39 protein-coding genes and 1 pseudogene are annotated in these 56,759 nt (G+C 45.7%); 7 read left to right on the top strand and 33 right to left on the bottom strand.

Annotated elements, in window-relative coordinates; genetic code table 11:
- Window positions 1-217 precede the first annotated feature (217 nt).
- From ACYVGR_RS26720 to ACYVGR_RS26705, 4 genes are all read right to left on the bottom strand, one after another.
- Complete coding sequence (locus ACYVGR_RS26720; protein ID WP_460962585.1) at window positions 218-1,180, bottom strand: amidohydrolase family protein; 963 nt, start codon at window positions 1,178-1,180, stop codon at window positions 218-220.
- 42 nt (window positions 1,181-1,222) lie between these two features.
- Window positions 1,223-2,308, bottom strand: a complete 1,086-nt coding sequence (locus ACYVGR_RS26715) for a Gfo/Idh/MocA family protein (RefSeq protein ID WP_460962583.1) — start codon at window positions 2,306-2,308, stop codon at window positions 1,223-1,225.
- A 110-nt stretch (window positions 2,309-2,418) separates the two neighbouring features.
- The gene (locus ACYVGR_RS26710) at window positions 2,419-3,342 is read right to left on the bottom strand and encodes a glycerophosphodiester phosphodiesterase family protein (protein ID WP_460962581.1); all 924 of its coding nucleotides are present in this window, start codon (window positions 3,340-3,342) and stop codon (window positions 2,419-2,421) included.
- A 101-nt stretch (window positions 3,343-3,443) separates the two neighbouring features.
- Complete coding sequence (locus ACYVGR_RS26705) at window positions 3,444-4,346, bottom strand: DUF2911 domain-containing protein (RefSeq protein ID WP_460962579.1); 903 nt, start codon at window positions 4,344-4,346, stop codon at window positions 3,444-3,446.
- Window positions 4,347-4,423: 77 nt separating this feature from the next.
- On the opposite strand from ACYVGR_RS26705, the gene ACYVGR_RS26700 reads away from it, so the two are divergent.
- The 4 genes from ACYVGR_RS26700 to ACYVGR_RS26685 all read left to right on the top strand — a co-directional run bounded on the left by ACYVGR_RS26700 (window position 4,424) and on the right by ACYVGR_RS26685 (window position 9,557).
- Entirely contained in the window at window positions 4,424-4,960 is a 537-nt protein-coding gene (locus ACYVGR_RS26700; protein ID WP_460962577.1) for an NUDIX hydrolase, read from the top strand.
- 82 nt (window positions 4,961-5,042) lie between these two features.
- Window positions 5,043-5,450, top strand: a complete 408-nt coding sequence (locus tag ACYVGR_RS26695) for a hypothetical protein (RefSeq protein WP_460962575.1) — start codon at window positions 5,043-5,045, stop codon at window positions 5,448-5,450.
- Between the two features lie 141 nt (window positions 5,451-5,591).
- Entirely contained in the window at window positions 5,592-8,717 is a 3,126-nt protein-coding gene (locus tag ACYVGR_RS26690; RefSeq protein WP_460962573.1) for a two-component regulator propeller domain-containing protein, read from the top strand.
- A 102-nt stretch (window positions 8,718-8,819) separates the two neighbouring features.
- Window positions 8,820-9,557, top strand: a complete 738-nt coding sequence (locus ACYVGR_RS26685) for a LytR/AlgR family response regulator transcription factor (protein WP_460962571.1) — start codon at window positions 8,820-8,822, stop codon at window positions 9,555-9,557.
- A 595-nt stretch (window positions 9,558-10,152) separates the two neighbouring features.
- Here the strand turns inward: ACYVGR_RS26685 and ACYVGR_RS26680 are convergent.
- From ACYVGR_RS26680 to ACYVGR_RS26670, 3 genes are all read right to left on the bottom strand, one after another.
- Window positions 10,153-10,416 (bottom strand): hypothetical protein, encoded by a 264-nt coding sequence (locus tag ACYVGR_RS26680; protein ID WP_460962569.1) that lies wholly within the window; start codon window positions 10,414-10,416, stop codon window positions 10,153-10,155.
- Between the two features lie 569 nt (window positions 10,417-10,985).
- Complete coding sequence (locus ACYVGR_RS26675) at window positions 10,986-11,627, bottom strand: response regulator (protein WP_460962567.1); 642 nt, start codon at window positions 11,625-11,627, stop codon at window positions 10,986-10,988.
- A 28-nt stretch (window positions 11,628-11,655) separates the two neighbouring features.
- On the bottom strand, window positions 11,656-14,688 hold the full coding sequence (locus tag ACYVGR_RS26670) for a sensor histidine kinase (RefSeq protein ID WP_460962565.1): 3,033 nt from the start codon (window positions 14,686-14,688) through the stop codon (window positions 11,656-11,658).
- 550 nt (window positions 14,689-15,238) lie between these two features.
- Between ACYVGR_RS26670 and ACYVGR_RS26665 the strand changes: the two genes are divergently transcribed.
- The 3 genes from ACYVGR_RS26665 (at window position 15,239) to ACYVGR_RS26655 (ending at window position 16,255) form a co-directional block, all read left to right on the top strand.
- On the top strand, window positions 15,239-15,700 hold the full coding sequence (locus tag ACYVGR_RS26665) for a transposase (protein WP_460962563.1): 462 nt from the start codon (window positions 15,239-15,241) through the stop codon (window positions 15,698-15,700).
- A gap of 100 nt (window positions 15,701-15,800) precedes the next feature.
- Complete coding sequence (locus ACYVGR_RS26660; protein ID WP_460962561.1) at window positions 15,801-15,977, top strand: hypothetical protein; 177 nt, start codon at window positions 15,801-15,803, stop codon at window positions 15,975-15,977.
- A 23-nt stretch (window positions 15,978-16,000) separates the two neighbouring features.
- Window positions 16,001-16,255, top strand: a complete 255-nt coding sequence (locus ACYVGR_RS26655; RefSeq protein WP_460962559.1) for a hypothetical protein — start codon at window positions 16,001-16,003, stop codon at window positions 16,253-16,255.
- Window positions 16,256-16,723: 468 nt separating this feature from the next.
- On the opposite strand, the gene ACYVGR_RS26650 is transcribed toward ACYVGR_RS26655, so the two are convergent.
- The 26 genes and pseudogenes from ACYVGR_RS26650 to ACYVGR_RS26525 form a co-directional block, all read right to left on the bottom strand.
- A complete protein-coding gene (locus tag ACYVGR_RS26650) occupies window positions 16,724-16,882 on the bottom strand; it encodes a helix-turn-helix domain-containing protein (RefSeq protein ID WP_460962557.1) in 159 nt (52 codons plus the stop codon).
- Window positions 16,883-17,023: 141 nt separating this feature from the next.
- On the bottom strand, window positions 17,024-18,961 hold the full coding sequence (locus ACYVGR_RS26645) for a carboxypeptidase regulatory-like domain-containing protein (protein ID WP_460962555.1): 1,938 nt from the start codon (window positions 18,959-18,961) through the stop codon (window positions 17,024-17,026).
- 20 nt (window positions 18,962-18,981) lie between these two features.
- The gene (locus ACYVGR_RS26640; RefSeq protein ID WP_460962553.1) at window positions 18,982-19,992 is read right to left on the bottom strand and encodes a hypothetical protein; all 1,011 of its coding nucleotides are present in this window, start codon (window positions 19,990-19,992) and stop codon (window positions 18,982-18,984) included.
- Between the two features lie 105 nt (window positions 19,993-20,097).
- On the bottom strand, window positions 20,098-22,371 hold the full coding sequence (locus tag ACYVGR_RS26635; RefSeq protein ID WP_460962551.1) for a LamG-like jellyroll fold domain-containing protein: 2,274 nt from the start codon (window positions 22,369-22,371) through the stop codon (window positions 20,098-20,100).
- Window positions 22,372-22,387: 16 nt separating this feature from the next.
- The gene (locus ACYVGR_RS26630; protein ID WP_460962549.1) at window positions 22,388-24,700 is read right to left on the bottom strand and encodes a LamG-like jellyroll fold domain-containing protein; all 2,313 of its coding nucleotides are present in this window, start codon (window positions 24,698-24,700) and stop codon (window positions 22,388-22,390) included.
- Between the two features lie 36 nt (window positions 24,701-24,736).
- A complete protein-coding gene (locus ACYVGR_RS26625; RefSeq protein ID WP_460962547.1) occupies window positions 24,737-25,612 on the bottom strand; it encodes a hypothetical protein in 876 nt (291 codons plus the stop codon).
- 97 nt (window positions 25,613-25,709) lie between these two features.
- Window positions 25,710-26,642: a hypothetical protein gene (locus tag ACYVGR_RS26620; protein WP_460962545.1), complete on the bottom strand. Its 933-nt coding sequence runs from the start codon at window positions 26,640-26,642 to the stop codon at window positions 25,710-25,712.
- Window positions 26,643-27,213: 571 nt separating this feature from the next.
- The gene (locus tag ACYVGR_RS26615; RefSeq protein ID WP_460962543.1) at window positions 27,214-28,173 is read right to left on the bottom strand and encodes a FlgO family outer membrane protein; all 960 of its coding nucleotides are present in this window, start codon (window positions 28,171-28,173) and stop codon (window positions 27,214-27,216) included.
- Between the two features lie 4 nt (window positions 28,174-28,177).
- Window positions 28,178-29,140, bottom strand: coding sequence for a FlgO family outer membrane protein (locus tag ACYVGR_RS26610; protein WP_460962541.1), 963 nt, complete (start codon window positions 29,138-29,140; stop codon window positions 28,178-28,180).
- Between the two features lie 3 nt (window positions 29,141-29,143).
- Window positions 29,144-30,100 (bottom strand): FlgO family outer membrane protein, encoded by a 957-nt coding sequence (locus tag ACYVGR_RS26605; RefSeq protein ID WP_460962539.1) that lies wholly within the window; start codon window positions 30,098-30,100, stop codon window positions 29,144-29,146.
- Window positions 30,097-31,380, bottom strand: a complete 1,284-nt coding sequence (locus tag ACYVGR_RS26600; protein WP_460962537.1) for a caspase family protein — start codon at window positions 31,378-31,380, stop codon at window positions 30,097-30,099. Before ACYVGR_RS26600 ends, ACYVGR_RS26605 begins: the two co-directional genes overlap by 4 nt.
- Window positions 31,381-31,615: 235 nt before the next feature.
- Complete coding sequence (locus tag ACYVGR_RS26595; RefSeq protein ID WP_460962535.1) at window positions 31,616-33,115, bottom strand: hypothetical protein; 1,500 nt, start codon at window positions 33,113-33,115, stop codon at window positions 31,616-31,618.
- A gap of 248 nt (window positions 33,116-33,363) precedes the next feature.
- Entirely contained in the window at window positions 33,364-34,539 is a 1,176-nt protein-coding gene (locus ACYVGR_RS26590; protein WP_460962533.1) for a hypothetical protein, read from the bottom strand.
- A 178-nt stretch (window positions 34,540-34,717) separates the two neighbouring features.
- Window positions 34,718-36,328, bottom strand: a complete 1,611-nt coding sequence (locus ACYVGR_RS26585; protein ID WP_460962531.1) for an SUMF1/EgtB/PvdO family nonheme iron enzyme — start codon at window positions 36,326-36,328, stop codon at window positions 34,718-34,720.
- A 50-nt stretch (window positions 36,329-36,378) separates the two neighbouring features.
- Window positions 36,379-36,834, bottom strand: coding sequence for a hypothetical protein (locus ACYVGR_RS26580; RefSeq protein WP_460962529.1), 456 nt, complete (start codon window positions 36,832-36,834; stop codon window positions 36,379-36,381).
- Window positions 36,818-42,172, bottom strand: a complete 5,355-nt coding sequence (locus ACYVGR_RS26575) for a hypothetical protein (protein WP_460962527.1) — start codon at window positions 42,170-42,172, stop codon at window positions 36,818-36,820. Before ACYVGR_RS26575 ends, ACYVGR_RS26580 begins: the two co-directional genes overlap by 17 nt.
- Before the next feature lie 4 nt (window positions 42,173-42,176).
- Window positions 42,177-43,436 (bottom strand): hypothetical protein, encoded by a 1,260-nt coding sequence (locus ACYVGR_RS26570; protein ID WP_460962525.1) that lies wholly within the window; start codon window positions 43,434-43,436, stop codon window positions 42,177-42,179.
- A gap of 2 nt (window positions 43,437-43,438) precedes the next feature.
- Complete coding sequence (locus ACYVGR_RS26565) at window positions 43,439-45,880, bottom strand: hypothetical protein (protein WP_460962523.1); 2,442 nt, start codon at window positions 45,878-45,880, stop codon at window positions 43,439-43,441.
- A gap of 12 nt (window positions 45,881-45,892) precedes the next feature.
- On the bottom strand, window positions 45,893-47,410 hold the full coding sequence (locus ACYVGR_RS26560) for a hypothetical protein (RefSeq protein WP_460962521.1): 1,518 nt from the start codon (window positions 47,408-47,410) through the stop codon (window positions 45,893-45,895).
- A 5-nt stretch (window positions 47,411-47,415) separates the two neighbouring features.
- A complete protein-coding gene (locus tag ACYVGR_RS26555) occupies window positions 47,416-48,342 on the bottom strand; it encodes a hypothetical protein (RefSeq protein WP_460962519.1) in 927 nt (308 codons plus the stop codon).
- 7 nt (window positions 48,343-48,349) lie between these two features.
- Window positions 48,350-48,904 carry an RNA polymerase sigma factor gene (locus ACYVGR_RS26550; protein ID WP_460962517.1) on the bottom strand — a complete coding sequence of 185 codons (555 nt, stop codon included), beginning with the start codon at window positions 48,902-48,904 and terminating at the stop codon, window positions 48,350-48,352.
- A 77-nt stretch (window positions 48,905-48,981) separates the two neighbouring features.
- Entirely contained in the window at window positions 48,982-51,357 is a 2,376-nt protein-coding gene (locus ACYVGR_RS26545; RefSeq protein ID WP_460962587.1) for a caspase family protein, read from the bottom strand.
- Window positions 51,358-51,459: 102 nt separating this feature from the next.
- Window positions 51,460-51,894, bottom strand: a pseudogene (locus tag ACYVGR_RS26540) (WD40 repeat domain-containing protein); the annotation flags it as partial.
- A gap of 212 nt (window positions 51,895-52,106) precedes the next feature.
- Window positions 52,107-53,060, bottom strand: a complete 954-nt coding sequence (locus ACYVGR_RS26535; RefSeq protein WP_460962515.1) for a tetratricopeptide repeat protein — start codon at window positions 53,058-53,060, stop codon at window positions 52,107-52,109.
- A gap of 14 nt (window positions 53,061-53,074) precedes the next feature.
- A complete protein-coding gene (locus ACYVGR_RS26530; protein WP_460962513.1) occupies window positions 53,075-53,632 on the bottom strand; it encodes an RNA polymerase sigma factor in 558 nt (185 codons plus the stop codon).
- Window positions 53,633-53,697: 65 nt separating this feature from the next.
- Window positions 53,698-56,759 (bottom strand): caspase family protein (locus ACYVGR_RS26525; RefSeq protein WP_460962511.1); only part of this gene is annotated, 3,062 nt, incomplete at its 5' end.

Genomic DNA, 56,759 nt, shown 5'->3' with positions numbered 1-56,759 from the left:
TTGATTATCCAGCCTACCGATCATGACAACCGGTCTAGAAGACCATCCCGACGTAGGTATGAGCTGGACAACCAAAGATTATTTGTTCAAGGCAAACTTACAATTCCGACGTCAGGAGGAATCTCAAGCTTAGCTAATACGAAAGTTGAGATTCCTCCTGACGTCGGAATGACAAAAAAAGCTATATTTTATTAGTAGAAAAGCCCAGTCAGACACATTACCCTGGCTGAGTAGGATCGCGTTTATGCCACTGGTACGCCTTAATCGAATTCTTCCAGAAGTACTTTTCTGCCACAGGCTGGCCTTTACTCATAAAGTATTCATGAACCAATCGTAGGCCGACATTGAAGGGCAACCATTGATCGCTGTTGGGCCAGTCACTTCCATACAGCAACCGATCTTCTCCGAAACGGTCGAACAGCTCATCCAGGTGTGCCCGATAGAAACTGACTGTCTGCGGTATTTTTCCATCCACTCGGCGCAGGACTTCCGAAATCTTTACGTACACCTGAGGGCGCTGACCTAACTCGTGTAAATACGTTTCACAGGCCTTCTTCGTTTTTGTATCCTGTGGTGTTACCATTTGGGGAAGGTGATCGATGATTACCCGCAGCGTAGGCACTTGATCCGTCAATCGTACGATGGCTGCCAGTAAGGCCGGGTTTGGGTTCGCGGTATCCAACACGAGACCAGCCTGAGCCAGTAGCTGAAGATCAGATACAAATCTGGGATTCGATAATTGGCCCGCTAAATCCCGATCCCAAAGGTTTCCGTGCCGAATGCCGCGAAACAACGGATTACGTTGGAAACGCTCAAGCTGCTGACGGAAGTTTGGTTTCCCCGGCTCAAGATTGCCTATGATGCCAACGATGATCTTATCCTCTGCTGCCTGGTCGAGAACCCACTGATTGTCTTCCAGCCAGGGGCTAGCTTCGACAACCACTGCCCCCACAACACCTAGCGGGACGGCAATTTTCCGATATCGGGCTGGAAGCGCTGGCTGATACAGAATACCATCTTTGGGAGTCGGCCAGGGCACGCCCCCAGGACGAGTTGGGTCGAACAAATGAATATGGGTGTCGATGATGGGGATTGCCTGAGCGGCTTCCCAGTCGAATGAACTAAGCCCAACGGTGGCGGAAGCGCCAGCCGTTAGGGCCAGAAAATGTCTGCGATTCATGAGCAGCACCTTGATTGAACGAATATCTGACGAAGAGAAAGGCTATTTTAACGAAACCGTCTTTCCCGACTTGGCCGACAGCTTGGCTGCTTCTAAAATCTCAACCGCTGTTACATTAATCGGTAGCTCGTATAAATCGTTCTGATCTAACTTCAGTCGTCCCTGAACCACGTCGGCTAATACCGAAAAAGGATCGGTGAATGGAGCGGGCCGAGGGTCTATTTTCTTGCGCTCTTCGGGGTCTTTGTTTTGCAATCGTTCTCGAATGGTGGTTGCATCTACGGCAACAGCGTACCCTTTTGTGCCGTAGACCTCCATATCTTTCCGGGCAAATGTCCAGTTCCACGAGCCCTGAATAATGCATTGGGCCGACAGATACTGCAACACAATGGTGGCTTCATCATCGACTTTGGGGTAAATGTCTGGCTTGTTTTGATGAGTGACGGCGGTTACGGTCAACGGCTTTTGCCCTTTCATTAACCAGGTCATCAGATTAGCTCCGTAACACCCAAAGTCGATTAAGGCGCCAGCGCCATTCTTGGCCGGGTCAGTCAGAATAGCAAAGAATTCGTTACTGACCCCAATTTCTTTGGGTCCCTGATGCCCATCATTGATCATCACTTTCTTGATCTCACCCAATTTGCCTGCCTCATAAAGCTCATGAACGTACTGATTGCTGGCATACCAGGACGTTTCGAAGTTCGTCAGTACTTTGATGTTATTTTTTTGTGCAAGGCTTTGGATTTCTTTGGCATCAGCAAACGTAGTCGCGAGTGGTTTTTCGACCATTACGTTGATCTTTCTGGGCGCGCACGCCCGAACAATACCAATGTGATCGCTGATAGCCCCAAAAGCCGAAACGGCATCCGGCTTTGTTTGGTCAAGCATCTTGCCCAAGTCAGTGAAAAATAGCTTTCTATCCAGTTTGTAGCGGTTAACAAACCGATCGACCAAGGCCTGGTCGGTTTCATAAATACCAACGAGTTCTGTGTCTTTTTTATCGGGACGATTAAATACCCAGCCTACGTGGCCATGACTTAATCCGGCAATGGCGAGTCGAAGAGGAGTTTGAGCTTGGCTGGAGATTAGCAGCAGTAAACAAAAAGCAGTAGTGGTTAAAAGCTTCATTAGTTTGGCTTAACGAGTTGACTCATCCAGAAGTTATTTTTCGGCTTCCTATACTTGGTTCTTTGTACTTTGTGAGTAGGGTATCAACGAGCGTCTCAAGAATAGACCGCCTATTTTGGTTTAGTAGAATTAGTTGCTCCCGCTTTAGGAAGGTTTAGCGCCTTGGCCACGTCAATAGGGTAATCAGACTCCAGAATGCTTGCTCCATCCTCAATAATAGCCCGATAAGCGTTTAATCGTTCCGGCTCATTGGGCAACTTATCGTAACTTGATGCGGCCGAAATCATACACATAATCCCTTTGCCATTTAGGAGCTGGTAAAGTTCCTTGTTCTCTGGTTTGATCGTTGGGCCGATGTAGGCAATCATGTTGCTCGCTGGAATACCCAATTTTTCGTAGGCCTCCAGTTCCTGTCTGTTTTTAATGAAAGCGGAAAACATCAAGTCTTTATTATCCCTGTAATAGTACAGTGCCTGCTCTGGCGAATGAACCGTGAGCATCACAAAAGCTGTGGCTTTGTGCTTACGTATGATAGCTGCTGTCATAGAAGGGGGCACATCTTTTCGGTCCAGATTAAGTATTGTTTTACCTCTTGCCCATTCGATGGCTTCCTCCAACGTTGGCATCCGTTGTTGCGTTAGATTGCCCTGAATATCTTTCAACCGGAGTTTTTTGAGTTCTTCCCAGGTATAGTCGGAGAGCTTGCCGGTACCATTGGTCATTCGCTCCAGGGTAGCATCGTGGAGTAGCACAATAACACTATCTTTGGTGAGCCGAGGGTCGGTTTCAAAAAAAGCGGGCGTGTATTTTAGGGTGTTTTCGAAAGACGCCAGCGAGTTTTCGGCAAATCCATTCACCATACCTCCTCGGTGTCCACTAATGATGGGTTGTTTTTTATCGGACCATTTAAAATAAGCATGAAGGTCCTGCACCGTCTTTATGGGGAGTCGGTGCAGCGGTTGCGCCTTTAGGTGTGTCGGGTGAGTAAGCGCCAGCAGGGTTGTTAGTATGGGGAGAAGAAGTCGGAATTTCATTCGCTGATTTTTAGGGTTGATTGCCATTCATGTGATGGGATAAAACCAACAAAAGGCGACATTGAGTGCCGCCTTTTGTTGGTCTACAGAATCAAAATTCATTACGCCTTCTTTTTACCTTTTCCGGCTTTCACCGCTGGTACAGCAGGGACTTTCGATGTATATTCTGCAATGCTTTTCTCGATGCCATCCTTGAAAAATGGGAACGCGCCGTCGTTCGATGATTGTCCCATGGTAAGGGCTTTCTGCGCGAGGGGCAGGGCATCGCTATACTTGCCCATTTTCGCCAGAATCTGCGATTTTACGTATAGATTCCGGTAGTTTTCTCCCTTCGCAATTGATCGGTCGATCCAACCCAGCGACTGCTCCAGGTTACGCCCTTTCGAGAGGTTGTAGCTGGCGGCTGCCTGTAAAACAGCGGCATCATCGGGTTTGTCGGCTACAGCTTTGTCGACATTGGCAGCTGCGTTGGCGTTGACATCAACCTTAAGATCGGCGCTGGCTTTTACATTGGCCCACATGAAATTCAGTTTTGCCGTACTGTCGGTCAGGTCGCTAAAGTTAATGGTGAACGTTTCCACCTTATCACTGATTTCGGCAGGCGTCATCTCTACCCGCAGAGCGTCATCTGCCTGTTTGTATTCCGCTTCGGAAACCGTCTTGTTTTTGCTGAAAATCAAGGTAGCACTACTTTCGGCAGGAATCGTCAAAATGGCATATGTTCCGGCGGGTAGGGTTTTCCCATTGACCATCAAATCAGTGGTGGTGGTAATATTGGTTGCGGCATTGGCACCCGTTCGCCAAACTTTTCCGAGAGGAACAAACGAATCGGTGAAGGGTTGGCGGCCTTTCAGGCTTGGGCGTGAGTACGTTACGGTTAAGTCGGTTGTGCCAATGGTTTGCATAACTGTGGCACCAGGGCTAGGCGAAGGCAATTTAATTTGAGCAGTAGCTAACTGGGCTACAAGGCAGAGTGTAACACCGCTCAGTACGAGTTTACGCATGACTTTAGAATAAGTTGGTTTTAGGTGTTTATGAAAAACAGCACCAAATTGCGGCTTTTTAAGCAAAAACCCAATTCATGCATCGACAACCCTTGCTTCAGTTACTTCATCAGCACATACCGGCCGATCCGAATGAACAAGCTATGACTCAGGCTACTATTGCCTTTGTAGAGCAATATTCTGATTGTTTTGACCGGTCGTTACTCATTGGACACGTGACGGGATCGGCCTGGATTGTTGATCCCGATCGTACGCAAACGCTTCTAATCCACCACCGTAAGCTTGATCGTTGGCTCCAGCCCGGTGGACATGCCGATGGCGACCCAGACGTAGCGGCTGTTGCGCTCCGTGAAGCGCAGGAAGAAACCGGGTTGAGTTCGGTGCGATTACTATCACCCGCTATTTTCGACGTCGATGTACATCAAATTCCGGCCCGGAAAGAGGTACCTGAGCACCTGCACTATGACATTCGATTTTTATTGGAAGCGGACCCAAATGAATTGTTTGGGGATTCTGATGAAATTAATAATATCCGGTGGTTTTCATTAGAAAAGGCCTCCGAATTGACCGATTCGGAGTCGATTTTACGATTAATTCGAAAAAAACTACCTTAACTATAAGAATAGTAGATGTTTTCGTTGTTCTATTGTCCGACAGAGTACTAACTTTGTTGGATAACAAAACCATAGAAACGTCATGAAATCAATAGCCTTTTTGCTCGTCGGGGTCAGTATTCTGGCTGCGTCGGGGCAAGCCTTTTCTCAGGATGACGGACAGCGAAAGCCTCTAAATAACCCGATGTACTCAACCGGTAATTACAAACATTCGGGTATGGCAGCTTCGGCAAGTCGGTGGGAGCGAAAGCCAACGGTAGCCGTTAAAACGACGACACCGGCTGAGGGGCAATTAGCCAATTACAAACACCAGATGCCTACTACACAGCCAGTAGGCGGTATTACGGCAGAACATGTACCCTCGAATAACCTCGCTGATCGGAATTATAAAATTCAGCGGATAAGCGAGCCGCAAAATCAGGCTGCCAACGAATATTACGTATCGAAACAGCGTAAGAAAGACAGTACGACCATCGAGATTGGTCAATAATTGCCCATTTGGGCATGAATGCAGCGAGCTACCAGTCCGAAGGGTAGTCTCGCTGCTTTTGTTTTAGAGCCGTTAAGGTAGAAGACTGGGATATGCGTATTTTAGTAGAAAAAATAGCCCCGTTCCCGTTCGCTAATCCCCATGTTTTTCTGCCAAAAGCTTCGCCGTCTGGTTTCCCGGTTTTCGACATACAGCGGGCTGATGCTCCTGATTAGCTTATCGGTCAACTGTTGGGGGCAATTCAATTCTGGCAGTCTTCAGTTTGATCGATTGTCGGCGCAGAATGGCCTTTCGCATAATTCTATCCTGTGTATCTGGCAGGATTCCGACGGGTTTTTGTGGCTGGGTACCAAAGATGGGCTGAATAAATATGATGGTTATTCGTTTACCGTCTACAAACCCGACCCTGCCGATCCGGCTAATACCCTAAGCCATAACTGGATATCTGGAATTTGCCAGGACCGAAAAGGGCGTATGTGGGTAACGACCCTGGGCGGAGGCCTTCATTTATTTGATCGACAGACCGGTAAAACCATCACCTACCGAATTGATCCTGCCCGAATTTCGCTACGAAATGCCATGTTTTCGATTGTTGAGGACAGGGAGGGTATACTCTGGATTGCTTCTCGGGAAGGGTTGAATCGATTTGATCCTGAAACCCGAAAGTTTACGTTGTTTCCGTCGCCTAATCCCGAAAGACCTGATGTGTACACAGTTAAGGAGGACCGCCAAGGGCGATTATGGATTGGCACGAATAGCGGATTGTACCAACTCAATCGCCGAACGGGCGTTTATAGCCGTTTTGAATTAAGCCAGGGAACTACAGATACATCAGGGGCCGTATTGCTGATTTACCCTGATCCCACCGGGGCACTATGGATTGGCACGATGTCGGGACAATTCTATGAATTAACCGAGGCAGGGAAACTTCAGAAAATATATACCTATCAGCCTAAAGGGCGGGAAATTAATCGATACTATCCATTTGGGGCTCTTCAGATGGATAGAGCCGGGAATTTGTGGGGCACGCTTCCTGGCCATGATGGATTAATTCATGTCAACGTAAAAACGGGAAAACTGACTCGTGTGTTAGCCAGTCCTACACAAGCCGGAGGACTGAGTAGCCATACGATTTTTTCCCTCGGACTAAGCCGGGAAGGAATTCTATGGATCGGTACCGACAATGGGCTTGACAAGTACGTAGCGCAGCCTAAAAAATTTCATACGTTTCAGTTGGTTGCCAACAACAACATTGTTCGGTTGCCGGAAAATAGCATTCGGACCATATGCCAGGATCATTCGGGCGTTGTCTGGTTCAGTAATGATTTAGGCGAGTTGTATTCGTTTCATCGGGAAACAGGTCGTTATCAGCGGTATACGCTTGGGCCAGCTTCAGTCAGTCATGTATTTAATGATGGCGTAACGGCTATTTTCGAAGACCGAGCGGGGCAGCTATGGGTAAGTGCTGGTCTTTACTTACATCGACTGGATCGAAAAACGGGCTTGTTTTCTGCATATCCTTGTCAGGTTCGAGTGCGATGTATTCGGGAAGATGCGAGCGGGAAACTATGGATGGCAGGTCGAGGGCTGGCCTGCTTTGATCCCCAAACTCAACAGTTTACCTATTATTACCATGATCCAAAAAATCCCAATAGCCTGGGCGACGAATCGCTAGTGGCGGTATTGCCTACTCGGGATGGAACCATATGGGCCGCTTCTACCCGAAGAGGGCTTAGCCGACTTTATCCAAAAACAGGAAGCTTTATTCATTACCAGCCGCATTATCAGCAGGCCCTTGGTTATTTAACGGATAAAGATATTCGCAGCCTGTATGAAGATCGTCAGGGACAGTTGTGGGTGGGGACCAATCAGGGCGGTTTAAACCGGTATGATGCCCGAACGGATTCATTCACCGCCTTTACGACCAAGGATGGACTCCCGAATAATCATATCGTTGGTATTGTGGAAGATAGAGCAGACAACCTGTGGCTGTCGACCAATCAGGGCGTCTGTCGGTTCAATCCCAAAACCAAGGTATGCCGCAATTACGATGAAAGCGATGGTTTGCAATCCAATGAGTTTTTTGATGCCTGCGCAGCAGGGATGAATGGCCAGCTAGTATTTGGTGGACCGAATGGGTTCAATATTTTCGATCCGTCAACCATTCAGGAAAATCCTCTGATTCCGCCCGTTCGCATTACACGGGTTCAGATCCAGAATATGACCGAACAATTACCTATTGAAACGCTTGAACTCCCGTATCAGGAAAATGACCTTTCATTCGACTTTGTGGCGCTCAATTTTATCATGCCTGAGAAGAATCAGTATGCCTACCAATTAACGGGTGTCGACAAAGGGTGGGTGTATTGTGGTGCCCGGCGTTTTGTGAGTTATACCAATCTGGACTCAGGAACCTATACATTTCGGGTAAAGGCCTCTAATAACGATGGAGTCTGGAATGAGCAGGGAGCACATCTCCACATTACGATTCAGTCGCCTTTTTGGCAAACCTGGTGGTTCAGAGGGTTGATGTTCTTGCTTACGTTGGGTCTGATTTACATGGCTTTACAATATCGGATTCGGCAGGTCAAGCATCAGGAAGCGCAAAAAACGGCTTTCAATAAGCAGTTAGCTGCTATGGAAATGCAGGCACTCAGGGCGCAGATGAACCCTCATTTTATCTTCAACAGCCTTAACTCAATTAACCGATTCATCATGAAAAATGAATCGGAGAAAGCATCAGACTATTTATCCAAATTCTCGAAACTGATCCGACTGATTTTGCATCATTCGAGCATGCCTGTGGTCACGCTGGAAAGCGAACTTGAATCGCTACAACTCTACCTGACGCTCGAATCGCTTCGGTTCGATAATCAGTTCACATTTTCGATTCAGATTGGCAAAGAAGTTGAACCCGCCTATACCGAACTACCGCCTATGATTATTCAACCGTATGTTGAAAATGCTATTTGGCATGGACTCATGCACAAAGAGGGGGGAGGTTGCATAACGATTAACTGGCATGTAGAGAAAGATGTCCTGATTTGCACGATTGAGGATAATGGTATTGGTCGGAAAAAATCGGCCGAATTGAAGAGCAAATCAGCTACCCGAACGAAATCAATGGGTATGCAGATTACCTCGAACCGATTAAAACTTAGTCAGTTGTTAGATGGCAGACAGCCAACCGTGCACATCCGGGATCTGGTTGATCCAGACGGCGAACCCGCCGGAACAAGTGTAACGGTACGTATCCCGATTAGCTAATAAGCTATTTTTCTGACAGGATTTACAGGATGAACAGGATGTTTTTTTCGATTTTCAATCCTGTTCATCCTGTAAATCCTGTCAGAAAAAACGATTTCATGTATGATAAAAGCAATAATTATTGACGACGAAGCCCACTGTCGGGAAACACTATCCATGCAGTTGGCTAAGTATTGTCCGCAGGTAATCGTACTGGCTGAGTGTCGTTCGGCAGCCGAAGGACTGAAAGCGATAGCCGAGCATACACCTGATTTGCTCTTTCTAGATGTAGAAATGCCGCTGATGAATGGCTTCGAAATGCTGGAAGAACTCCCCGGCATTTCGTTCGATGTTATCTTCACCACCGGTTATGATACCTATGCCATAAAAGCCATTCGATTTAGTGCGCTGGATTACCTGCTGAAACCCATTGATAAAGATGATTTGCTGAAAGCCGTTGCCAAAGTCAACCTGCAACCAGAACCACATATGGCTCAGCAGATTGAGCTATTGCTTCAGAAACTAGGCCACAAACCCGCCTTACAGAAAATAGCGCTGCCCAGCCTGCAAGGGTTTGAACTGGTGATGATCGACACCATTATCCGTTGTGAGGCCGATAACAATTATACGCACGTATTCCTCAAATCGCGCCAGTCGTTACTTGTTTCCAGAACCCTAAAGGAGATCGAAGAAATGCTGGAAGAGAGTTCGTTTTTACGGGTTCACCAATCCCATCTGATTAATCTGAACGAAATTATCCGCTACGTTCGGGGCGAAGGGGGCTATGTTGTCATGAGCGACAACTCGACCGTACACGTGTCCCGCAGCCGGAAGGATGAGTTACTGAAGATTTTTCGGTGAAATTTTGCTCTTCCCAATACCATCTGTAATCGGCCAATTGCTCATCCAAATCGGTTTAATACTCATTCTGAGTAGGATTTCCTCTTTCTCAAATGGTAGTTTATAGCAGCTAAGGCGTATTCGAATGAGAAAACGATAGCGCAGTTGCTTGTTTATCGAAGCAACCTATTCATATAGATATTGACGCATGATAAAAGTCACTGGATTTAAGTAATAGTTAATTGTTAAGGAAAGCAGTCTCCGTCTTGAGAGCCTGCTTTTTTGTGCTAAGAACCTTAGTCAATGGTTTGAGGGGTGGGCATTATTGAAAAGCGGCTTTTAAGGCTTCCATGCTGCCCAATTCCTATTGGTTAGTGAAATTATCGTACATCATCAACTGAACGGTGCAACTAGCCATCAATAAATAAGCACTGACTCGGGCTAGCTTTGTAAGGGAGTGGATTAATAGCAGCTAGTACTCGTCCAATTTAGTTTCTATAGATTCTTTTGATTCTATCATTTTTGATTATCAGCACAATAGAATCTATAGAATCCCCTAGAATCTATTTTGCCAAAGCACTAGTTGAGTAAGTTCTTTAATATGGGCGAAAGTAGGTTAAATGGAAGGTTTTCGTCGGCTGTAGGTTAACCGGCCCACCACACTGCCCGCCATGTCATTATAGTACTTCTTGAATGTGCTCATCTGCTTGGTGACCTTGAGGAGGTAAGGCGTGGTAACTAATACGGAAAACTGTTGATAGATCGCCTGCAGGAAATGGTGGGCAAAGTAGCCACTATCGGCCACGACAATGCCTAGGCGTTGTTTCAAAGGCGCAATCAGCGTCTCCAGCAACGTATAATCTTTGGTGGCAGCCGTCACAGGAAAGAAAGTTAACTCTTTGCTGGATCGCCAGAGTGACGTTCAGTTGACTATCTGTATTAACCAGCATCTGTTCTGTAATCTGTAGATGAACGGAGCGTAGGTACTATGTATCTGCTTGGTAAGCTAACCGTGAGAAATCAGGTAGTTGGATCACCCCAACTACCTGATTTGAGGGTATTCATGAAAAGCAGGAAATTAGCAAAAAGACTTCTTCTCTTTCCATGAATGCCAGATAATAAGAGATAGATAACTTATTTAGAAGATTGGGGGTGGATAAAAGCAGAAAGCTTTAATTGATTGGATAGTAGACGCAGTATTAATTCCTATTTGACTGATATCTCATGTTTTTGCGTTTTTACACTAAGCCTGATGGCAATCAGAAAGAAAGATCTTTCCTAAACATGTGGATTTAATTGATTGACTAATCTGCTGACAAAATTGGAGCGAGTACCAACAGATTTCAATACCCCAAGTGGGGTATTTTTGGGTCTTATGCTGCCTAGTAGGCAAGCAGATTTTTGTGGAAAATTGTGGATGGACAGTGACTCAGTCAATAGACCGATGCTTCATAGATTGTGACTCGTCGCGAACTTGATCAAGTCGGCCAGATGACTAATACCCAATTTATAATAGATGTTTTTTCGGTGAGTTTTAACGGTCTGTTCAGCCAGGTATAGTTTACGAGCTACATCAGCATTTGTCAGGCCCTGGCAAAGCAGCGGAATAATTTCGATTTCCCGTTTGGTTAAGCTAAATTGTTTGAAAAAATCATCTTCTTGATGCTGAACGGCCAACAGATTTTGCAGACTCGGATCGAAATAGACTCCGCCCGCTAAAATGATGGCGAGACCTTCCAGCAGGCTTGTTTTGCGGATGTTTTTCAGCATATAGCCAGCTACACCGATTGCCTGAGCCTCTTCAACAAATTTTACGGAGCCATACATAGTGAGAAATACAATTCGAAGATTTGGATTCTCCTTGACCAGCTGCTGAGCTATATCCAACCCGTTACGACCAGGCATATTGATATCTAGCAAAAGTACCTGGGGCCTTAGTGTGTGGACCGCAGCCAGTACCTCATCCCCTGAATAAACCTGACCAATAATCTGGTAGGGGACCTCCGGTGCGGTTAGCAAATTGGCGAGAGCATCGTTGAATAAATAATGATCATCTGCAATGAGAATAGTTGGTAACACCTGTGTAGTCATCGAAAGGTTATTTAGCGATCAAAAGGTGTTATAAAGGCATGGACAGGGTTGTCGTTGTACTACCAGTTCGGGAGTCGATCTGCAAACTGGCATTCAGAAATTTCGCTCTCGACTTAATGTTGCGCAGACCAATTCCCATCTTTTGCTCGTTTCCTTCAAGAGTATAGCCGATGCCATCGTCTTCCATAATCATCATCAACCGATCGGGGTAGTAGAGAAGCTGTAAAGTAGCCTGTTGAGCGTGTGCATGTTTAGCGACATTGTTGAGCAGTTCTAAGGCAATCCGATATAAAGTCAGTTCAATATCTGAGGCTAAAGGCTGTTCCGTTCCAAAAATAATCAGTTCAATAGGCATGGCCGCTCGTTGACTGATTCGCGGAACAGCTTCCTCTAGCGCGGCCCGTAATCCTAACCGATCAAATTCAGGTGGCATCAGATTGTGAGAAATTGTTCGAATGTCGTCAATAACATGATCCAGTAGATGGAGCAGTCGTTGCGTATTATGGTTCCGATGCTCTAGTTCATACCGGACTGCAGATAGGGTTGCCCCCAAGTCATCGTGTAAATCAGCAGCCAGACGTTGCCGTTCCTCTTCCTGAGCAGTTAACACCGTCCGCATCATTCCCTGCTGACGTCTCAATTTCCACTTGATGTATACCCAAGCAAGACCGGCCAGTAAACCCAGGATACAAACAAATAAAAGCATCCGGAACCAAAAACTCTGCCAGATCGCGGGCTGAATAAGGAAGGTGATTGACACTGGCCTAAAGCTTACGGTTCGGTTATGGTCTACTGCCCTTACGCTTAGTGTATACGTATCGGGATCAAGATCCGTAAATTCTTTGACGCGTTTTTGATTCAATGAATGCCAGGTTGAATCAGGCTGCTCTTTACTGTAAAGGTAGTATTCATAGGTTAAGGTCTGGTTCTTGATAAACGTGGGGGCAATAAACTCAAGGCCAATATTATTTTGACTGTGCGAGAGCTCGTAGCGGTTCCGGATTGGCATGGATCGACCATTGATCGCTAACAGGCTGATGCGCACAGGTAAAACGGGAGCTGACGATTGAGTAGGTAGGTTTTCATCCGATAAACTAATTTTTGATACCCCTTTGTTGGTACCGACATACAGCGTATCCAGTTGCTCGTAAACGCTGTGTACTTCCTGAGAGGGTAACCCGTTTTTCAGGGATAGCTTGGTAAAGCTGTACCTAAAAGGCTGATGGTGGGTCGTTTGAACGAGCAATACACCTTGATTGGTCGCTGCGTAGACCCGATCGCTGATGGAGGAATAGTGAATATCTTTGATGGTCAAACCCAGGGTTTGACCAATTGGTGTTTCATTTCTATCCGATAATCGGATTAACCCATCCCCGTCTGTACTAATCCACAGAGCATCATGACGGTCAATGCTCAAGTCGTATACAGGGCCACGTAAAGCGAACTTAGTCGGTAAGCTGATGACTGACTCACTAAGCTGATCCGTTGCCCGTTGAACGCTATAGGCCTGAAGCCCGGTCGCCAAGCCTGTCCACAGGATTTTTTTTCGATTTATAGCCAACGAGAAGGTGCGTCGAGTACTCAGAAGGGGCAGAACCTGGTAATGATTGTTTACCAGCGTTAATTGATACACGCGGTATGTGGTGGCGATATATAACCCATTGTCATTCATCGGACAAAAATCCTTGAGCGACTTCCACCGGAATAGGTACGCTTTGTCGGGATAAAGGGTAGCCAGGAACGTATCTCTTTTTGCTTTTGTATGATCCAGTTCCTGCATGTCGATTGGCCGATTTTTTACCAGCGAAATGGGAACGATAGCATGATAGATATTATCCCAGCAAATCAAGACATGATGTTGCCCCAAACTGGTAATACGATTAACTTTTGCCGGATAAATCGGATTCAGTGCCAACCGATGAACGCCCTGTTTATCCTGCCAATAGATTTCACCATTCACCGTACCAAACCACATTCGTCCAGAAGCGTCCGTTGTAATGACGCTCACGGATTTCTCCTGAAGCTCAGCAATATTCATGACAGCAAGTGCCTTCTGGGTAATCATTAATAAGCCCTGATCTTTTGTGGCAATCCACAAATTACCCTCTCGATCAATGAGCAAACTATTGATGGCCAGATGCTCTATAAAATCATATATACGCAATCGATTTAGGTTTTGGTCGATGACGAAATGTCCTTTTTGCGTCACGACTAAAATCAATCCACTCTCACCAATCCGACTCAAACGAACCAGTTTTTCGTCCTGACTCTTAGCCAATTCATTCATTGGTTTGGTGCGAGAGGTGCGGCCATTGTAGAGGGTTATCGACTGTTCTTTCCCGAAAACGGTTTGGTTGGGGTATAAAAGAACCGTCCGAACATACCGGCTCTGCTCTTTCCATTTATCAGGTAATAAGGCGGACGAGGTCCTCGCAAAAAAATCGATGTTTTCGTATAAGGACTGAACCACAAAATCATCTGCATATTTACCCAAAATAGGTACCTGACGAATTAAGTCGGCCTTGTTGATTTGCGAAGCTTTTGTAGGAGTCGACGTATGATTCTCTGATTTTAGCGCCAGATGAGTGCCTTCACTCAAAATCGCAAATGTTCCTTTTGCCCGGCCATCAATGATCCCCCAGGTAAGTTCGTTCGAATAAAAAGGATTAGGGATGGAATGTACTTTTCGTTTAGTCAAATCATAATAAGCAAAAGCGGATGAATAGCTCATAAACCAAACTCGTCGTCGGCTATCCTCCATGATCCCCCAGGTATCATTATAAGGAAGTCCTTCACGCGTTGTAAATCGGTCAAATCGCTGGCTATCAAAACGAACAACACCCTGATCGGTACAAACCCAAATTAGGCCTTCACTATCTTGAAAAACACGATAAACAAATGAACTGGGTAAGCCGTCATCCACAGTATATCGATGGCTATACGTTGGTTGGGCCTTTAGCCTGGGAGACGGTACGACTACTAGAAAAGTTACCAATACCAATGATAGTACGCTCAAAGCCTTCGTACGACCTACTCCCAAAGAGACAGATAGTTTACTCATGATTTTGAAGCGCCTGCAAATGGTGTATCGTTAGCCAAAAAATGAACAAATGTGGTCAGGCCATTCCTGTTCTGAAATGAGAAGTGTTATGACACTCTGCTTTTGCTAAAAAATATGATTTTCGGTAATTCAGTAGCGATGATAACTGTTTAGTTTGTGGTCATTTAGCTGATAGATGGTCTCAGTCGCTCCAATAAACATCGGTCGACAGTATATAGTGACTCTGACAGAAATATAAAGCTTTGTTACGCGAATGCAAAAGGAGCAGGCCTGTTGATCAGCCATTTATTTTCTCATACTAGGCAGCTGCTAATTAACCTGAACTATGCAGTTAATTATTACATCGTACACCGCTAAAAATAGAACAAAATAGGCTGAATTTTAAGGCATAGAATGGTTACCCAAGCTCGTGCGATATTACGATTTTTCGAGACAGCCAGGTCGTAATTGCTTTGGAAATAGGGGAGGGGATGAGCCGGTCCACCGGAGCGGTCATCTCTCCAGATTAAACAGGCTGGTGGGATGCAACGAGGTAAAACCGATAAAGTTGATGCCCAACGAATCGCCCAGTACGCTTATGGCAACGGCCACCCGGCGCTTTCGTGATCAGATCCGACTTTGGACCCCACCTCGCGAGGTGATGCAGCAATTGGCCTTTCTAAGCGCGACTCGTCAACGACTCAATCAGGCGTATAACCTACTAGCTGTTCCAGTGAGCGAACAGGAAACGTTCATCCGTAAGTCGCTCCAGAAGACACTAAAAAGCAATGTTAAAAAGTCTTTAGCCGCTCTCAAAGAAGAACAAAAAGCGATTGAGGTGCAGATTCATGACTTGATCCAGGCGGATGTTCACCTGAAAGAGCTATTTGATTTGATGGTCTCCGTACCGGGCGTTGGCCCCGTCATTGCTACTGAATTACTGTTGGCCACCAACGAAATGCAGACGATCAATGATCCCAAAAAATTGGCGGCTTCGGCCGTCCGATTGCCATGCGGGTGTAGCTCCTTTTGACAGGGCCGCCTGTGCGGTACCGCTCCGGCAGTAGCATCCGAGGCCGAACCAAGGCTTTCAGGCCCGTAAACGCCTGAAAGCCTTGGTTCATCTGGGTACTATGTCTGCGATTCAGGTAGCAGGAGACCTTCAGGGCTACTATATCCGCAAGCTCAAGGAAGGCAAGCCCAAAATGCTGGTCATTAATGCAGCCCGTAACAAGCTTATCCATCGCGTCTGTGCCGTTGTGCGCCGGGGCGAAAAATATGACAAAAATTATACGCCAGCCCTTACTTAATCCATAGAAATCGGTGCGGTGCCATGTCGGTTATCCAGATGAAGGGTGAGCTACGTGATTATTATCGGCGGAAAGTAGGCGAAGGCAAGAACAAAATATTAGTACTGAAGGCGGTTCGCAACAAACTCATCCATCGTGTCTGCTCGGTAGTTCACCGCCAGCAGAAATATGATAAAAACTATGCACCAACCAGGTGGCATAACCCATGGAAATCCGTGCGGTCTTTAGTCCGAATTTCTATGGCTCCAGCCACCCGGTTGAGTCCTGTGCTTCAGTAATCTAGTGAGGTCCTGAATCGATCCATGAGTCGCGAACTCAGCCGAAGACAGTAGGGCATCCCCACTGGCACTGGTTTATCCTCATTTTGAGTGCTTTCCAGGTAAGTCATTCTTGGAATTTTACAGTGGCTCAAATCTAAAGGCCGAAGCGGCCATCCTTCTAACTGTCGAATGTGTAGGCTAGGATAGTTCATGAGCATGAATCGGATGGCTTGGTAACGGACCGAGCCACGGCGGCTTTTTCTCGATATCAACGCCTAATTCCTACTCGGCTACCTTAACTATAGTGGAATAATACAGGGCTTTGAATTTTGCTACTTCCAGTTCTTGTTCTAGTTCATGCACCCTGGCCCGCGGTTCATTGGCGTGATCATCACTCTGTGATGAGGAGCAAGGGACTGCTGTTTTCTTCGGAATGGACGGCCGATTGGTTTGTTCAGGGGCTGCTTGTCTTTTTGTTTTAGCCTCTTACTCTACCTTATCCACCCAATGCCGTACTGTCTTGCGATTGACGTTGAAGTGGACAGCGGCTTGGTCCAAGTTGAGCTTGCCCAAGTAGATTTGTTCCACCATCTGGTGCATGGTGAGTTCATGCTGTTGCATGGGTGATAGACTGAATTGATCCATAAGTTAACCAGTTTTTGGTCAGCTTTTTCCAGGACAAGTCACTTCGTTTATTGAACGAAAGTGGTAGTGACCCGTACTGAAACCATCCGATTATATCGATACAATCGAATAACCTGGACATGTTAAATTCTGCTTGATTATTTATTTACACTCAATTGAACGCACCTGATTACCACGCCAAACATCTACTATTAATATAGCCTGTCGCTTATTATCGTATGTTAGGCATGATACAGAAGCAAATGTAGCTCCTGAAGCGTCAGGTAATAATTTGCCATTGTCAAATTGACTCACTGCTTGGAAGCCATTGTAAATAATATCTACCTTTTTATCATCTAAGCCCACTCTATAAATGATATGTGCTACACTCGTCCCCGCTAATCTACGATCAAAAATATAGGCACATTGGTTAACAGCATCTACCACCATGCCTTTTGGATAATTGGTTTTATCCGGAGCTGAATTGGGGTTGGGAATGCCCAGGTTTTCAGAAGCAATTGTTCCATTATCCAATAAATTTGTTGCCGACCGCTTTCGAAGTATCCATCGAGTTGGATTGTTCTCAGGCTCTACATCAAGTGAATACACATCCGTTCCATCGAAATCGAGGTAAAGGTTTAAGCCCTGATAGTTTGTAAACTCCGTTACAACACCATCAAAGCCATATTTTTTATAAGAGCCATCGGTAAACGCAATCCCATTTAATCCTGGCTGTGGAACATATAAAATATCGCCAATAAAGCCTTTATCCGTCAGCTTTACGTAGTATGGCTTAGGTGTTGTTGATAGTTCGGTGCTGGTCATATGCCGGATACTGGCGTAGCCTTCAGCGTAATTAGCCTGGTAACGACTGGCATCATATTGGTCAGCAATGTAAAGGTCATTATTTACCGCAACTAGCTTAGTAGGGTTAACGAGCTTAGCTGTACTGTTGAGTGCTCCATTGACAAAACCAGGTTCCCGCTCAAGTAATGTGATTTCGCGAGTACTACCCGGATTTATACGATACACCCCTGACCGTAAAATCTGGTTAGACGATTGAGAACCTTCTACTCCACAAACAAAAATAGTCCCATCAACTGCTGTGGTAATATCGTTTATGTAAAGTCCTGTGCTAAGGCTGGCAATGGTATTTACAGTACAAGTCAGAGTATAAGTAAAAATGGCATTGGACGTGCCTTGTCCCTGTCCTGTGACAATTCGAATAGTACCAGTTTTAGCACTAACAGGAACCTTCACCTTTAATTCGGTAGGAGTGGCACTGCTAATCAGTGCTTTTTTATTTCCTTCAAACAGCACCTGTATTTTCGACGTGTCCGTTTCAAAGTTTTGCCCCGAAATAGTTACGTCAGTACCATATCCGCCGGAGAGGGGCACCACGTTCAATACAGCCGGAATAGCAGCTACTGGTAGCGATGTTACTGACATAATAACCTCGTAATCAGCGGTACTTTTGTAGCTGGTATTTACGGCACTATACTCAAACTGAATCTTGGCTGAAAAATCCCGTAATGTCGTAATACCCTTATTATCAACCGAAATGACGAGCTGAGCGGTTTTGTTTTGCTCTATGGTAATCGGGCCTTTGGGGGTTACACTAAGCCACTGCGCGGTAGGGTCGGGCTTAATGGTAATCTGTATTGGGCCTTGACTGCCAATATTTTTTAACGTCAATGATTTTGATTTATCATTTGCATCAATTTTCAGCGGCTGCACCGGGTCAAAATAGATAGAGCCCTTAGGCGTCATTTGAATACTAACCGTATTACTGTTGGGGTTAGCCGAAATAGTAATTGGGCCAACATACGTTTCATAACCATCTTTTACAGCCGTTGTTGACGTTCCTTCACTTAACAGAACATTAGGTATCGTGAAGTCGCCTTTTGCATCACTATAAACGGGTGTGGACTTCTCCAGTGTTATTTTGACCCCTTGTAAAGGTTGCCCTCCAATATTGTCAGTTACTTTACCTTGAATGGTTTGTCGGGATTCTGGCTCCTCTTTCTTACATGCCTGTAAGCCAATGATCATAATGAATACTATAAGCCTTACCAGGAATTTGACTGTATAAAATGTCATGGATGAGTATGCTTTGGTAGTTAAGGTGTGGTGACAGCGCCATTGCCTTGGGTGCTGCCATTGCCGTAGATATGCAATGTTTGTGAATCAGTACTTCTAAAATAGTGTGTATCACCCTCTTTCTGAACGCTGTTTTGCCGAAAAGATGTGCCCAAATTGTTTTTCAGATTATCGAAAAGATAGACAACATTGTTATTCGCGCTGTATAGTGAGTTAGTGGCTTGAAAGTAATGAAAGTTGTACATCGATGTACCACACCAAGCTAATGAAAACTTGTCAGTAGCATTGAAATTAGCCGCTATTGTTTCTCCTCCTGTTGCTACACTGGCTATTTTTATGCCTTTATTTACCATATAGGCATAACAGGCATCCGCTTTTTTCTTCCAGGCATCTAATGCAGAATAGGCATTATGCTCCACTAAATACGATTCGGCCAAATAATAGTCATTCTCATTGAGTAAGCAATTGGGGTCGGCCAGTACATCATCTGGATTCCAGGCATTCATGAACACGCGCATTCCTACCTGTCGACAATACTGAATAACAGTGTTCTGTCGATCGCGGGTTACTTTGAAGTCGTAACCGGCTCCATCAAAAAAAATACCCGATGCTTTTAGTGTTTTCCAGCCATCTATTTGCTGGCGTAGCTGGGCTTCGGAATAATTGTTGGTCGATACGCCCAGATCTATATAGCCAAAAACAAATCGCTTTTTTACGACCAATCCAGCTATAATGGACTTCGTATTGGCATAGTCGGGATGGCTGGTTTGCCAGAGTCCATCTCCCAGGACAATCAGATTAAATTGGGCAAACACTTTGATAGCAGCCGTTGTATCCCCCTTTCCATTGTTGACAAGCGACGGATAGCCGTAATAAATGCACAAGTGGCCGGGAGGGGTCGGTGTGTTGATATCTGCCCGCGAGCGTTCTACGAACTCCGTACTGCCTCCCGAAACAGGAACTGCCGTTTCGGGAGATGAACAGCTGAGTAGACCAGAAAGTAACAGTAATATACTAGCAAATGGCTTCATTGCCTGGATTTTATGAGTGTGTGGAGTTCATTAAGTCAACAGTAGTATTCTCAACAAATAATAAAGCCGTTGGAATATGCCAGCCCAAAGATCATGTTTTCTTTTTCAACGCTTCCACAATTCAGACACCTGCCCGTCGGTCATTTGAAAATTGTAAACCCTGAATTCGTCGAACAAAGCATTAAAGTTGGTGTTCTTGTTGCAAGTCCTGAGATTCCCTACGTTTAGTGTAGTGCCATCCAGCGAATAATCGTAGGGCCAACTGCTTGCTCTTGTCTGATCAAAATCTGATTTTACAGAGATGTATCGGTCTCCATCAAGATAAAAATTAAGCGTTTTGCCACTTTTGGTAAAAACAATATGATGCCATTTATCGGTTAATTCCGCTTGTTTTATAAGCGGGAACGTATTTTGCTTCTCATAATAACCGACATAAAAACTGAGCGTATTGGTTGCCGGATCAGTAAAAAGGTAGTATCCATCTCCAATACCGCACCCGATAAATTTACTGAGTAAGTATTTAGGATCTCCACTGAAATTGGAGGGGTTCATTTTTGCCCAGAATGCAATGCTCATATCACCAGTATAACCACCGAGATAATTTTTGTTCTGAACAATGATAGGACCTGCGCTTAAATCGTATGCACGTCCCTGATTACCATCTCGGTCAGTTGTTAGTTTGGCTTCGGCATTGGCATTATTCCCATTGCCACTCATATCTATAGAATTTCCATTGAAAGGATAGTAAAGCTGCAAGCCTGATTCCGTAGTAACAATCTCTTTCGTGGAACCATAATATGTTTTGCCATCTTGTGTTGTTACGTAAGCGCGTAGATAATAATTAGTGCCTTTGTTTAAACCTGTTAATGGGTGATCAAAACGCCCGGTGCTAGCCAGAGAGCCTTTCTCTACTGTTTTGCTTTTGTCTGCAATAGTCGGTTCTGCGTTGGTAGTTGACCAGCAAAATCCATGTTGCACAACTGGCGAGGAGCCTAATACAGTCAAGTTTCCCTGCAGCGAGGCCGAGTTTTCGGCCACATTCGTAGCCGCTAACGTACTAACTTCTGCGGCAGTGACCGGAACTTGTGTCTTGAACGTTATCGTACTACTATAGCCTGGCTTTGTGTCGCCTAGACTATTAATAGCAAACGCACGAACATAATAAACCACTCCCTGAGATAAACCCGTTAAGTTGACTCCAAACTTACCGCTCCCATCGGCATTGGCTTCAAAAACTTTATCGGCCAGAGTCGGATTACTTGTAGTACTGATGCAAAAACCCTGACGACTCACGGTTGACCCTCCATTGCTGGTAATCATGGCGGTTACACTAGCTGTGTTCAGGGTTATATTGTTATCAGGAATAGGGTCAATTGCCAGGGCTGGTGGTGTAGGATCGACCGAAGTAGTAAATTCCTTAACTTCGCCTAAACCCGTCCCGTTGGCATTGGTTGCATAGGCCCGCACGTAATAGTGAGTGCCCGCCTTGAGTGAGCGAGCCGTAGCCGTAAAGGCGCCCAGGTTACCTCCTCCTACCGATGCTTTCGATGCGTTGTCAGGTTTAGGATCAGTGGCTTCCGAGTAGTAAATCCCTCTGTCGGTTACCGGACTACCTCCTACGCTGGTCAGTGTACCCAACACATCAGCTGAGTTTTGGGTAATGCCTGTCGGCTGATTGGTAGTCACCGTTGGTGCCTGCGGGTTGGCGATGATCATGTATACATTCAGGTTATCCGTAAAGGGAATACCATTCTGTTTAAAGTTGACGATCGCTGTACTATTGTAGCTGTCAAAGCCCCGTCCTGTTCGATTAACCGTTACAGTTACTTCCTTCTGGCTTCCAGGCGGAATAGTCAGGGATGTCTGGCTAAACTTTACCCAATCGTCTTTCTGAGCTGGCTCGATGCTGAGAACTAGATCATATTGAGTGCTTTTGTTTTTGAAATAGACCGATTTTGCACTCTCATTGTTATTGAAGGTAACATTAGATGGAGTGATTTCCAGAGGAGACTCGAGTTCTAATTTTACGGGCAGCGAAGAGATATTACCGGCCGACACCGTAAAATCCTGACTGGTTATTTTGTAGCCTACAACTGTAACGGTGATTCGGTAGTGCCCCGGTTTTCTAGTTTCGGACTTTTCTTCAAAGAAACCATTGGAATTAGTGGCTCCTGTCCCATTTTCTGACTGTAGAATTGCATCCCGATACTCCCAAGATAAGCTGGCATTGGGAATTTTCTGGTTGGTAAGTTTATCTGTAACGGTAATGTTGAAGCCCGTTTGGGGCGCGGGAGTTTTATCTCCACCACTACAACCATCTAATAGTAGTACCAATGCTATCACACTGGCATATTTCAGGAATTCAAGTACCGTTTTCATATAGTGTAGGGTGAGTTTATTTTTCACGGTCGTACAAATCTTTCACATCATCATCCGAAAGGCCGTAGCTATAGAACCGGAAGTTATCAATGCTTCCAACGAACCTAACGGGCGTGTATTGGCACTTAGTGGCTTCGTAAGAAAAGCCACTTAAAGTCAATTGCCCTTCATAAATAGTACTATTATTGGTAAGATATCCCCCAATTGTTGAGGTAGTAACAGAGTTCGTGTTAGCTATCAAACTATTTAAATAGCAATTCACAGAAGTGCCTGTTTTCGTAATTACTACATGGTGCCATGAATCAGAAAAACTGGTTCCATCCGCTAATTTTACCTTAGTTTTCATTTTATCGGTACCGGCCACAAAAAGGCTTAGTGAATTGTTAGTTGGATCTGTGAAAATCATAAATCCGCCCCAAGTCGCACTTTCAAACCCGAAACAATCATCTTTATAACCTTTGGATAACAAAACTTTTTGCGATCCTGTGAAGGCCGAAGCATTGATTTTTACCCAAAAGCTATAGGTAAAGTCGCTCGTGAATCGGCCAACTGTTGCATTCTGTACTTGAATCTTACCTGCACTCAAATCATAAGCACTTTGTGAGTTTCCATTTTTATCTTCGGTGAGCTTAGCTGTAGCAAGAGCATTGTTTCCATTGTAGCTGGCATCACTGGCATCTCCGTTAAACGGATAAAAGACCACTAATCCCTGCTCTTTTGTTACAAACGTTTGAACATTGCCATAGACTGTTTTCCCATCGTTCGATGTGGTGTATATGCGCAAGTAGTACAATGCCCCTTTTTTCAAATTCGATAGGTTTGCAGAAACAGCCCCTGGATCGGCTTTAGTTCCTAATTGATTTTTCTCGGCATTGTTGATGTCAGGCATTGCGCTTTGCCGGGACCAGCAAAAACCATGTTGTGTAATAGGACTTGACCCTAATTCAGTAATGTTGCCCTGCACGCGGGCTGTTGTTTCAGTAATGTTGGTGGCAGTCCCGGTGGTCAGTTTCACCGGTGTGATAGGTACCTGCGTTTTGAAAGGAATTACCGGACTATAGCCAGGTTTGGTGTCGCCCAGACTATTGATGGCAAACGCACGAACATAATAAACCAATCCCTGCGATAAATCAGTTAGATTTGCCCCAAACTTGCCACTCCCATCCACATTTGCTTCAAAAACTTTATCGGCCAGGGTTGGATTGCCGGTGGTATTGATGCAAAAACCCTGTCTGATCACTGTAGAGCCACCATTGTTGGTAATCATAGCCGTGACACTGGCCGAGTTCAGCGTTATGGTGTTTTCTGACACAGGGTCGATCGTTACTACTGGTGAGGTGGTATTGACCAGGGTGGTGAATTCCTTAACCTCCCCTAACCCTGTCCCATTGGCATTGATGGCATAGCTCCTTACAAAATAGTGAGTGCCTGCCTTAAGCGAGCGAGCCGTAGCCGTAAAGGTGCCCAAGCCACCGGCCCCAACCGATGCCTTTGAGGAGTTGTCGGGCTTAGGATCGGTGGCTTCCGACCAGCAGATACCCCGTTCGGTTACCGGACTGCCTCCTATATTGGTAAGTGTACCCAGTACATCAGCCGAGTTTTGAGTAACACCCGTTGGCTCATTGGTGGTTACGGTTGGTGCCTGCGGGTTGGCGATGATCATGTACACATTCAGATTAGTATTATAGCTAAGGTTGCTCTGTGAATAGTTTACGATAGCTGTGCTATTGTAGCTCCCAAATCCTCGTCCTGTTCGGTTCACGGTGACGGTTACTTCCTTCTGGCTCCCTGCAGGAATCTTTAGCGAAGTCGGATCAAATTTTACCCAATCATCTTTTTGGGCTGGTTCAAGGTTAATTACTAGGTCATATTGATCGCTTTTGTTTTTGAGATAGAATGATTTAACTGTTTCGTTACCGTTAAATGTCAAATTCGGTGGCGTAATTTCCAGGGGTGATTCAGGCTCAAGCTGGATTACTACCGAAGCTACATTGTCGGCCTGTACAGTGAACTCTTTAGGAGTAATAGTATAGCCTTTGGCAGTCACTGTAATCCGGTAGTTTCCTGGTTTGCGGTTCTCTGATTTTGTTTCAAAGAAGCCATTTGTATCGGTCTTCCCTGTCCCATTCTCTGATGGTAGAATTGCGTCCCGATATTCCCAATCTAAACTAGCATCAGCAACTGGCTTATTCGTACGTTTATCCGTTACGGTGATATTGAAGCCTGTTTTAGGAGATGGAGGATTCTCTCCACACCCTTTACAACCATCCAATAGTAGCACTACAGCCATTGGACTAGCGTATTTGAGGAATACGAGTATCGTTTTCATAGTTTCTGCAAAAGAGGTTTGGCAAAGAAACTGTAACTAGCGATTAGGACTCAATGAGTATGAGACAGAGAAGCCAGCGTGACTTATTGCACCATAGGGTCTGACATTCCAATAACTCCAAGATATTTTTTTGTTGACAACTGGCGTTCCAGAATAGTCTCTGGGCCCTTTTTTTACAATGGCATCAATCACGTTATAGGCAAACAGCAAGCCTCCACCTACAATCAGCACTCCAGTTTTGGTATTGTGCCAGTCGTCTCTTTGTTGAATAAAGTTGCTGAACTGAGTTGCATTTGTATTATATAGGTTTGCCTGTTTCTGGTAATAATTCTCGTTAGAAAGCGATGCCCCATACCCTGCTGCGATGAGTGCAACACCGCCTAGAATCAGGCTGCCTTTTAAGGGTTGCTGTTTATAAAACTGCGCCCAACTTGGCACCACTGCCCGTAGACCCGCTTTTCTGCGTGGATAAGCATTGTCAGGTAAATGTTCGTTACAGGATTCCTGGACATACAAAATCCAGCATTCATATATACCTTTTCTTTTCTCAAAATAAGGCGCTTCCTGTCGTGTAAAACCAGTTAGATATTTGCCCCCCGTTGTCTGAATGATTTCGCTGACCTTCTTTTCTATTGATATTCCTTGCTTACCATTGATGATCTTTATATCCTCTGATATCTCTGTTGGAGCATGATTGCCAACATAGTCCGCTAGTTGATTGATTGCATCAGCTTCGGCTTTGCGCTGAGCTAACCCTTTATCTTCATAGCTACCATGCCCCAGAACAAATTTGAAACAAGTACCTGGGTATTGGGGTAGATTGTCGACCCACTCAGGCCGGCGTTGGGCAATAATGTTTAGTGATATCCCTAATAAGAAAGTAGTATAAACTAAGGAATAGATTGATTTCATAGCTTTGGCAGAAAAAATGGAACGTAAGTTGGGGCATTGCTCTTTACAATGCTTTTATCGAACAGGTGAGGTATTTCTAATCAGGGAATCAAAAAAATTAGCGTTGGCTAGTACCTGTTATGGCTACATTAGCACAGCGCAACCCCTGATCTTTCATTTCAAAGATTTGCAGAGATTTTATTGAACTGTCCTCCACATCGAAGGTAATCTTCCCGATTACTTTCACGCCGTAGATAGCCGTATAGCCTGACACGTTACCATACATAGCTGAATTGCCAGAATTGCCAATATTGATACTTGAAGCACTGTATTGACGACCTGTATCGGTAATAATGTATGTTTCCCGGCTGTTGTAACCAAAAGCGGCATCTGCTTTATCGTTGCGGTCATTTGAAACCGTCAGATTGCATACCAATTGGCGACTGTTGAGGATACACTCGCTTATAGAGATCAATGCGCCAGGTGTATTACGCCCTGAGCACGTATTAGTAGCGGACTTTTCCGGGTCTTTGGTAACGCCAATAGAAGGATTCGTTGATTGCAAACAGGTCAGCATACTTTTGATACTACCTGTGAGGGTGAACCCACTTTTTGCAAAGCCAAATACCTCAAGAGTTGGCAATTTGATGATGCTGACTGAAAGTCGTACTTCCTCGCCATGGGTAGTTATGGTTCCGTAGACTAGTGCATTGATGCCCGAAACTTGGCCGAGCTTAGCAGCATCGTTTTTGGCTACTAGTACGCCCTGAACCGTCAGTTTATTTTGTTCCAGAAGCTCTTTAAGTAGTTCCTGATTCACTACATTAATGCTGCGCCCAGACACAGAGAGATATCCCGTCAAATCTTCGGCAAGTGATTTGCCGTATTCGGTTGTACAGTCTTTATATTTAAATGTAGCAACTGCCACATTTTTATTGCCACTTTTTACGACTTGATCAGCAATCTCGTTTGCGAGTGCTTTAACCCTATCGTCTTGAGCATTGGCTAAACATGGTAAGACAAGCAATAGAAAAAACAGCAAAACTTTCATTGATTTGTGGAGTTCTTGGTTGAGGCATTATTTCAATAAAATACTCTAAATGCTTCTCTGATTGATACAAATAGGGGAGCACCAACTTCATTCTGTCCTTTGTAAAACATTGTTGACTTACTGTCGTCCGGCTTTGATTGAGCTAATGTTTTTTATTTCAGATGCAATCGGTACTGTACTTTCTACAACAGCCAATGTTAATCCACTGGCTTTTATGACTATTTCCAATGAATTACCCAGAGCAGTGTAATTGCCTGTAATTATTCCTTCTGCACCTGTTAGTAGTCCCAGGGTTGTATAGTTTTCGGATCAGGAATTCGTTTAATCACCAGCTTATTATCGCGAAGTACTTAGACTAGTTGGCTTCGGTCGGCAAGCTGTAAGGATGTATTGGCCTTCATTACACTTATACCAAATTTGTTCGCCATGTAACGCTCCATTTCTGTTTTCTGATTTTTTTAAGTTAAGAAATGAGGAAATAACAACGCGATTTCTACCGTTTGTCTCGATCTGTTTGGAAAGGTCATTTGCTAGCAACTGCAGTTGTGACCGTACAGCTTGGCTATGAATATTAATTAGGTTTAGTTTTACTTAGGAATAGACGTTCATTGTTGATAACTCGAACAATAACTTTACAACCTTCAACCACCAGTGGCATTTTTCCGTACTGGCGATTTTCTTCCTCTTCTTCAGCCATATGGAAATAGAATTCGTATGTTTTGTTGCCAATTTTGTCATAACCACTTGTGTCAAGTAGTGGCGAACAATTACGGCCATTTGTACCAATTAGAACATTTGGGCGGTATGGAATACTTGAATCTTTCACCTGATACAATATCAAGGCTTGTTTTGTAATATTCTCGAAACAGACCTGTCCTTTGTTGTTTCCAATCCCGTCCAAACAGGTAGTTTTGGGCAGATCCATTTTTTTATCTCCCATTATCGTATAATTTAAATCTTGGCCGGTAGAATTTCCTGTATTAATACTTGACGTCTCCTGTGATGAGCTACTACCCCCACCTGGCTTCACAGTTGAGCGCAAAAGATCATTAAGAGCATTGTCGCGAGAGATAGAGCCATCAGTACCTGCGATGCCACTACCTCGAACAACATCAATCGCTGTTATGACCAGTTCAATCGACTTACCGGTTGGTGTAGTTGAACCTACAACGATCAGCTGGATTCCGGCTAATTGTCCCAAAGCGGCCTGGTTCTTTGGATCAAGGAGTCCGTTGGCACTCATCTTATTTTCATTCATCAAAACATCCACCCGGCTTCTATCAAGAACATCCAGCCCGTTACGGATAAGATAAACACTGAACTGTTGAGCAAGGAATTTTCCAAGTTCGCTTACATTGTTTTGTTGATCTGTGAAAGGCGCTACTGCTAGGCGCATATTGCCCCTTTGTCTGAGTTGCTGGCTGAGATCATCAGCCAACTTTTTGAGTTGGGGCTTGAAATCAGGTTGCATTTGTCCATTTGTAAGAAATGGGAAACACAATGTTAAAATCAGTATTACGGCATTCTTCATGATCTCAGTTTGGCTTAGTTTTGCTCAGAAAAAGACGATCGGAATTAATAACTCGGATAACAGCTTTGCACCCCTCTACAACAACAGGCATTTGGCCATACCGACGTTTATCCTCGTCATCCTCCGTTGTATGGAAATAGAATTCATAATTGCCATCACGAATTTTATCATATGCCCCTGTATATAACAATGCTGTGCAGTTCCTTGCATTTTTTCCAATCAATATATTAGGCGTATAGGAATTGCTACTGGATTTATCGACCAGCCTGTATAGCACTATAGGTTGAGGTAATATGTTTTCAAAGCACACCTTTCCAAAATTGCCCATATTAGTGAGGCACGACTCCTTAGGCAGAGGCATCGTTTTATCACCCATTAAAACATAGCCGATATTTTTATCTTGAGGGGTAACCGTTTGCATCGTAGATACTTCCTGTAAAGAGCCATTTCCTCCACCAGGTTTTACTGTAGAACGCATGAGATCATTAAGCGAGCTGGTTCTTGGGATAGAGCCATCTGTAGCGGCTATCCCGCTACCACGACCAATGTCTGTTGCTGTTATCACGAGCTCAATAGACTTGTCACTGGGTGTTGTAGTACCAAACACAATGAGCTGGATACTGGCTAATTGTCCCAAAGCGGCCTGGTTCTTTGGATCAAGGAGCCCTTTTGCACTCATCTTATTTTCTTCCATCAAATAGCTCATTTTACTTCGATCCAATACGTCTAGTCCATTTCGAATGAGGTATACACTGAATTGCTGAGCGAGATATCTGCCGAGCTCAGTAACATTATCTTGCTGATCAGTAAAGTTGGCTACTGCCAAGCGCATGTTGCCCCTCTGTCTAAGTTGCTGGGTGAGATCATCAGCCAATTTTTTGAGTTGGGGCTTGAAATCGGCTTGTGCCTGGCTGTTTATTGAGATCAATATATACGACAGTACTAGAAAAAATTCGACTCGTTTCATAAGCTATTTGGGTTTGGTTTTGCTCAAAAAAAGCCGGTCTGTATTGATGACTCGTGTTATGACTTTACACCCTTCGATAACAATGGATATTTTACCATATCGGCGGCTTGCTTCGTCTTCCTCAGTGGTATGAAAAAAGAGATCATAATTAGTATTTTCAACCTTATTGTTTGTGTTGGTAAGAAAGAGGGGTGCACAGTTACGGGCATTTGTACCAATTAGTATGTTTGGGTAATAGGTATGTCGTCCATTGGCCTGATAAAGTACGAGAGGTTGTTTTAAAATATTCTCTAAACATACTTGCCCATAATTATGGCCAGACAAGCAAGTTTCTTTGGAGAGGTCTAGCGTTTTATCGCCCATTAGAACATAGCCGATATTTTTATCTTGAGAGGTAACCGTCGGCATCGTAGATACTTCCTGTAAAGATCCAGAGCCTCCACCTTGCTTGACCGTTGAACGCATTAGATCATTAATCGCAACTGTTCGGTTTAGCTTAGTCTTGGCGCTGGCAATCGCTTCTGCTCCCTGAATATCCAGAGCCAGAACATTGATCGCTACTGTATGCTCATCAATTGGGGCAATAGTACCTGTTACAATTACTTCCATACCCGCAGCCTTGCCAATTATAAGCGCATTAGCTGGGTCGAGCAGTTTTTGCGCCGTCAGCTTATTTTCGTTAAGAAGATCGGATAGGCGTTGTCGATTGATGACCCGCAACTTATTGTTGACTAACTCGCCCTGGAAGTTTTCAGCCAGATATTTACCTAATTCTGGCACATTTCCCTGTAAGTCATTGAAGTCCGCCACCCCTACACGATTCTTACCGGTTGCCCGTATACGTTCGGCCAATTGTGTAGCCATTTTCTGCATTTTGGTATCAATGTCGCTATCCTGGGCCTGGCTGTAACCAGAGCAGAATAAGAACAGAAGGAGAAATAAAGTTTGTAAAGGTTTCATCGTTTTGACGGATTACTGGCGGGTAATTGAGTGCGCTGATTGGGGAAATTGATGGGGATATCTTTCAGTTTATTTAAGGCTCGTTCAATAGAGTTCTCTATAGCAATATTTTTTTGATGATCTGTACCACCTTCTGAAAGTTCTATTTCGTCGAGTATATCCTTACCTCTTGTAAACTTTAGTAGCAGCTGTGTATCTGCCTTGATAAGGTCAAAAGACGAGTTATTCACCTCGATAGAGTTGTTACTGGTACTCGTAATACACGTTACGGTGCATATTATGTCCTCATTCAGCAGTCCTTTGCTATTTGTTTGTAACTGAATGTCGTAGTCTGGTAGTTTTTGTTTCAGTTCCGCTGCGGCCTTCTTGGCTAAACCTACATCTAGAACCGTACTATTATTAGGTTTATAAGCAACTACGGTAATGCTTTTAAGGGACGCAGGAGATGGGAGTGCAGTTGTTCTTATAAATACATAATCGTCAATCAGATCATCCCAACGCTTGGGATCCTGTCTGTCGTTACTTCGTAGTAACACCCCTTTTTTGGTAAGATCGAGTATGGAACGTATTCCAACATTAGGCGTAGGCAGATACTTGATCAATTCTGAGGTGAACAGACTGTTTATTTTGTCGTATGTGTTGTCATCTGCTACATCACCTTCCCGAGTGGCAAAGGCGATCATACTATTTCGGTACTTTTCCATTGGCTTTGCCAAGCCTCGAAAATCGTTCCCAACGAGTGTGCCATCACAGCGCCTTAGTGATCCTATATTTCGGCAGGCATCTAAAAAAAAGAAATTATTCTTAATGCCTTTAGACAGCACAGTATCCACTACTCTATTGAGAGAGACAGACTCATATGATTTGAGTTGATCAACACAACTTATCTGTGTATCAATTGGTAAAAGGTAATTTATATCGCCAACTCCTAAACCATGGCCAGAGAAATAGACTAACGCTACTTCTACTTTACCGTTGGCCAGTTTGTCTGCAAACTGCTTTATAGCTTCCTGAGTATGGGTAAAATCGAGGTTTTTGTATGGAAAAACCTCAAACCCTAATTTTTTCAGTACTGCCGTAACACTGTCAACATCACGTTCTGTATTGGTCAGTGGGCTGATTCCATTCCGATAGTCCTTATTACCAATTACAAGCGCTAATCGCTTTCCAGTGTTTTTAACGATTGTCGTTACACCGAGTTTACTACCTGACTGAGCGTAGGTGGCTACATAGGAGAAGATAGCTACCCATATGAAGGATACAGTTACTGTGACTTTCACGGTTGTTGGCTTTTTTAATAGATCGTGGATAGATCGAAAATCTAATCAGGTCACTCAAGAAAAATTTACCGTAACATGGTAGAGTTTTCCTATGGTCATAAAGAGCTTTAAGATAAGAATTTAGAAATGGCCTGCAATAACTATCCACAATTATTGCAGGCCATTTTATTAAGCGTTGTATTTGCGCCTTGTTGCTTAAAGTAGAGCTGATGAAATCGGCTCTATACCTGTCTACCTATACAAATACCAAAGAGGCCGTTTGCCGAAGTTGCTTTCCATTGGGCAGATTAGCTACTAAGGTTACTACATCATTTATCCCAGCTTCCTGAGCACCCGGAACGATTAGCTTTACCCCAAAAGTCCCGTCGCTTAGCAGCGATGTTACGGTTGTGGATGTACTGTCCTGATAGCCATCCGTTCCTGTTATCGACAGGGTCACTACCGTTCCATAAGGTAGGCAGCTCAAGCTTGCCTGAGCAACGTACGTGTATTTGGCAAGAGGTTTCGACGGTTCAAGAATCAGATAGTTTACCGATGGTGATCCGCCTAAGTCGATACTTAGATTAGGGTACGCTTGTTGCCCATCGATGTCGACCAACTTACTATAAATTGGTTTGGGGCCGACCCCAACTGCTTCCGCAATAAACTGAAGGTTGCCCGTCCATAAGCGTTCATTAACGTCGGCAAAATTTGCGTTACAAAAATCCGTTACGGGCTGTATTGTCCCATCAATCACCTTTTGGCACCCTGCGGCAGCAACCTTTTTTAAAACAAAATTTACTCCTTTACTACAAGCCGCCACTGCTGCCGTAAAGGCCGGGGCAGCTAGCCCCCCACTTTCTACCGTTCCAGCCGCAGCTAAAGCAGTGCAAAGTCCTTTACTAAGTAATTCAATGCTGGCACTACAGATACCCGCCTGAATTGCCCATTTGCACAGTTTCTGATGGTTAATCTCAATTTTTGAGGCTGCGTCGTCAGATAAAATAAAACAACTATATATCCCTTTTGTGGTGCGCACTGTCGGAAAGCGCCCTACTTTAACCAGTTGATTGAGCTTGTCAGTTTTGTACATGCGAATCCAAACCTCCGCATCGGCCGGGAACCCACACTTTTTTACATCAACCATGATCGACGATTGACCAGCCAGTCGCGCTGCCGATGGAAAGGAGGTTTCTGCTAGCGGTTTTTCCGATACCATCAATTCGATTGATTTGCCACTGCGGGCTTCAGTTTGAGGCTTGGTAACCGTACCTGTAGCTGCCAGCCGTCCTGAGCCAGTGGTACTCACTTTAGCAAAGTCGATTTCAGTGCTCAACTGCTGGTCTTTATCTGCTGATACAAACGTGACCAAAGCTTTACTGGCACTAGACCATTTAAACGCAAACTGCGCCCCATCTTCGCTAATGATTTTGGATACGTTTGACTGCGCATTGAGATAACAGTAAGTTGCTAGTTCATTTTGAGCCTGACTTCGGTAGGTGATTACATCAACTGTCTTCGGAATACCTTCCAGGTCTCGAGTTCCGAAGTACTCGATGAGTTCGCCCGCCTGCGTGTCAACTTTCAGGATAAGCGAATCCTTGGGGTTGGTCATGAACGTGTATGGGTTGAACGGTTGAACGGAATCGGTGTCTCCTTTACATTGGTCAAGGCCGCTGATTAGTCCTACGCTGAGCGCTCCCAGGCCTAACTGGCGTAAAAAGCTGCGACGATTCGTGAGAGGTGCAGTTGACATAATTGAATTTGTTGGGTGTTAGCGATACGGTTTACCTCTTAATCGCTTGCTCGACAGAAATCCAATCAGTAGGTACTGAAATAAATCAATAAAATTTTCCGTATTAGTAATCACTTGCACTACTTGATGCGTTTTGGGCTTCATACCTCTGGTGATGGGTATTGGGCTGATTTATATTCCTGGCGGGATAAACCCCTGCTGGTAGGTAAATCTCGCTTGCGGTATTCATGGAACTACGCAAAGGGTAGTCAAAAAGAGGGTGTACTTTTCAAAGTAGTTAAGCTGGCATTGCAGGTAGCTATTAGTTTGGCGACAGCCGCTTTTCCCTCCGGCCTAAGAGCACTGAAGCGATTGAAACTGGCTAAAGCCACTTCATATTGTTGAATAGCCTGATCGGGATTTCCGGCTGCCCGTAGCTTTTCCGCTTTCGCAAAGGCCTTGTGGCCAGCCTCAAGGTAGTCGCCAGCTGGGTCCGGCTGGCCTTGCTGTTTCGCTGGCCTGAGAGCTGTTGGTTGAGTTTGAGCCGGGGTTGGTTTTACGTGGGTCGGTTCGGTTGCTGGCTTGTTGGACTCAGGGCGGGTTTCTGAACTCGTGCTTTTGTCTTTTTGCTGAATCTTATTTTCGACAGGCTTGGGAAGGCTTTGGGCTTGAACAGGATTATCTATTTTTGATGAATCAACGACAACGGGTGTTGAGGTAGTTGTTGAACTGATTGCAGTTGTAGTATCAGACGTTGGTTGTTGTTGTACCATCGGCCCAATGAAATAATACCACCCTACAAGCAATCCTGCCACAATAGTCAGAACGCCTAGTAGAGCAGTTATTGGTATTTTTTCAGTTGACTTATCGCCATTATCTGGGGGTGTTTGCGTTACCGCTACAGCCTGCACAACGGCGACAGGATAAGTATATGTCTTTTGGGTGATGGATTCCCACTGATTTTCGCTCTTACGATACTCTTCAACAACTTGGAGTGCAATGTCGACCCGGCTGGGATCGGCGATTAGTAGGGAGTTCGTTGACAATTGAACTTGCTGGTATCCCTGCCCCTGTGGTAGGAGCTGGTCATTGGTTATAATACAGAACCGAAAATTGCCTGAGCTAAACAGCGTAGCTTTTCCCTGTGTAGTAAGCCAGGCCAGGCCAACACTTTCGGTAATCTGATCATCAGAGTAAGGGCATTCGTCTCCTTTCGACTGTTGGTAGGCATCCCGAAACCACTCCCAATAGTCGTTCAGTGTTTGGTCTATTTGTTCAGCAGTAGGCGCTGTAGGCTTACTCAACACATCACTCAGCCGTTTGAGTAACACCTCAATTTGTTTACCCGATGCGCCTGCCAGCCAATAGTGGCCATTGTTTCCTTCTGTAAATGCCGTACCGGGCGTGGTTTGTTGCCTGTGAGATTGATAGGTATACGTTGCCATGCTAATTAATCGAATGGAGTGGAGGATTTCTAATCAGTTGTGCTGAAAAATCTATTTTGTATGCAGTGAAAAGAAGATTGTGAAAAATGACCATTGTAACATCGCCTGGGCATTCTCTCACTCCTCATTCGATTCTAATTCTCTCCGTAGAGAATCGACAAGGCATTCTAAATTAACTTCAATCCACCTGGGCAACAACTCGAAAGCCCACATAATGACTTTGAAATGATGGCGCGCGTCTTTCGCTAAACGATACCGAACACTCCTCTATCTCAGAGTTCCAAGCCCCCCCTTTAAACGCCGGTTTCATATCGTTGTCATCGCCATTAGAGCTAGTGATGCTGCCATTTGTCTGCACTTGTTTGCTACACCACTCCAATACGTTACCAGTCATGTCGTATAAACCTAATGGATTAGGAGCGAAACTACCTACTGGAGCAGCAAAGGCGAAACCATCTGTATAACCTTGAAGTACATCCCAGTCTAAAAACGTTTTTTGTGCAGTCTCATCGGCTATGTTTCCAACCAGCTTGCCAGATGGAAGTTCATCTCCCCAGCTATATTTGCTGTGAGTACTCCCTCCTCCAGCGGCATATTCCCATTCAGCTTCAGTAGGCAACCGATACTTCTTACCCGTCTTCTTGCTAAGCCAACCACAGTAAGCCTCAGCATCATTATGGCTTACATAAATCACAGGATAGCGATAAGCCGAAGGTGGCCGAGGTTGCCCTTGTTCGTCAAATCGCCAATTCACAGTTTTAGAATTGGCCCTTACCCATTTTTTTCCATTCCAGAAAAAATTATTTTCACTCGTATATCCGTCGGTTTGATAATGTGTGTCATGTATAAATTGCTCAAATTCGCCAATAGTCACTTCATATTTGCCCATCAAAAATGAGCTAACAGTAATAGTTGTACCACCGTCCGTTTTATACGTTCCTCCTTTAATAAAAACCATGTCCGAACCAGCAGGGGCAGAAGCTGAGGAAACTGGTACTATTGGCTTTATAAAGAAATAGTCATCATAGATCATAGGAATGTAGTGGGGATACTGCGTCGGCTGGCCTAGCCGCTGACTCTCACTATTGGTCCGCTGGTTGGCTTTCCGAAAGATCTCCTGAACCTCCAACGGCTGACGCAGATAGATCAACAACGACTCCGTGTAGAGACTATTTCGGTTGTCTTTACTCTTATACGTAGCTGTTTGGCCATAATCCGTAGCAAAAGCCATCAGCGTGCCGGGTGGGTTGTCTTCAGGAGCTACCAATTTGAAGGCCCCATCGCCTTTGGCAGCCAACTCGTTGCGACATGCGTCTACTACCAGAAACAGATTCCGAACCCCCCGACGGGTAATCCCATCCCGCAGCTCGGTTGTGCTGATGGCTCGGTTCTTGATTCCTCCCACTGTCTCCATGGCAAACTCAATGGGTAACAGATAGTTGTCACGCAGGTAGCCCAGGCCATGCCCGGAAAAGTAGACGAAGGCGACATCACCAGGCTTGAGTGAATCGGTGAACTGGTCGATGGCATCTTTAGTCTGAGCCAGGGTTTTGTCCTTAACCAGCATCACCTCAAAGCCCAGGTAGCGCAGGGCAACGGCCATGCTGTCGGCATCGCGGAGGGTGTTTTTCAGAGGTGCTTGGTGTTGGTAGTTCTGGTTGGCCAGCACCAAGGCTCTTCGTTTGCCTTCCTGGTTGTTTTTGAAGATGGGTCCTATCCCCATTTTGGGCTGGGCCACAGCTTGCTGAAGCAAGAGAACGATTAAGAAAGTGGCTAGAAACGGTTTCATGATTAGTGTAAATTGAGAAAATAGTCAAACAAAGAGGAGTTTTCAGGACATCAGCGGTGGAGGTGAATACTTTGGATAATGTGGGCCGGGAGTTTCACGGCCCTCACTCCGTTTTGCTCATTTATAGGCGCGTTAAAACCATATTTCTCCAGATTGACCTTTATGACAGGCTGCTTTAAGCTGGCGAACTCGGTCAGGGTATGCCCTTCCAGAAGGAGTTGATCGAATTGCTTTTCATCGGTTGCCTGAAACTGGATCGCATCTCCCTCATCGTTCCAGCTAAAGCTGCCAGGATTCGCTCGTTGTATGGCGTCGAGTGTTTTTGTCAATGAGTCTACCCGAATACTGAGCACCTGACGATTGGGGTCAAGCCGGTCGTTGGGGAGCGAATGCGTTTCTGGTAACGAGCCTATGGTTGGTCGGCTGACCCACATAATTAGTATTGTAGCCATGAGCAACAAGGTGCTATAGAAAATAACGGTACGGCGGTCAGTGTTGGGTGCCATGCATGAATGATTTAAAACTATCAGAATTGATTACGGCACGTACCATGTCACGCATGGTTGGTTGCACCTCAGCATCCCATTCAGCCCCGTTCGATTGTTTATAGAAGGAGAAGTAGAGGACCATAAACCGATTGTTTTTCAGATCGGCAGGTGTCAGATTGCGTTGGTGAAGCGGATCACGGCTTATGATCAGCATCAAATGTTTATCTCGTTTTCCACCATCGCGATCACCACTGATTGTACCCGTTTTGGCGTAGAAATAATAGGGCTTGAATTCAGCAGGATAGGTATCTGGCGTTCCTAACGCATTTTTCGCTGTGCCATTGATCGTTGAGTTGTGCATCGCATTGAACAGCGTCTGGCTATAAAATCGACTTAAATTACTAGCTCCGCTCCATGTATTATCCACAGACAGCTCCTTATTTTTTTGATGATTATCGGCCAGTACACTACCTCGAAACGATCGGTTGAACGAAAAGAGTTTGGCGGCCATCTCTGCCATTTTGTATGGAGTAGTGTTGATGGGGTCAGCTCCAGTAGCACACTGGACTATGGCGTTGTGAAGGTTGTTTCGATCCATTAGGTATAGGTGGGAAGCCTCAGGGAAACTCCATACCTTGTTCGAACTTTTCGACTTCTTGAATTCAGCCGTGTCTAAATCCGCAGCAATATTCTGCTGAGTTGCATTCCGCCCGGCTACATGCTCTGGCTGAATCGGCAAATCGAAATTATACCACAACCCTCGCCCCAAAAGCGATTCGGTATTGCCCCAGTTCACATTGACCGATTTAATATGGTATTCTTTGCCGCTGATATTCAGTAAAGGAAAATTCTCGTTGGCCTTATCTGAGCGTCCCAACGCCAGAAACGTACTCATTCCGTTGCCCTTTACATACTGCTGTTCACGGGCTATCTGGTCGTGTGATAGTGATCCTAGAAATACCATCATCGAATTGTAGGTATTCGTCGATTTACTGATGTAGGTATCCATAGGATGGAGCTCCATATTACTGTCGTTTCCTACTGTGAAGCGCACGGCCCCTCCGCCAAATCGACGAATGCGAAAATCATCACGGTTCTTTTCTAGGAAACCGGGTGTAATCGTTTTGTCAAGACCGCCAAACTTGAGATTTTCCCAGTCGAAGCGGTACTGCGATGTTACGGCACTGTACAGAATAGGCTTAAACGTAGAAGCGGGCCCATTGTCCATCCGCATTAAGCAGCGATTACCGAATAACATTCTCTCTCGATCAGTCTGGGCATTCAGGTATAGGCTGGTAAACAAGTCCTGGTAGCGGCTCATCCGGTTGGGATTAATTTTAGGCGTAGCTCCCTTCTTGAAATCAGCGAGCGCACGAAGTTTGCCATCGCTACCCAGTACGACGAGATTAAATGCCCGAGCCCGTTCGGTCTCTGGGCCCCAGCCTTCTCCTTTCTTATCCTTTTTAAGGTACTTGGCTGCCAGGTCGTGGATTTGCTCAGTAAGGCGCGGGTCAAGGCTCAACCGTACATCTTCCTGGTTGATCGTTTTGCCTTGGTCGTACTTGCTTTTGACGAGATTGGCGAAGTGATAACTCCATAGAAACTTGTCGCCCAATGGATAAAAGAACTGCTGATGTCCATTCAGCCAGACGTTCTTAGCGAAATATTGTTTGGTCTGGTATTGATACTGTAGTGTTGCGGGACGACTCTGGCCGTTTGGTAAAAACTGAAGTATATCGTTGGGGTGCAACGCCATAGCAAATACCGACCTTTTCGATTGAAAGACATCGGCTCCACTTTTGATAACAAAATCAGCCCGGTTACTTGCCTGTTGTCCGGCTCTTCGGCTAACGATAACGACAGGCAGCGAATCCAATGACCAGCCGACAGGAAGGCGTGTCAGCCAGATATTGTTATTCGCTTCCTGATTGAACAAACTACCCAACGTATGCTGCAGGTCAGCATCAGCCTTCTTCGTATCCATAACGAGGCTTTCGTTGGTTTGTCGATTCGTAAACGAAGCGGTTTCATTGCGTTCGTCAGACAATAGATGCCCTCGCCAGGCATTGAGTGTTACGTCGGGGCTGCTCACGTTATAAAATAGTTCATTGACGGCAAACTGATAGGTTTTGTCAGCCTTCTGACGGATATGAATCAGGTTGTCAGGACTATTTTGTTGTTGAGCCAGTAGTTTTATATAGGCATTATAAGCACTACCAGCAAAGCGACTGTCGCCCAAGAGCATTGGGTTATGCCGGGGGGCATAACTGCTTGTGTCAAACTGCTGAACCACCGCACTCATGGGAAGTCCTTTCTCTACAGTTTCCTGATCATTCTGGAAGCGGGCAAACGATTCGTTTAAGTTTCTGAATGACTCTTGTAGACTTGTTATTGTCTGTTCAAGGTTAAAGCGTTCATCCGAAAAGGGATGTTTGCGGCTATAAATCAGTGCGAATATGAACAGCAACATCCCAATCCGAAAAAAGATGTTTGCCTGCTTCTGTCCTCCACTCGTAAAGCGGAGCGAGGCTGGTTCTATATTGGCCTGATCGCCCAGAACAATGACCAGAAAAAGAATTGAAAACGTAAAAACGCAGGTTAGGATACTGTTCAGGCTCAGGAGTGGGAAATCCTGACCCAGAAAAATGATCCGGTTCGTTGCCGCCAGCCAGACAAAAAGGCCGGTCGCAAACAGAAGGCACAGCAGCTTTATACGTATCATACTGAAATAGTTGAAACGCGAATCCGAATCGGCAGCAGCCAGTAGAAGTACGATAAAGAAACTCAGTAGAAACGTGATGATAAACTCGCTGTGTTCGCCGATCACGTATCGGACCGAAACGAGGTCGCAGATTTGAGTGAGGTAAGGTGACCCCTTTTTAAAGCTGGGCAATACCCGGAAGTAGTGCTTTGGATTGATGCTTCCTTTATCATAAAAATAGTGAATCAGCCACTGGTTCTGAGCCGCCCGGAGCAATTCGGAGTCTTTACCAAGATTGAACCGAAACTCTTCCTGTTCAATAATATCGTCGGGGGTGGTAAACAAGACTTCTGACCGGTAGCGTACATAGCTTTTATTCTGTACTTTACGAGTGATCGGCGCTTTCAGGCCCACCAGCCCGATGGCCAGTACCACACAAATCGCAGGGACAACCCATCGGGGAATGCGAAAAGAAAGCAACTGGATAGAGTTGTTGCGCCATACTGACCAGCCGCCATACAGCAGAAAGAGGGCTGCCAAGCCATATACAACAACTGCTGTATACCGAAACAGCCCTGACAGGGCATAAGGAGATAACCAGATCAAGGATACCAGCAAAAACGCCCATTGTAAGGTACGAATCGTGCGGATACGCCATTCCGCATTTAAATTCGGGAGTTGCTTTCGAGGAAAGGTCAGTTCACGAATAATGTTGTAAACGAGCGTACCTACCAGAAAAATAATGCTGAACCCGGCATCCGACACACCTAAATACCCTAAGCAGATCAACCAGTTTAGTCTAGTCAGAAACCTGTAGCTGGGATCTTTTTCAGTATTGTGGCCTATTGAGACAAGGGCTCTCAGGAAAATAAAATTCAGGAAAAAATAGGCAGCTAACGGTAAATAGATTGCCCCAAACCGCTCGGCTTTTCCTCCCACCAGTAAGGCGGCTATGCCCAACCCATACACGCCAAATCCAAGCAGTAGCCAGGGAGAAAATGTCTTGTTCGCTGATTGGGGAAATAGCCAATCCATCATACGACCGAAAGCCCACCGGATGGGTTCCGACCACTTTTTCCAGACGACGATCAGCCCGAAAAAAACCAGACAGCTCCGGACTCCAATAATAAACGATGACCAGCCCAGATCGGCCAGCTTCTGGTATTCGTTAGGCGTTATGTCCTCAACGGGCAGAAAAGTAGAGGCCCGCCAGAGGAGAATCGACCGGATCGTCATCAGCACCAGAACCAACATATAGACGATATACTCGGCTTTCGTCTGTTTGTCGGCAGGTGTAAGTAGCATACAGACATAAATACTGCCAACAATAAATAGTGTCAGAAGGAGCATATGCCAGAACTGGAGTGGGTTGGTGGCTTTCAAATTCCTAATCTTGACTAACCATTGTGTACCGGTTACCCCCTGACTCAGGCCCCGCGTTGCCAGGTGAATGGTATCGCCCGCTACGGCCGTCTGAAGACCTGTACTCGTCAGGTTGTTCTGGTCATAGTTAATCAGTCTAAACTGCATGGTTTGCTGCGTTGACCCCGTACGGTATGAAAGATTAGCCGAAACATGATTTACGTTCGTTTCCTGCTCATAAAAGGGATAGTAAAATCCGGCCATTTGCTGGCTTCGGGTAACCTCCTGGGCCGATGAAGTCAGAAATAAAGATTCTCCGTTGTTGGATAGCCGTTTCAGGTATTCGCGTTGTGGAAAACGTATTAACCATTCTGAGCTATGAGCACTTCGCCTAATGGAATAAACCGGGTTTGTAGCCCCCCATAAACCTAAATAAAAGAATTGCCCTGCTGAGAGGGTCACGCTCGGATTCGTGCTCGCAGGGAGTACAACAAGCTTAGTATCAATGTGAATGCGCACCGATTGCTGAAGCAGCTGTTGAGAAGGGAACAGAACAATCGAATCACGTTCGGGAGTTGGTTTATCTTCGACATATTTCCGAAGCAGGTAAACGCTATCTAAAACAGCCACCAAATCGCCCATTCCAGGAACGTCAGCGCGTGTTTTGGCCAGTAATCCGCCGACCGAATAGCCCTTTTGCAGCGGCATCTTAACCGGCACGGTAAATGGGCCGTAGGTCGTCCCTTTACGTATCACCCGAAACGACGAGGAATCGGGGCCAAACCGTAATTGAAACTGTAAGGATATGGAATCAAGGTCGATACTGAACTGCTGCCGAATTGGCTGGTTAATCACTGGGTTCTGCAACGTATAGACCTCTGGACTGGTTTGTGCAAAAATTGGCTCCGTAAAATTCGTTCCTCGCAGGTTAAAGTCGTTTGTTGCCGGGCGGTAATTGACCTGTAGCTTTCCCGTTTTGGCATCCCATATCGCCCGATCAGGTTCTTGCTGATCAACCAGAATCAACTGATCGCCAAAACTATAGCCCAGCCATTCGATAACGTGATGTTCGGCATTTGTAAAAATTCGTTCAGGTGCATACACGTAGCACCATTGCGTAAGGATCGCACCTAGTCCGGCAATGAAAAAATAACGAATAAATGGCCGCTTTCTGTAGACGAAACCTTCCCGGTAACGGATGTTAAAAAGCCAGAACGTTACGGCAAGTAAGACGAGTCCAACAAACGGGAATAGAAATAAAAAATACGAAAGTAGGCTGGTAAGATTCATCATTAGGTCAGGTAGATTTTAAATAGCGTGGAGCCAGGTAAATAGTCTGCATCAGCGCCCCTTCGAGTTCGCCAAGATCCAGAGACAGTAAAACCTGTTGCAAAAACTGAAAATTGTTGGCTGATTTATAGGGGCCACTCTCAAAAGTCTTATAGGCTTGAGCGGGCAAATCACCCACCTGCTTATTCTCCAGAATAAGGAGTAGGTTGGGTTCGTCGGCCGGGCGATCCAGGGCAGGATTGTGCTTATAGGCACGTGCCAGACTATGGGCGTGTAAACCCATTTCGACAAGTCGCCGTTTGATCTGGCGTTTGTCCTGCTCATCTGGCTCAATAGGGATATCCTGTATGACCTTATAAAAATCGCCGTAACGGGCATAGAAATTAGTCAGATACTGATCAACCACTAAGTGCTCACGTTCAGCTGTTTCGGCTGGAATAATCGACGTCAATTCGTCTGGCTGTGTTCGTTCGGCCTCTGGCTCAGCGGTTGATTCGTCCACTACATCAGTGGGCAATTCTTCATTTTCTTCCAAAATCGGCAGTTGTGGAGAATCGGGTTCTATTGGGGGACGATTTTTCCAGAAAACCAGTGCCAGTCCTGCCAGCGTGGTTAATAGGCCCAGACTGGCAAATACCCAATCGCAGCCTGTGCCTACTGACAAGGCAATAGGTTGATGCAGTACGGATAAGGCACTTGTCGAATTAACGGAGATTGACTCCACATTAGCTACCCTCTGTAAGCTACCATCGATCAGAAATGTAGTACCCGAATTACGGTCCAGCTTGACTAGCAAAGCCTGGGCTAACTGCTGCTCAGGGCTGAGTTTCTGCCAGTCGGGATTAGCCGCCAGTGAGTCCAACTGAACTTTTACAAACGCTTGCCACTGGTTTCGGGCCTGTTGCCAGCGTTGAGCCGAATCGGTTCCACTTCCTCCCAACCAGTTGACAAAACTTCGTCGCCAGTCGGCCACACTAATTGGTAGCCAGTAGGAGGACTTCCCGACTATATCGGGAGCAACAGGCAAAACCTGATCACCTACTAACAAGCCCGAACTCTTTCGTTGCAGCCGATGGACGGGTTGATAGGTCAATAGCGCTTCTGCGCCAGTACTATCTGTAACGTAGTAGTGCGTTTTGCTAAGGATGGAAGTTGTAACCGGAGTTGTCGACGGATATAATCGAGGCCAAGCCAACCCTAGCATGCAGACTCCACTCATCAGCCAGAGTCCATAACTGATCCATAGTACTATTCTTGGTGTGGCCATCGCTAGAAAGAATCGGTCAAAGGCATTACGCGCACGTCGGCCGGAAGAGAAATATCAGCAAAGGGGTAGAGCGTCTGAGAAACCAACTGGGTCTGGCGGAAAAACTCGGGTTCAACCTGCAGCCGACTATAAGTAGTTGCATCCCGAATGATAAAATCATCGCCCGTAAAGAATACATTGACCGTAGGACTGTTGATGTGGTGTTTTTTGTAATCCAGTCCGCAGATCGTAACGACCTTGGCGTTGCGATTGTAGTTAGGAAATACTTTTCCGTGATTTAGAAATTCCTCTTCCGCGCTCAGTTCGCTCGGTTCATCCGATAACGGGGTGTTCTCGGCAGAGGAGATTTGTATGGCCGAAACCAGGTGTTCATCACCGTATGCATCCTTGACGTCCTGCCACGACTTCGATTTATCGGCCAGCCATCGTTTGACCCTGCTATAGATGGGTATGTCGAGCAAAACCCCATTCCCGGTATCAATCTGCTTTGATTGTTTACCGATCCGTCCAAACAACTGGTAGACATCAGGAAAGCCAACCAGATTTGACTCGTAATTGATGTGATCACTGCTGAATGCCCCCGATAAACACACCTTTTTCAAGTCGTCGGTTTTCAGGGTCTGGATATCGAATGCCTGACTAATGGCTTTTCGAAGCGGCTCAAACAGAAAGCCACGACCCGTCAGAATAATTTTCTTCACCAACACCTCGCCTTTTTCAAGGTCAGCATATCGCCCCGACTGAATTACTTCCCGATGAATTCGGTTGGCAATCTCGTTGACGGTCCGATTGATGATCTGCCATTCATCCCGTATAGATCCCTGCTGTTGCCATACCTGCTCGAGCAGGTTCGCAATCGTGCCTAAGGTTCCCGGTTCGTTTGCATCGAATAGTTGACTTCTGACCGTTGCGAAGTCGACAACTTCCTGCAAAGGCTGGTAATTTCGGGTAGGGTCGTAGCTATGCTTAAGTTTCTCGATAACTTCCGTGAATTGCAGCTTATCGGCAATATCAGCCCGTTTGGTTACGGCATAGATGGCTCGTTTACGCTCTTCATCATCGATACCACAGATACTTGTGAATACCGTATCGATAAAGGCGTAGGACAGGATATTCCCTGCTCCGATAAATCCGGACCGATAAAGTGATGAAAGCTGGTAGGTTGTCGGGTTGATCTCTAATATGGAGAAGTCCGTAGTGCCCTTTCCGGCATCAATAATCAGGTAGCGACCACTTTGCTCAAAGAAACTTGCATTACCTTGCCGGACCAGATCATCCTGTTCGCGCTTGAAGCCTAAAAAAGCCGCATCACTTTCCGATATGGTACTTACCTCAACGCCATTCAACTTGAAATCAGGGTATTTCTCGGCAATTTCGTCCAGCCCCTTTTTGGTTCCCAAGGCCAGCTTTGCTACTTTGTTCTGCTCAAAAACGTTAGGAACCAGTAGCTTTACATTCATATAAAGCGGCTGACTATCGCGGGTGCTGCGACGAATTTCCTCCAGCACTGTCTGCATAAAGTAGTTGATAACTGCTTGCTGCAACTTCACGATGGTATCCTGAAAAGTATGCTGGAGGGCCCCAAACGCATTAATTTTAGGGTCTTTCGACGCAAATTTTACGGTGAAATTATAGGCTCCAAGATGGGCAAGTTTCAGATTGGAGACCAGTATCCGTTCGGCTGTCAGACGGTTTTTTTCATCTTTGGCTGTAAGCAGATTTAGAAATTCATTGTTGCCATTGATACCCGGTTTGGCATTAGGATCAAAAACAGACCCTTCCTTTTTAATGAAAAAAGCTGATCGATATAATTCCTTATCGCTAACCCGTTGATGGAGGTCTTTACCAGCCAGATCGGGATAATAATAATCGATGAGATTGTCTACCATTTTTACCCGGCTAATGATCGCGTTCCCTCCCCGACGGTAGGTTACAATCTGACTGGCTTCCGAGCCGAAATCCATCACCACATCAAAAATTTGCCCCTGTGGTACCAGGTGGATCAGCATTTTACTTTCATAAATCGTTTCATCCACCTCTATCGACAGCGTGACGACCAACGACGATGCTATATACCTTCGCCCGGCTGTTAGTTCGTATCGGTTCGGGGTTTTCATCAGTTTGAAGGCATCAGGAACCGATGGCAATGGGGCTGCCAAATCATTGATTACCGATGCCTCATGACTAGTCCGCATATGGAGAGTTAACCCAGAACCGGAGTAGTCGACAGTAAGAGAAGACCAGTCTAACCAGCGATCAAACGAATACCCTCCCCGACAAATCAATTTAGCCTGTCGAACAATGCTTAGCAGTAAGCGGCCCTGACCTGCCTGATGTTCCAATACAAACGATGGCATTACGATTCCTGTCGGAATGGAATCGGCAGGGTATAGATGAGCTACGTGGTATTTACGATTATCAATCAGTAAGGCTAAATAATACATCGTGGATAGAAATTAATTTCCATTGATTTTCAGGACTAAAGGGACTATATCTCCTGCTGAGGATGTCACAGAAAACTTCATTGCTTTCGGTTCAAATGCAACGGATTTCCATGGAACCATTCGGTTTCCCAACACCCGTTCGAGTATCGCCATGACGGATTCGGAAGGAACTGCCAGTTGACTCATCCAATTCGTTAACTGACTGGTAGACAATGCATCTTTGCTGTATAGAATAACCAGCCAGTCGGCGCCTTTTACCTCCTTGGAAAACCCCCGCTCGTGTAGGATAATCCGACCATTCTGATCGTAATCGGCTCGTGGACGTGGAAATACTAACCGGGCTTCATCATCGACTACATAGGCCGACTCGCCTGCGGTAGGGAAATGCACTTCCGCTTTTTGATTCGGGTCGATGCTGAATATATACACATAGCCAAAGCGGGGAAGTTGACCCGATACGAAGCGCATCTGATCATTAACAGCAAAGCCTGATTGGGTTTCGTAGTAATTACCCCGTCGCAGTACAGCAATAGGACTGGTTTGGTACGTACTATCCGAAGTGGCCTTTATCAGTTGCATCGTGCCATCACCATGTAAGCGAATAGACGGTTTCTGACGAATGACCGGCACATTGGCTATGGGTGCGGGAACGGGTCGGGGTAGTACTTTCTCGTCGGGATGATCTATCAATTGAACGGCGACCCCTACACGTCGCGCAAAATCTTCGTAACTCACCCAGGCAAAACCTCCATTCCCCCACGACGACCCCATACAGTTGACAATTTCAAATGCTCGACGTTTATCGTCATATCCGACGACTACTACAGGTTGCCAGGTTGGGCGTTCATATAGAAGTTCATCATTACGTCGCCAGGTATCGCCCCCGAGTTGCATAAACCCCCGGTCGATAAGCATGATCGCTACCACTGGGCGACCGGCCTGTATACTCTGTTTGGATCGTAACTCTTTGCGGGCATCGGCATCCCGATTGTCGAATACCCGTTCGAGTCGATCAATCTGATGCCGAGCCGCCTGTTGTCTCCAACGGTCGACAGGGTGGTTATGGCAATTGACCGAAGATCGGTCGTAAGCAGCCGCTTTGACATTGCCGATGCCCGTCAGGACGGTTTCCATTGCCTTCAAAAAATCCTTACCAATCTGGCAGTTCGTTTCGTTCTTGGGGAGCGATTCGAATGGAAAGAACGCTGAAAATGCTTCCTTCTCAATCTGAGCTGCCGACCACTGGTATTGTCTGCCTTTTAGAATGGTCATGGAATAGTAACCAAACACTAATCCAAGACGCACACCTGTCGGTAAGCCTGCCTGCGAACGGACGGTAGGGCAATACTTCCGCAGGCTTAGAGCCGATGCGGTTGTGCTTTTGCTGCCATCACCATACTCATAGGCAGATAGCTCCAATTGATCGGCTCCAGATTCGTCGGGAAGGAGTTCGTCATTGGAGATTTCCTGAGCCATACTCACTCTGCCCATAATGAGCAGAGTGAGTACCATAAACAGGCTTTTTTTCATGGATTTTATTGAGTTGATGGTGTGAATGAAGCCAATAACTTACCCGCTTCTCTGTGGTATGGATGGCCGGGCTGATGCTGAATCTGTGTTAGCAGCCGCTTCGCTTTGTGGCTCTGTCTCATCCGTACATAACACAAGGCTTTATACCACTGCACCGTTTGTGTTAATGAGTCATTCTGGATATGACTAAGGGTATGGAGTGCTGATTTGGCCTGTCCGTTTTTCAGATAGCTCAGTCCTAAGTACAGATGCCGATAATCAGTGGCAGACTGGTCATTACTAGCCCCATACTCTGGTTCTTCGTTAGGGTCGATCACTTTAGGGGCTGGGTCTTTGAGGGCGTCTATCGCTTGATGAAGCCTATGGCCACCTCGGTTATAATCGGCAACAGCTCCGACCAGATCATCAGGCACTTCACCAATACTTTTGGGCGATTGCTTTCCGTAGGTAGCTACCAGTTGATCAAACGAAGGACTGGATGGAGCGACCGGCATCGTCACCGAATTGCTGGCAGGTGACGTCGGTTTGACTTTTGGATCGATCTTCTTAGGATTATGGTTGGCTTCTTTCCGGTCAACCGGTTTGTGTGCTTGCCAGTACCAGGCCCCTATGTTCAATACGATCAGAAAACAAACGGCCATGGCCATCCAAGCCGGAACCGCAGGGTGTCGCTTCGCTGGTTCTTTTACAAGTGCTCCCTGTTCGGATAGCCGCTGGTGAATGTCACGAACCTGAGCTTGTAGCCCAATGTGCTTTTCCTGTAAGCCAACCTGTGCGTAGTTGACATAGAACTTTTTCAGCCATTGTGTTTCAGTGGCCAGTTCTGGTTCGTTTCGCATCCGTCTCTCGAAGGCACGACGGTCAGAAGCCGATAAATCATTCTGAATATATCGGTCGATGGATGTATAATCGTGTTCTGTGAATTCTTTCATGGTTGGATTAGCGTAATAGTTTGCGGAGATATTTGATACAGCGGTATTTCTGGGTGTACACGTAATCGACACTATGTCCTAACAACTCAGCGACCTCTTTTGGGGGTCTGTTTTCGATGATCAGCAAGTTCAGCAACTCCTGACTTTCAGGGCTTAACCAGGTAATAGCTTCCCTTAGCTTTTCCTGCATGTCGGCATCCAATTGATCCTGATATGGATCGACAGCATCCTGCTCCTTGAAGTACCGTTTAAAGTGTTTCTGCTCAGTCACTTTTTTCCGAAAGCCATCCACCAGTTTATTCCGTGCATACGTGTGCAACTGGATTACCAAGCTGATATAAAGCATGATATTGTGGATGTTTTTTAAGAAGGCAATCATTCCTTCCTGAAAAGCATCTTCGGCATCTTCCCAATTTTTACTCTTTTTGAAAAGCCTGGGGACACTGTAATTATAACCGTGCTTGTACAAATAGGTCACTGCACCGTCGATTTGCTTTCGTAGAGCTGCCAGCAAGCTCTTATCATCCGAGTAATTCTCGCGGGGGGGCGTTTTTGGAAGCATTGGAAAATTTGATTAGTTTCTGATGTATCGTTTGAGGAGAACGATTTCTATACAGTCAATCAAAAAATATTTTTTTATTAATACTGCACCAGCGGAAAGTCAGCGTTGTCGGGCAGTTTTTTTGGGTACATCTGCGGCTCCTGCTTTTCCTGCTTTAACCGGTCAACTTTGCTTAGCAGGTTGGGGACCATTTTTTTTATATAGATGAACAACTCATTGATCGACACAAAATGGTCTTTATCCGTATCGGCGGCTCCGTTCAGGCCATCGAGCAAGGCTTTGGTAAAGGCCCCGTGTTGCCAGCTAGAATCCTCCCACGACAATTGCCCATCGCTACTACTAGCCAGGGTGATGATGCCTGGCGGGGCATTTTTTACGATCTCCTGGGCATCGCGTAAATCCCGCAGATACTGCGACTTACTCCCTTGTGTATGAACGGCCTCCCCCGAATGACAGGCGTCGAACAGGATTAATTTTTTACAAACAATATCCTCAATATTAGTCAATACGTGCCCCCGGTAGAGTAGCGTTGTGGTTTCTTCACTGCTTAGGTTGGCATTGTCGTAATCATCGGGTTGGAGGGCAAAGTCAGTTTGGCCGTTGCGCAGATTGAGCTTCTTGCCGTGGGCCGACGCAAAAATGATCAGTACATCGTTGGGCGTAATCCCATAGAGTGATAGCCGACTCATTTCTTTCCGTAATCGGGTGGTGTTGGTCTGACCCTTCTCATACAAAGGGAATACAGTGACTTTATTGAATAACTTTCCCTGCTGCTTTTTGAATAACTCCCCAATTTGTTTTGCATCGTTGGCCGCATAATCTAAACCTGCGCCCGACACCCCGATGTTTACCACATACAGATTGGGCCGGGTAGGTGGCAGATACGTAATGGCTAATGGTTCTGAGCGGACTTCGGGTTGGTTTGGCAGGAGTAAACCCAGTACAATCTCATTGCCACCTTCCATTAGGGGTAAGGTCTGCTCCCAGTTGTAACGCCCCTGATTGGCTTTCAGCGAAGTAATACCCATCTTTTGTCCAGCTGCCTGTAGCTGCCCATTTACATAGACTCGAATATGGCTAGCTTCAATAGGATTCGCATAATTGCTGACAAAGACAGCCTGAGCCGAGTAGGCAGGCTCATGAACCGTTGTAGGATTACCATGCCAGATGATTTGGGAGAAAACGGACGTAGATAAGGTTGGCGAAATTGGTTTGGTATCAATGGATTCTACAAGCTGGGAGAAAGGGGGTGTTGGGAGTGGTAATACTGGTTTGGGTGAAACGGATTTTGGTATAGGAAAGGAAACAAAATAAGTAGTAGTACCCACCAATACATCTGAACCGCCAGGTGCAAATGCAACCTTGATCGGGAAGTAATTCATTGACCAGCTTTTCAATTCCTTCCCACTGCTGACATCCCACAATTTAACAGTACTTTCATCAGCGCTAAGCGCATAGCGCCCATCGGAACTCATACAAATAGTATGGACATTGCCAGTGTGTCCAATAAATGGGTGTACTTTCTGACCTGTACTAATATTCCAGAGTTTAAGTGTTTTATCTTTACTGCTGCTAAGTGCATAACGACCATCGGCACTCAAGCACAATGAGTTAACCTTATCAGTATGTCCAATAAATTTTTTGACTACTTCACCCGTACTGACCTTCCACAACTTGAGCACATTGTCACTATTGGTGCTAAGTGCATAACGGTTATCAGCACTTAAACATGCTGGATATATTTCGTGGTTATTTTGAGCAAAACTATATACCTTTTTGCCAGTACTGATACTTAATAAATTCAGACTACTATTATTATTTTCATCAATGCTAACTAGTATATAACGACTATCGGCACTGATATCATAGACATGATTATTTTTAGCAAGGGTGTAAATCTCTTTACCCGTATTGACGTCCCGAATCTTATAAAAAATGTTATTCCCATTATATTCTTGGCTGAGAGCATAGTGACCGTCCGAACTCAAACGCACAAAAGACGGCGAACTGCCATGTACACTAAAGGTGCGAAAGTCTTTTCCTGTCCTAACGTCCCATACTTTGACCTTTTTGTCATAACCTGATGTAAGCACGTAACGACCATCAGCACTAAAAGACAGCGATATAACCGTTCCATTATGACCAGATAACGGTTGGAATTTTTTAGCTTCATTACTTTCCCACGCCCTAAGAGTATTAACATAACTCCCCCTAAAGTCGTAAAACGTTTTCGTAAACGTGCGAACCGGTTGGCCTGTATCAATATTCCATTGTTTGCCTACACTATCGTAATGTCTACTCAACGCATACCTACTATCTGGACTTAGGTCTACCCAGGAAACCGGGTAATAATTGCCACTAAAGGTACGAACCAGTTTCCCTGTATTTACTTGCCAGAGCTCAAGGTTATTGCTTCCACTAAGCACATATTGACCATCAGAACTGAAACACACCGAGGTAAATAGATTTAAGTTTGTAGAAGGTTTGTCGCGTTTGAAAGTACGTACTGGATTGCCATTATTGACATCCCACAATTTTAGCTCATAACCTCCACTCAGAGCATATCGGCCATCATAGCTAAAACATACTGAGAGAACAGGATAATTGTTTCCAGTAAAAGAGCGTATCTCACTGCCCGTACTAACATCCCACAACTTGATAGTATTATCAGAACTTCCACTTAGAGCATAGTTACCATCGTGGCTAAAACATACTGACCTAATTGAAGAATTGTTGTTGGCAAAAGTACGTACTACCTTACCTGTATTAACATCCCACAACTTAAGGGATCCGCTATAAGCTCCAACAAGAACATACTGACCATCTGGACTGAAACACCCTGAATTTCCTTCAGAACTAGCTCCATCCCAAGTTCGAATTTCTTTTCCTATGCTAACATCCCAAAGTTTGAGTGTGCTACCATCCCCGCTAAGTCCATATCTTCCATTGGGACTTAAACAAATATGGTAACCGTAGCGGCCATGCACCATCCGGCTCGAAAACCGTACTACACCCGGCGGATCCTGAGCAGACAAGGTCGTGGAAGCTAACAGCAGCAATAGAAAGAAAATAATACGATGTTGGGCAGTCATGGTGGATTGTCGTATTCGCTTATTGCCTTTTTTCTATAATACCACATCGCCCGGCCTTGGTAACAAAGTCGGACAATGTTTATGCTTTTCTTGCGTTAAAGACGTTTTCTTTAGCGAGCTGAGGCTGGCAATGAGGCCATTAATTTGCTCGCTTCCGTTTGGTAGGGATGACCAGGCTCATTCTGAATCTGAGTCAATACTTGTTTGGCGTTGGTAGTCTGCCCTAGCTGCACATAACACAGGGCCTTATACCATTGCACCGTTTGCGTTAGATTATCCCCTTCAATTTGATTTAAGGCAGTCAGTGCCGATTTTGCCTGTCCGTTTTTTAGATAGCTCAGTCCTAAGTAGAAATGCCGATAATCGGCGGTAGATTTATTTTCTTGCGCTTGAGGGGTTATCCCTTTGCTTGCTCCGTACTCCTCCTTCGGCTCGACAAGAACCGGCTTCTTAAGCACGGCGATGGCCTCTTCCAGCTGCTTACCACCCTGCTCATAACTGGTTACCGCTTTAGTCAGTTCGGCGGGTACATCGCCAATGCCTTTAGGAGATCGTTTCCCATAATTGGTAGCCAGTTGGTTAAACGATGGACCTGGGTCAGGGATGACGACTTTGGGTGTCGTAGCTGAGTTGCTGGCAGGTGCAGTTGATGAGGTGGTGTCGGTTGACGAGGTCGTACTTGTTGTAGAAGTCCCCTGTCCCTGATTATTTCCAGCGATACCCGATTGTGTTGGTGGGAGGCTCTGCCAGTACCAGATACCTATACCCAATACTAATACGACAGAGGCTGCCATGGCCATCCGCCAGGGTGTCCAGTAAACATGTTCAACGGGTTTGGTCGCTAAGAGACCTTCTTTAGCGAGTTCGGCGTGAATTTCACGGACCTTATCCTCTGTTACAACATGCTGGTAGTTGACAAAGAATTTGCGTAACCAGGCCACTTCGGCTGCGAAGTCGGGGTCATTTAATAATCGTTTTTCAACGGCTGTCCGTTCGCCATCCGATAGCGTCCCATCGATGTAACGATTCATTTGTTCGTATTCCTGTTCTGTGAAATCTTTCATGACTGAGTAATCGGTTAAAGAAGTTTACGGAGCTTTTGAATGCATCGCCACTTATTGGTATATACGTAGTTAACACTACAACCTAAAATTTCAGCCGCTTCCTCAGGCGTTTTTTGCTGAAAAATCAGTAAGTCTAGCAGCTCCCGACATTTAGGATCGAGTTGATTAATCCCTTTCCTCAACAGTTCCTGCATATCCAAATCTATTAGATTTTCTTCTGGATTGGGTTCTGGTGATTCATAAGGTAGCTCGGCTTCAGGCCAGCTGCCTTCCCGCCCTTTTCTTCTCCGGATTTCTTTCCATTTGTTAAATACATACCCATGCAGAATTGTGTTGAGCTTGGCGCCAATATAGACTCTATCGATGTTTTGCCAAAGGGCAGTAGCGCCATCCTGAAAAGCATCTTCGGCATCTTCCAGGCTATTACCTCGCCGGGCTAAGCTGGTGACGATTTTTTTCTGACTACGACTGTACAGGCAGCGCATTGCCTGTTCCATTCGTTTTTTGAGGGCTGTCAGCAAGATATCATCATTCGGGTAATCGGCACAATGGTTAGTGGATTGCTTGGCCATTTGATTTGGTTAGTTTCTGGATTAATCGGTTGTGGAGGAGATTTCTATACAGTTATGCTAACTTTTTAATATTGTACCAGTGGGAAATCGGCATCGTCAGCTAGTTTGCTGGGGTACATCTGGGGTTGTTGCTCTTCTTTTTTCACTTGTCTGACCAGGATAGGTACTGTTTTCTGCAGGTAGCTAAACAATTCATTGATCGATACAAAGCGGTCTTTGTCCGTATCAGCCGCTCCGGCAAGACCGTCGAGCAACATCTTCGTAAACGCTCCCTGCTGCCAGCTAGGATCTTCCCAGGACAATTGCCCGTCACTACTACTGGCTAGGGTGATAATACCGGGGGGAGCATGTTTGATCACTTCTTGGGCATCGCGCAAATCCCGCAGATACTGCGATTTACCTCCCTGTTTCAGCACAGCCTCCCCTGAGTGGCAGGCGTCGAGCAAAATGAACTTCTTGCAAACGATATCCTCAATGTTGTTCAGAATATGCCCCCGATAGAGTAGCGTTGTATTTTCTTCGGTACTGAGGTTGGCATTGTCGTAATCATCGGGTTGCAGCGCAAAGTCGGTCTGACCATTGCGTAGATTGAGTTTCTTGCCGTGGGCCGATACAAAAATGAGTAACACATCGTTGGGCGTAATTCCATAGAGCGATAGTCGACTCATTTCGGTTCGTAACCGAGTGGTGCTGGTGTGGCCCGGCTGGAATAAAGGAAACAGAGTAACCTTGTTAAATAACCGTCCCTGCTGGTTTTTGAAGAATGCTCCAATATTCTCCGCATCTCTGGCTGCGTACTGTAAGCCTGCACCCGAAACGCCGATGTTTACGACGTACAGATTCGGTTTAATAGGCGGCAGGTACGTAATGACTAATGCTTCCGAGCGCACCTCCGGCTGGTTAGGTAGGAGTAAGCCTAACACAATTTCGTTCTCTCCTTCATGTAGTGGTAAGGTTTGCTGCCAGTTGTAGCGGCCCTGTTGCTGATTCAGTGATACCGTACCCAGTTTAGCTCCCACAGCTAGTAGTTGACCATTAAGATACACCCGCACATACCCCGCGTTAATGGTACCCGGAAAATTGCTCACTATTACTGCTTTGGCCATAGCATCAGGCTCCCGAACGGTGATGGGCTCACTGCGCCAGATAATTTGAGAGAAAACGGAAATTGTTGGGTTTTGAGCGATAGATTGTTTTACAATAACCGTTTCGTTTAAAGGGAAAGTAACAAAGTAGGTCGCTGTTCCTACTTGTACTTTAGAACCGTCTGAGCTAAAGGAAACGTAATAAGGAGAGCTATTTATTAACCATTTTCGTACTTCCTTTCTTCTCGCTAGGTTCCAGAGCTGAAGTGTATTGTCTTCAGTGCTAATGAGTAAATACTGTCCATCAGGGCTGAAACACACCAAGGATACCGAGCTAGCGTACTCGCTCATAATGCGAATCTCTTTTCCCGTGTCGACTTCCCAGAGCTTTAATGTATTGTCCGCGCTGCTACTGAGTATATGCCGCCCGTCAGGGCTGAAACTCACTGATCGAATCCAGGCAGAATGCCCATTCATAGTCCTTAGCTCCTTGCCCGTATTGACCTCCCAGAGTCTTAGTGTTTTGTCCCAACTACCACTGAGCAAATACTGGCCATCAGGACTGAAACACACGGAAGACACTGAACTTAAATGTCCGCTCAGAGTGCGGATTAATTTTCCTGTATTGGCCTCCCAAAGCTTGAGTGTCTTATCCGCACTGCCACTGAGCATGTACCGCCCGTCTGGACTGAAACCTACCGAGGATACCGAACCCGTATGCCCACTCATGGTGCGGATTTCTTTGCCTGTGCTGGCCTCCCAGAGCTTGAGCGTATTATCATAACTGCCACTGAGCAAGTACTGGCCATCGTGGCTGAAACATACTGATCGAATCCAATCAGTATGCCCACTCATCACCCGTAATTCTTTTCCTGTGCTGACTTTCCATAATTTGAGCATCTTGTCCTCTCCGCCACTGAGTACGTACTGGCCATCGTGGCTGAAACATACTGATCGAATCCAATTAGCATGACCGCTCATCGCCCGTAGGTCTTTCCCGATATTGACCCCCCAGAGCCTGATCGTCTTGTCCTCTCCGCCACTGAGCATATACTGACCATCAGGACTGAAACATACTGAAGATACCGAGTTAAGATGCCCACTCATGGCGCTGATTTCTTTTCCTGTGCTTGTTCCCCAGAGCTTGACTGTCTTATCCGCACTGCCACTAAGTATGTACTGGCCGTCTAAACTGAAACATACCGAGTTGACATAGTTGTTATGGCCACTCATGATTTGCAGCTCCTTGCCCGTATTGACCTCCCAGAGCCTGAGTGTCTTATCTAGGCTCCCACTAAGCATGTACTGGCCATCAGGACTGAAACACACCGATAAAACCGAACCCGTATGCCCGCTCATAGTGCGGATTTCTTTGCCTGTGCTGGTCTCCCAGAGCTTGAGTGTATTATCCTCCCCGCCACTGAGGATGTACCGCCCGTCTGAACTGAAACATACCGAGGATACCGAACCCGTATGCCCGCTCATAGTGCGGATTTCTTTGCCTGTGCTGGTCTCCCAGAGCTTGAGTGTCTTATCATAACTACCACTGAGCATGTACCGCCCAGTGGGGCTGAAACATACCGATAAAACCGAGTTGAAATGCCCACTCATGGTGCGGATTTCTTTGCCTGTGCTGGTCTCCCAGAGCTTGAGTGTATTGTCAGAACTGCCACTGAGGATGTGCCGTCCATCAGGGCTGAAACATACCGAGGATACCGAACCCGTATGCCCACTCATGGTGCGGATTTCTTTGCCCGTACTTACTTCCCATAGTTTGAGTGTATTGTCAGAACTGCCACTGAGCATGAACTGGCCATTCGGACTGAAACACACCAAGGACACTGAACCCGTATGTCCACTCATGATCTGTAGCTCAGCGCCAGTATTGATTTTCCACAATTTGAGTGTCTTATCAATACTGCCACTGAGGATGTGCCGTCCATCAGGGCTGAAACATATGGAGGATACCGAACCCGTATGCCCACTCATGGTGCGGATTTCTTTGCCCGTACTTACCTCCCATAGTTTGAGTGTATTGTCAG

The organism is Spirosoma litoris (assembly GCF_054776755.1).
This window is presented reverse-complemented; position numbering and strand designations above follow the sequence as displayed.

Excerpts from the sequence above, each read along its gene's own strand:
- ACYVGR_RS26720 (WP_460962585.1), bottom strand. The coding sequence starts at position 1,180 with ATGAATCGCAGACATTTTCTGGCCCTAACGGCTGGCGCTTCCGCCACC.
- ACYVGR_RS26715 (WP_460962583.1), bottom strand. The coding sequence starts at position 2,308 with ATGAAGCTTTTAACCACTACTGCTTTTTGTTTACTGCTGCTAATCTCC.
- ACYVGR_RS26710 (WP_460962581.1), bottom strand. The coding sequence starts at position 3,342 with ATGAAATTCCGACTTCTTCTCCCCATACTAACAACCCTGCTGGCGCTT.
- ACYVGR_RS26705 (WP_460962579.1), bottom strand. The coding sequence starts at position 4,346 with ATGCGTAAACTCGTACTGAGCGGTGTTACACTCTGCCTTGTAGCCCAG.
- ACYVGR_RS26700 (WP_460962577.1), top strand. The coding sequence starts at position 4,424 with ATGCATCGACAACCCTTGCTTCAGTTACTTCATCAGCACATACCGGCC.
- ACYVGR_RS26695 (WP_460962575.1), top strand. The coding sequence starts at position 5,043 with ATGAAATCAATAGCCTTTTTGCTCGTCGGGGTCAGTATTCTGGCTGCG.
- ACYVGR_RS26690 (WP_460962573.1), top strand. The coding sequence starts at position 5,592 with ATGTTTTTCTGCCAAAAGCTTCGCCGTCTGGTTTCCCGGTTTTCGACA.
- ACYVGR_RS26685 (WP_460962571.1), top strand. The coding sequence starts at position 8,820 with ATGATAAAAGCAATAATTATTGACGACGAAGCCCACTGTCGGGAAACA.
- ACYVGR_RS26675 (WP_460962567.1), bottom strand. The coding sequence starts at position 11,627 with ATGACTACACAGGTGTTACCAACTATTCTCATTGCAGATGATCATTAT.
- ACYVGR_RS26670 (WP_460962565.1), bottom strand. The coding sequence starts at position 14,688 with ATGAGTAAACTATCTGTCTCTTTGGGAGTAGGTCGTACGAAGGCTTTG.
- ACYVGR_RS26665 (WP_460962563.1), top strand. The coding sequence starts at position 15,239 with ATGCCCAACGAATCGCCCAGTACGCTTATGGCAACGGCCACCCGGCGC.
- ACYVGR_RS26660 (WP_460962561.1), top strand. The coding sequence starts at position 15,801 with ATGTCTGCGATTCAGGTAGCAGGAGACCTTCAGGGCTACTATATCCGC.
- ACYVGR_RS26655 (WP_460962559.1), top strand. The coding sequence starts at position 16,001 with ATGTCGGTTATCCAGATGAAGGGTGAGCTACGTGATTATTATCGGCGG.
- ACYVGR_RS26650 (WP_460962557.1), bottom strand. The coding sequence starts at position 16,882 with ATGGATCAATTCAGTCTATCACCCATGCAACAGCATGAACTCACCATG.
- ACYVGR_RS26645 (WP_460962555.1), bottom strand. The coding sequence starts at position 18,961 with ATGACATTTTATACAGTCAAATTCCTGGTAAGGCTTATAGTATTCATT.
- ACYVGR_RS26640 (WP_460962553.1), bottom strand. The coding sequence starts at position 19,992 with ATGAAGCCATTTGCTAGTATATTACTGTTACTTTCTGGTCTACTCAGC.
- ACYVGR_RS26635 (WP_460962551.1), bottom strand. The coding sequence starts at position 22,371 with ATGAAAACGGTACTTGAATTCCTGAAATATGCCAGTGTGATAGCATTG.
- ACYVGR_RS26630 (WP_460962549.1), bottom strand. The coding sequence starts at position 24,700 with ATGAAAACGATACTCGTATTCCTCAAATACGCTAGTCCAATGGCTGTA.
- ACYVGR_RS26625 (WP_460962547.1), bottom strand. The coding sequence starts at position 25,612 with ATGAAATCAATCTATTCCTTAGTTTATACTACTTTCTTATTAGGGATA.
- ACYVGR_RS26620 (WP_460962545.1), bottom strand. The coding sequence starts at position 26,642 with ATGAAAGTTTTGCTGTTTTTTCTATTGCTTGTCTTACCATGTTTAGCC.
- ACYVGR_RS26615 (WP_460962543.1), bottom strand. The coding sequence starts at position 28,173 with ATGAAGAATGCCGTAATACTGATTTTAACATTGTGTTTCCCATTTCTT.
- ACYVGR_RS26610 (WP_460962541.1), bottom strand. The coding sequence starts at position 29,140 with ATGAAACGAGTCGAATTTTTTCTAGTACTGTCGTATATATTGATCTCA.
- ACYVGR_RS26605 (WP_460962539.1), bottom strand. The coding sequence starts at position 30,100 with ATGAAACCTTTACAAACTTTATTTCTCCTTCTGTTCTTATTCTGCTCT.
- ACYVGR_RS26595 (WP_460962535.1), bottom strand. The coding sequence starts at position 33,115 with ATGTCAACTGCACCTCTCACGAATCGTCGCAGCTTTTTACGCCAGTTA.
- ACYVGR_RS26590 (WP_460962533.1), bottom strand. The coding sequence starts at position 34,539 with ATGGCAACGTATACCTATCAATCTCACAGGCAACAAACCACGCCCGGT.
- ACYVGR_RS26585 (WP_460962531.1), bottom strand. The coding sequence starts at position 36,328 with ATGAAACCGTTTCTAGCCACTTTCTTAATCGTTCTCTTGCTTCAGCAA.
- ACYVGR_RS26580 (WP_460962529.1), bottom strand. The coding sequence starts at position 36,834 with ATGGCACCCAACACTGACCGCCGTACCGTTATTTTCTATAGCACCTTG.
- ACYVGR_RS26575 (WP_460962527.1), bottom strand. The coding sequence starts at position 42,172 with ATGATGAATCTTACCAGCCTACTTTCGTATTTTTTATTTCTATTCCCG.
- ACYVGR_RS26570 (WP_460962525.1), bottom strand. The coding sequence starts at position 43,436 with ATGGCCACACCAAGAATAGTACTATGGATCAGTTATGGACTCTGGCTG.
- ACYVGR_RS26565 (WP_460962523.1), bottom strand. The coding sequence starts at position 45,880 with ATGTATTATTTAGCCTTACTGATTGATAATCGTAAATACCACGTAGCT.
- ACYVGR_RS26560 (WP_460962521.1), bottom strand. The coding sequence starts at position 47,410 with ATGAAAAAAAGCCTGTTTATGGTACTCACTCTGCTCATTATGGGCAGA.
- ACYVGR_RS26555 (WP_460962519.1), bottom strand. The coding sequence starts at position 48,342 with ATGAAAGAATTCACAGAACACGATTATACATCCATCGACCGATATATT.
- ACYVGR_RS26550 (WP_460962517.1), bottom strand. The coding sequence starts at position 48,904 with ATGCTTCCAAAAACGCCCCCCCGCGAGAATTACTCGGATGATAAGAGC.
- ACYVGR_RS26535 (WP_460962515.1), bottom strand. The coding sequence starts at position 53,060 with ATGAAAGATTTCACAGAACAGGAATACGAACAAATGAATCGTTACATC.
- ACYVGR_RS26530 (WP_460962513.1), bottom strand. The coding sequence starts at position 53,632 with ATGGCCAAGCAATCCACTAACCATTGTGCCGATTACCCGAATGATGAT.